The sequence below is a fragment of the Alteromonas sp. ABV2_168 genome (genome assembly GCF_056161165.1).
On the sequence record NZ_JBSWYQ010000006.1, the window covers coordinates 230,687 to 275,617 of the forward strand.

At 48.8% G+C, this 44,931-nt stretch carries 40 protein-coding genes (1 of these 40 running past the window's edge); 19 read left to right on the top strand and 21 right to left on the bottom strand.

The annotated features are described in order from the left end of the window. Window positions 1-148, top strand: the 3' portion of a protein-coding gene (locus ACXAH4_RS11490; protein WP_474881952.1) for a hypothetical protein. The gene continues 560 nt to the left of window position 1, outside the view; the window shows 148 of its 708 coding nt (coding positions 561-708); its start codon lies beyond the left edge, outside the window; its stop codon occupies window positions 146-148. Between the two features lie 81 nt (window positions 149-229). On the opposite strand, the gene ylqF is transcribed toward ACXAH4_RS11490, so the two are convergent. The 3 genes from ylqF to ACXAH4_RS11505 form a co-directional block, all read right to left on the bottom strand. Continuing rightward, entirely contained in the window at window positions 230-1,228 is a 999-nt protein-coding gene (gene ylqF, locus ACXAH4_RS11495) for a ribosome biogenesis GTPase YlqF (protein WP_303574093.1), read from the bottom strand. 184 nt (window positions 1,229-1,412) lie between these two features. Beyond that, window positions 1,413-2,333, bottom strand: a complete 921-nt coding sequence (locus ACXAH4_RS11500) for an alpha-E domain-containing protein (protein ID WP_474881954.1) — start codon at window positions 2,331-2,333, stop codon at window positions 1,413-1,415. Between the two features lies 1 nt (window position 2,334). Further along, complete coding sequence (locus ACXAH4_RS11505; protein WP_119501705.1) at window positions 2,335-3,789, bottom strand: circularly permuted type 2 ATP-grasp protein; 1,455 nt, start codon at window positions 3,787-3,789, stop codon at window positions 2,335-2,337. 177 nt (window positions 3,790-3,966) lie between these two features. On the opposite strand from ACXAH4_RS11505, the gene ACXAH4_RS11510 reads away from it, so the two are divergent. Then, window positions 3,967-4,728 carry a proteasome-type protease gene (locus ACXAH4_RS11510; RefSeq protein ID WP_474844454.1) on the top strand — a complete coding sequence of 254 codons (762 nt, stop codon included), beginning with the start codon at window positions 3,967-3,969 and terminating at the stop codon, window positions 4,726-4,728. A 2-nt stretch (window positions 4,729-4,730) separates the two neighbouring features. Here ACXAH4_RS11510 and ACXAH4_RS11515 read toward each other — a convergent pair whose 3' ends face one another. The 3 genes from ACXAH4_RS11515 to ACXAH4_RS11525 form a co-directional block, all read right to left on the bottom strand. Then, on the bottom strand, window positions 4,731-5,804 hold the full coding sequence (locus ACXAH4_RS11515; RefSeq protein WP_474844453.1) for a zinc-binding metallopeptidase family protein: 1,074 nt from the start codon (window positions 5,802-5,804) through the stop codon (window positions 4,731-4,733). 94 nt (window positions 5,805-5,898) lie between these two features. Next, a complete protein-coding gene (locus ACXAH4_RS11520; protein ID WP_474844452.1) occupies window positions 5,899-6,393 on the bottom strand; it encodes a PTS glucose transporter subunit IIA in 495 nt (164 codons plus the stop codon). Between the two features lie 12 nt (window positions 6,394-6,405). Continuing rightward, window positions 6,406-6,792, bottom strand: coding sequence for an ACT domain-containing protein (locus ACXAH4_RS11525; RefSeq protein WP_474844451.1), 387 nt, complete (start codon window positions 6,790-6,792; stop codon window positions 6,406-6,408). A gap of 295 nt (window positions 6,793-7,087) precedes the next feature. On the opposite strand from ACXAH4_RS11525, the gene ACXAH4_RS11530 reads away from it, so the two are divergent. The 4 genes from ACXAH4_RS11530 to ACXAH4_RS11545 all read left to right on the top strand — a co-directional run bounded on the left by ACXAH4_RS11530 (window position 7,088) and on the right by ACXAH4_RS11545 (window position 10,864). Then, window positions 7,088-7,462 (top strand): VOC family protein, encoded by a 375-nt coding sequence (locus ACXAH4_RS11530; RefSeq protein WP_474844450.1) that lies wholly within the window; start codon window positions 7,088-7,090, stop codon window positions 7,460-7,462. Window positions 7,463-7,547: 85 nt separating this feature from the next. Continuing rightward, window positions 7,548-8,630: a patatin-like phospholipase family protein gene (locus ACXAH4_RS11535; protein ID WP_474844449.1), complete on the top strand. Its 1,083-nt coding sequence runs from the start codon at window positions 7,548-7,550 to the stop codon at window positions 8,628-8,630. Between the two features lie 259 nt (window positions 8,631-8,889). After that, window positions 8,890-10,050, top strand: a complete 1,161-nt coding sequence (locus tag ACXAH4_RS11540) for an acetyltransferase domain-containing protein (RefSeq protein WP_474844448.1) — start codon at window positions 8,890-8,892, stop codon at window positions 10,048-10,050. Window positions 10,051-10,306: 256 nt separating this feature from the next. Beyond that, window positions 10,307-10,864, top strand: coding sequence for a YbhB/YbcL family Raf kinase inhibitor-like protein (locus tag ACXAH4_RS11545; protein WP_474844447.1), 558 nt, complete (start codon window positions 10,307-10,309; stop codon window positions 10,862-10,864). A 47-nt stretch (window positions 10,865-10,911) separates the two neighbouring features. Here the strand turns inward: ACXAH4_RS11545 and ACXAH4_RS11550 are convergent, their stop codons facing one another. The 3 genes from ACXAH4_RS11550 to ACXAH4_RS11560 are packed head-to-tail and all read right to left on the bottom strand — an operon-like array spanning window position 10,912 to window position 14,855. Next, window positions 10,912-12,369: an NAD-dependent succinate-semialdehyde dehydrogenase gene (locus ACXAH4_RS11550; RefSeq protein WP_474881996.1), complete on the bottom strand. Its 1,458-nt coding sequence runs from the start codon at window positions 12,367-12,369 to the stop codon at window positions 10,912-10,914. Window positions 12,370-12,402: 33 nt separating this feature from the next. Beyond that, window positions 12,403-13,479 carry a tartrate dehydrogenase gene (locus tag ACXAH4_RS11555; protein WP_474881956.1) on the bottom strand — a complete coding sequence of 359 codons (1,077 nt, stop codon included), beginning with the start codon at window positions 13,477-13,479 and terminating at the stop codon, window positions 12,403-12,405. Further along, window positions 13,479-14,855, bottom strand: coding sequence for an aminotransferase class III-fold pyridoxal phosphate-dependent enzyme (locus ACXAH4_RS11560; RefSeq protein WP_474881958.1), 1,377 nt, complete (start codon window positions 14,853-14,855; stop codon window positions 13,479-13,481). The genes ACXAH4_RS11555 and ACXAH4_RS11560 overlap by 1 nt, the downstream gene beginning before the upstream one ends. A gap of 501 nt (window positions 14,856-15,356) precedes the next feature. Between ACXAH4_RS11560 and ACXAH4_RS11565 the strand changes: the two genes are divergently transcribed. From ACXAH4_RS11565 to ACXAH4_RS11590, 6 genes are read left to right on the top strand one after another with little or no spacing between them, the layout of a single operon-like run. Then, window positions 15,357-16,025 carry a haloacid dehalogenase type II gene (locus ACXAH4_RS11565; RefSeq protein ID WP_119501693.1) on the top strand — a complete coding sequence of 223 codons (669 nt, stop codon included), beginning with the start codon at window positions 15,357-15,359 and terminating at the stop codon, window positions 16,023-16,025. A 3-nt stretch (window positions 16,026-16,028) separates the two neighbouring features. Continuing rightward, window positions 16,029-17,303, top strand: coding sequence for an NAD(P)/FAD-dependent oxidoreductase (locus ACXAH4_RS11570; RefSeq protein ID WP_474881959.1), 1,275 nt, complete (start codon window positions 16,029-16,031; stop codon window positions 17,301-17,303). A gap of 39 nt (window positions 17,304-17,342) precedes the next feature. Further along, on the top strand, window positions 17,343-18,938 hold the full coding sequence (locus tag ACXAH4_RS11575; protein ID WP_474881960.1) for an ABC transporter substrate-binding protein: 1,596 nt from the start codon (window positions 17,343-17,345) through the stop codon (window positions 18,936-18,938). A gap of 13 nt (window positions 18,939-18,951) precedes the next feature. Beyond that, window positions 18,952-19,908, top strand: a complete 957-nt coding sequence (locus tag ACXAH4_RS11580) for an ABC transporter permease (RefSeq protein ID WP_474881962.1) — start codon at window positions 18,952-18,954, stop codon at window positions 19,906-19,908. A 3-nt stretch (window positions 19,909-19,911) separates the two neighbouring features. Further along, entirely contained in the window at window positions 19,912-20,739 is an 828-nt protein-coding gene (locus ACXAH4_RS11585; protein ID WP_474881963.1) for an ABC transporter permease, read from the top strand. 1 nt (window position 20,740) lies between these two features. Continuing rightward, entirely contained in the window at window positions 20,741-22,360 is a 1,620-nt protein-coding gene (locus tag ACXAH4_RS11590; protein WP_474881965.1) for an ABC transporter ATP-binding protein, read from the top strand. On the opposite strand, the gene ACXAH4_RS11595 is transcribed toward ACXAH4_RS11590, so the two are convergent. The 7 genes from ACXAH4_RS11595 to ACXAH4_RS11625 form a co-directional block, all read right to left on the bottom strand. After that, complete coding sequence (locus ACXAH4_RS11595) at window positions 22,340-22,669, bottom strand: TfoX/Sxy family protein (RefSeq protein ID WP_474844439.1); 330 nt, start codon at window positions 22,667-22,669, stop codon at window positions 22,340-22,342. The genes ACXAH4_RS11590 and ACXAH4_RS11595 overlap by 21 nt on opposite strands. A gap of 12 nt (window positions 22,670-22,681) precedes the next feature. Further along, window positions 22,682-24,088, bottom strand: a complete 1,407-nt coding sequence (locus ACXAH4_RS11600) for an MATE family efflux transporter (protein WP_474881967.1) — start codon at window positions 24,086-24,088, stop codon at window positions 22,682-22,684. Then, complete coding sequence (locus tag ACXAH4_RS11605) at window positions 24,072-24,647, bottom strand: DUF2239 family protein (RefSeq protein WP_474851234.1); 576 nt, start codon at window positions 24,645-24,647, stop codon at window positions 24,072-24,074. Before ACXAH4_RS11605 ends, ACXAH4_RS11600 begins: the two co-directional genes overlap by 17 nt. 279 nt (window positions 24,648-24,926) lie before the next feature. Beyond that, window positions 24,927-25,886, bottom strand: a complete 960-nt coding sequence (locus ACXAH4_RS11610) for a hypothetical protein (protein ID WP_474881969.1) — start codon at window positions 25,884-25,886, stop codon at window positions 24,927-24,929. A gap of 83 nt (window positions 25,887-25,969) precedes the next feature. Continuing rightward, window positions 25,970-26,641 (bottom strand): methyltransferase domain-containing protein, encoded by a 672-nt coding sequence (locus ACXAH4_RS11615; protein ID WP_474881971.1) that lies wholly within the window; start codon window positions 26,639-26,641, stop codon window positions 25,970-25,972. Further along, a complete protein-coding gene (locus ACXAH4_RS11620; RefSeq protein WP_474881972.1) occupies window positions 26,625-27,323 on the bottom strand; it encodes a hypothetical protein in 699 nt (232 codons plus the stop codon). The genes ACXAH4_RS11615 and ACXAH4_RS11620 overlap by 17 nt, the downstream gene beginning before the upstream one ends. A 461-nt stretch (window positions 27,324-27,784) precedes the next feature. Next, window positions 27,785-28,621 (bottom strand): hypothetical protein, encoded by an 837-nt coding sequence (locus ACXAH4_RS11625; protein ID WP_474881974.1) that lies wholly within the window; start codon window positions 28,619-28,621, stop codon window positions 27,785-27,787. A gap of 548 nt (window positions 28,622-29,169) precedes the next feature. Between ACXAH4_RS11625 and ACXAH4_RS11630 the strand changes: the two genes are divergently transcribed. After that, window positions 29,170-29,889 (top strand): hypothetical protein, encoded by a 720-nt coding sequence (locus ACXAH4_RS11630; protein WP_474881976.1) that lies wholly within the window; start codon window positions 29,170-29,172, stop codon window positions 29,887-29,889. 76 nt (window positions 29,890-29,965) lie between these two features. Here ACXAH4_RS11630 and ACXAH4_RS11635 read toward each other — a convergent pair whose 3' ends face one another. Both ACXAH4_RS11635 and ACXAH4_RS11640 read right to left on the bottom strand, forming a co-directional pair. Then, window positions 29,966-32,026: an amidohydrolase family protein gene (locus ACXAH4_RS11635; RefSeq protein ID WP_474881977.1), complete on the bottom strand. Its 2,061-nt coding sequence runs from the start codon at window positions 32,024-32,026 to the stop codon at window positions 29,966-29,968. A 114-nt stretch (window positions 32,027-32,140) separates the two neighbouring features. Beyond that, entirely contained in the window at window positions 32,141-33,925 is a 1,785-nt protein-coding gene (locus ACXAH4_RS11640) for a GGDEF domain-containing protein (protein ID WP_474844434.1), read from the bottom strand. Window positions 33,926-34,465: 540 nt separating this feature from the next. Between ACXAH4_RS11640 and ACXAH4_RS11645 the strand changes: the two genes are divergently transcribed. Next, a complete protein-coding gene (locus ACXAH4_RS11645) occupies window positions 34,466-35,686 on the top strand; it encodes an MFS transporter (RefSeq protein WP_474881979.1) in 1,221 nt (406 codons plus the stop codon). A 1-nt stretch (window position 35,687) separates the two neighbouring features. On the opposite strand, the gene ACXAH4_RS11650 is transcribed toward ACXAH4_RS11645, so the two are convergent. From ACXAH4_RS11650 to ACXAH4_RS11660, 3 genes are all read right to left on the bottom strand, one after another. After that, on the bottom strand, window positions 35,688-36,773 hold the full coding sequence (locus ACXAH4_RS11650; protein WP_474851644.1) for a mechanosensitive ion channel family protein: 1,086 nt from the start codon (window positions 36,771-36,773) through the stop codon (window positions 35,688-35,690). 152 nt (window positions 36,774-36,925) lie between these two features. Continuing rightward, entirely contained in the window at window positions 36,926-38,248 is a 1,323-nt protein-coding gene (locus ACXAH4_RS11655) for an NAD(P)/FAD-dependent oxidoreductase (protein WP_474851240.1), read from the bottom strand. A gap of 35 nt (window positions 38,249-38,283) precedes the next feature. Beyond that, the gene (locus tag ACXAH4_RS11660) at window positions 38,284-39,747 is read right to left on the bottom strand and encodes an aldehyde dehydrogenase family protein (RefSeq protein WP_474881980.1); all 1,464 of its coding nucleotides are present in this window, start codon (window positions 39,745-39,747) and stop codon (window positions 38,284-38,286) included. A 180-nt stretch (window positions 39,748-39,927) separates the two neighbouring features. On the opposite strand from ACXAH4_RS11660, the gene ACXAH4_RS11665 reads away from it, so the two are divergent. The 5 genes from ACXAH4_RS11665 to ACXAH4_RS11685 all read left to right on the top strand — a co-directional run. Next, on the top strand, window positions 39,928-41,082 hold the full coding sequence (locus ACXAH4_RS11665) for a M20 aminoacylase family protein (protein ID WP_474881982.1): 1,155 nt from the start codon (window positions 39,928-39,930) through the stop codon (window positions 41,080-41,082). 117 nt (window positions 41,083-41,199) lie between these two features. Continuing rightward, the gene (locus tag ACXAH4_RS11670) at window positions 41,200-42,045 is read left to right on the top strand and encodes a GNAT family N-acetyltransferase (protein WP_474881984.1); all 846 of its coding nucleotides are present in this window, start codon (window positions 41,200-41,202) and stop codon (window positions 42,043-42,045) included. A 4-nt stretch (window positions 42,046-42,049) separates the two neighbouring features. After that, complete coding sequence (locus ACXAH4_RS11675; RefSeq protein ID WP_474881985.1) at window positions 42,050-42,436, top strand: hypothetical protein; 387 nt, start codon at window positions 42,050-42,052, stop codon at window positions 42,434-42,436. An 80-nt stretch (window positions 42,437-42,516) separates the two neighbouring features. Next, window positions 42,517-43,776 carry a TolC family protein gene (locus ACXAH4_RS11680; RefSeq protein WP_474881987.1) on the top strand — a complete coding sequence of 420 codons (1,260 nt, stop codon included), beginning with the start codon at window positions 42,517-42,519 and terminating at the stop codon, window positions 43,774-43,776. Continuing rightward, the coding region (locus tag ACXAH4_RS11685; RefSeq protein WP_474881988.1) for an efflux RND transporter periplasmic adaptor subunit at window positions 43,776-44,931 on the top strand (1,156 nt) is incomplete at its 3' end. The genes ACXAH4_RS11680 and ACXAH4_RS11685, both read left to right, overlap by 1 nt.

Here is a 44,931-nt window from a genome sequence, read left to right on the forward strand (position 1 = left end):
TCAGTTGCAGAACATCCGCGACAATGAGCAGGTTTCGCAAGACTTACAGGAAGCTTCACAGGCGCTTGAACAGCAAACCGGCAGAGCGGCTAACCAGCTTCAGACTGGAGCCAACCGGCTGGGAAATTTCATTGATTCGGTGAGCTGATTAATTTAAGCGGGCATCAGGGATACCGCAGGAAGTGAATACATTCTGCGATATCCAAATTGTCAGGCCCCGGCAATTTAATTAAGACTTACGCATCCGCTTGCTTTGTGCAGCGCGTTTTTCGTTACGCTTTTCTTTTCTGTCGTGCTTATCAGGGGTCGCTGAGCCATCTTTGAAGCGTTGTTTCCGGGCTGCTTTCTTCGCCGCTTTTTTCGCTTCGGCTTCTGCGATTTCTATCTTCTCTTTTTCCAGCATAGCGGGCGTTTCGAGTGTGATCCGGCCCAGTTTTCCGGCTTGTAATTCGGTGAGGAGTATCTCGCAGATCTTATGCAGGTTCACACGGCCACCTGTCATGATTGCACCACGCTTGCGGGCGGCATCTTCGAGAAATTCAATCTCTGTATCCGCTATTTCATCCAGCTTAAAGCGGTCTTTCAGTACGTCCGGATAAGCTTTGATCAGATAGTCGGCGGCATAAAAGCCCACGTCATCAAACTCCATTGCGGTGTTCTTAACTGCGCCGGATGCAGCCAGCCGGTAAATGGAATTCGGGTTTTCCTGCTTAGGCCACAGTACTCCCGGGGTATCGAACAGAATAATGCCGCTGCCCAGATTGATCCGTTGCTGGGTTTTGGTTACCGCCGGTTCATTACCGGTTTTAGCAATCACTCTGTCAGCCAGAATATTTATCAGCGTCGATTTACCCACATTAGGGATACCGGTGATCATGGCGTGAATGGCTTTACCGGGGCCGGCTTTCTGAGGAAACATGTCTTTCAGCATACTCAGAATGTGCTTAGTGTTTCCCGGCTCTCCCGTGTTGGTGGTGATGGTGCGCACGCCCCGTTCACTTTCAAGGTAAGCCTGCCATTCCGCCGTCAGTTCAGGATCGGCCAGATCGAACTTATTGAGGATTTTCAGGCAGGGCTTATCGCCACGAATTTTAGCGATTTCGGGATTTTCGCTGGAGTAGGGGATGCGGGCATCCAGTACTTCAATCAGCACATCAACCTGAGATAAGGTTTCTTTTATTTCTTTCAGGGCCTTGTGCATGTGCCCCGGGAACCAGTGTAACGCCACGATATTCTTTCATTCAGCCGGATTTGGCCGTAGTTTACTTCATTTCTGTACGAAATGCGGCGTTATTCGCAGGGCATCAGAAGGGGCGGGACGGGAACAGCCCGTGAATGGTCAGATAAATGATTGCTCGCGGTAAGTCCCTGTGGTCTGTACCACGAACAATGAATGCACAAAGCGGTGCGGATCAGAAATACGCTTTCTTTACCGAGTCATGAATGACAATAAGTGCAGCCTGTATATCGTCTATCAGTTGATGCAGCGCTTCCTGTTTCACATCTCTGGTTTCAAGCTCCATGAGCATGGCAGATATTTCTTTTACCTTGCTGCTGATGTCCTGCGGTTCAGGTAGTTCCGACAGACATTTTTCCACCTGGCCCAGAGAATGGTTAATGCTACGGGGAAAGGACTTCCGCTTTAACAGGAATTCCAGAATATCAGCCCGCTGAACCCGTAAGCGCATTTCCTGCCGGTATACCTGATAGGCCGATAAAGACTTCAGTACACCCATCCACTGAATGTTTTCAAACGCAGAGTGTTCTTCTGACACATCAGGGAGCAATGACGCTGACCGTACATCGATGATCCGTGTGGTCATATCACAACGTTCAAGATGCCTGCCAAGTCGCAGGAAGGCATAAGCCTGATCGCGGTTCATGGTGCCGCCGACAAGACCGGTGATTGCCTGGTTACCTTTTATTATTTTGTTTAAACAGGTGAAACGGTGACGACGGGTCAGCACGCTCTGGCTGTCAGCCTTCGCCTGCAAATGCACGTTATTGATTTCTTCCCAGGCTTCAGACGGGATGATTTCCCGTACAATGCGGGCATTTTCCCGTGCTTCTGCCAGCGAATTAATGATAGACCCGGGATTACTGGTGTCGGTTACCATAAAACGGATAACACTTTTTTCATCAGCCGTTTCATAGTTTGCATAGAAACTCTCGCGGATGGAAAGCATATCCACAATCGGCTCCCAGCCCAGGGTGACACTACGGGGTAAATCCAGTAACAGGTGAGTATTTACCTGAATCAGGCGCGCAGTATTCTCAGCCCGTTCAAGATAACGGGCCATCCAGTAAAGATGATTGGCAACACGTGACAGCATCTTATTCGTCCTCCATGTCAACAATCCAGGTATCTTTACTTCCTCCGCCCTGGGAGGAGTTCACCACAGTAGAGCCTTTTCGCATTGCTACCCGGGTCAAACCGCCTGTGGTAACAGAAATATCACTGCCGGATAAAATAAACGGACGCAAATCAAGGTGCCTTGCTTCGGCTTTATTATCGATTAAAGTGGGCGCTGTAGACAGCAACAGCATAGGTTGTGCAACATAATTGCGGGGGTCGCGGCGAATGAGCCTGACAAACTTTTCCCGTTCCGCTTTGGTTGCATGGGGCCCGATTAACATGCCATAACCGCCGGATTCGTTTGCGGGCTTAACCACCATCTCATCAATATGTTCGATGACGTAGTCACGCTCATCTTTGTTAATGCATTTGTAAGTAGGCACGTTTGGCAGCAGGGGTTCTTCATCCAGATAAAAGCGGATGATGTCAGGCACAAAAGCATAAACCACTTTGTCGTCTGCCACACCGGCGCCGGGCGCATTCGCCAGCCCCACATTGCCAGCCTTCCAGGCGCGCATCAGCCCCGGCACACCAAGCATGGAGTCTTCACGGAATACTTCAGGGTCGAGAAACGCATCGTCGATACGGCGGTAAATGACATCTACCCTGGCCAGCCCTTCTACTGTGCGCATATAAACGATATCGTCATCGCCCACTACAAGATCGCTGCCCACCACCAGTTCTGCACCCATTTGCTGGGCCAGATAGGCGTGCTCAAAATACGCAGAATTATAGATACCGGGGGTGAGTACAACGATTTCCGGTTGCTTCGTCTTTCGGGGAGAAAGCTGGCACAGCATGTCGTAAAGTTCTGACGGATAATCGTCTACCGGCAGGATGTTGTACTTTTCAAACATGTCAGGAAAAACCCGTTTCATAACATGACGGTTTTCCAGCATATAAGAGACGCCGGAAGGGACCCGCAGGTTATCTTCCAGCACGTAAACGGTGCCGTGCTGATCGCGGACTAAATCTGAGCCGCAAATATGTGCCCACACGCCGTGTTTAGGTTTAACGCCAAGGCATTCCGGAAGGAAGTTCTTTGACTGGGTAAGAATGTCTTCGGGAACGATACCGGCATCAAGAATTTTCTGCTCGTTATACAAATCGTCGATAAACATATTCAGCGCTTTTACCCGCTGCTTCAGGCCAAGCTCAATTTGTGACCATTCTTTTTTATCGATAATGCGGGGAATAATATCGAATGGCCAGGCCCGGTCGATGGAGCCTTCTTCCTCGGTATAAACGGTAAAGGTGATCCCCATCACGTGGATTGCCGTGCTGGCGGCCACCTTATATTCCTCGATATCTTTGTCGGATAAGTCTCTTAAATAAGAGCACAATGATTTTGCTGCCTCTCTTGGCTTATTACGGCCTTGAATCAGCTCGTCATAAAACGGGCCGGTAGCATAATTTCCCCATCTGATTGCCATGGCCTGATCCTTCATTTTTTTGTGTTTTATTTATACTCATCTAATCGTGTTTCTGACCAAAAATCAATCGCTAATATGTCAATTTAGTGACAAGATTTTGATTGCGTATCTTGCGCCGGGCATGCATGCTTAGCCCCATGCTATATTGTGTTTTATCACTTTTTAGAAAGGTGAATTGTGACTTATTGTCTTGCTATAAAAGTAAACAAAGGACTTGTGTTTGCTTCTGATTCCCGCACCAATGCGGGTGTGGACTACATTGCGACGTACAGCAAAATGTGGCGTTTTTGCTGGCCCGGCGAACGTTCTATTGTGTTACTGACGTCCGGAAGTCTGGCAACGTCTCAGGCGGTGGTGAATGCCATCAAGCGTGATCTGGAAAATCCGGAATCGAAATTTAATCTTCGCGCCGGAAAACATCTTCATGAACTGGCAGACTACGTTGGCAAGCTGAGTCAGGCAGAGCAAAAGCAACATGCCGAAGCCATGGAAAGATCAGGCAGCAGTAATGAGTCTAATTTTATCATTGGCGGTCAAATCGCCGGTCAGCCTCACGAAATTTTTCTGATTTACCCGCAGGGGAATTACATTTCTGCGTCAGACGATACGCCGTACCTGCAAATAGGTGAGAACAAGTATGGCAAGCCCATTCTGGACCGAATTTTATCCGGTGCCACGTCGCTTGAGGATGCTGCCCGCTGTGCCATCGTATCGCTGGATTCCACCATCCGCAGTAATATTTCGGTAGGGCCGCCGGTGGAGCTGGCTATGCTGACAGCAAATCAGGTGGAAGCGCCGTATCATCAAACGTTTACCCTGAACAGCCCCATGTATAAATCCATGCAAAAGCAATGGACTCAGGGGCTGAAGCGCACGTTCAACCGCTTACCCCGTTTTGAATGGGAAAAGAAAGCGGAAACAGGGTCTGCGCAAAAGTAATCTTAAAGCCGCTGATGCAATAAGTCGTGTATGAACGACAACTTCTCAAGCGCCGGGTAGGATATGACAAACGGATACGCGTCATCCTGCCCCATGCTGCGGTTCAGGGCATTTAACACTGTGGTCAGCCTGCACCAGTCTTCAAATATTCGCTGGAAATCCGTTTCACTCGCACGCCGGTAGGTTTCTGCCAGCGGGTTACCCAGGCGGTTCTGCAAAATATTGATGCTGTATTCGGTAGCAGTTTCCAGCGTATCCACAATGTGCAGATAGTGCGCCCAGCTCTCAGCCCAGTCTTCCCAGGGATGCATGCTGGCATAGGCGCTTATCCATGACGACTGCCAGTCCTGAACCGGCCCGTTGGCGTAATAGATCTGCATTGATTTGGTGTAATCCTGTCGTTCATCGCCGAACAGGCTTCTGAATTTTTCCAGATGAGGGGAGTTCTGGATCAGTGTATCCCAATAATAATGCCCGGACTCATGACGGAAATGACCGATAAGTGTCCGGTAGCGCTCATTCATCTGTTCACGCATTTTAAGACGTGAAGCGTCTTCAGCCTCTTTCAGGTTTAAGGTGATAACGCCGTTACAATGCCCGGTGATGACCGTTGATTTTACTGTGAGCTCTTCGCCATATTCGTCTTCCTCCGTTTCATCCTCAAGAAAGCGGAAGCGAAGTTCGTTTGCGTTTTCCACACCGTGTTTCCAAACGTCCAGCCCCAGTTTACTTAAGGTGTAAATTAACTGGCGCTTGGCCTGCTCCATACGGAACCATAATGACAGGTTGTCCGGCTTGGAGAGATCCGGAATGGTCTCAGTTAACCGGCAGGACTCGCACAGCGAATGGTCCTCTTCTGCGGGAATCAGCCAGTTACATACCTGATACTCACTGAAGTTGGTACAGGGACGGTACGCTTTACCGTTAAGACAACTTATCCAGTGACCGTTGTCATCAATTTCACAGGCAGATAACGTCATTTCCTGACTGATGAAGCCCACCGGCCGCTGGCAGGACAAACAAGTTGAGTTGGCGAAATACAGAGTGTTGCCACATTCGCACTGGTAGTTCTTCACGGTTAAACCTGACTAAACGAGCTGTATAAAATGTATAGCATGTTTACGCGAATAAAGATTGCGCGGCTATGAAATAAATCCTGTTTGAGACAGATTAAATGTAAACGTAGATCAACGGGTCTTCAGGGGCCATGAACTGACGGTTATGACTGTGCACGACGGCTTTACATTTTTCACCGTTCATCACACAGCACACACCGTTAAGCGGCAGGCTCTGTTGCTTGAGCCACTGCGGTTGAAAAGACATCAGCGGTTGTCCGGCTTTGACTTTCTCACCGGCTTTTACCAGACGCATGCAACGCTCGCCCATCAGAGAGTGTCCTGCCGGCAGGAGGTTAATGTGCAGTCTGAGGCCGTGACGGGTTTTAATGATAACCGCATAGCCGGTTTCGGGAATACTTTCTATCAGGCAGTCTGCCGGTGCGTACAAAGTATGCCCGGCGTAGGTAAATGCCAGTGCCGGGCCCCACATACCGGCAGCATAAAGCGGTGCATTAATTGACGCTAACTCTGTACGGGTGCCGTTAAGCGGCGCACGCAAAATAATTTCGCGGTTGAACGAGGCCGGTTTTTCTGAAGTAAAATTCATGCAGGGAAGCCGCTATTGTCCGACGATGGTGTAGCCATCCTCCTGCAATGCAGTAATGGCGTCATTCAGTTTGTCCGCTTTGACCAGAAAAAAATCTGTGTCGAATGTAGAGACAATAAACATACTGACTTTGGCTTTTGCCAGCACTGTCCCCAGGTTCGCCATGATCCCTACCATAGACAATTCAAGGGGGCCTAACAATTCAAGCGCCCGCCAGCCTTTATCAGATTCCAGTGACACAAGATTAACAGAGGAAGGTACGACAACCGACAAGGTATCTTCCGTCTTGCCAATGAAAAATAAATCACTGTTCAATACCGGAGCCGGAATGGCGGAGTTAGGATCGAAGGCATGGATAGTAAATTCACCGTCAATGACGGCTAACGTCTGCTTTTTCATTATCTGATGTCGTCCGGAACATGTCATATTATTAAATCATCATACTTGAATAACTTCTACGTGTTATCCACTTTATCTGTGGATAAGTTTGTTGAGTAGTATGTGTGTGAAATGTAACTCCATGAAATTGTTTAATAAAAAATACTGGTTAAACAATGGTCAGTGGATAACTATTGCCATAGTTCAAGCATTTTCCACAAGCTGTGTCTACCTTTGTGTGAAAAAAATATTGGAAAAAACTGGGTTTTCTTTAAGCTGTGTGTATTGACACTTCATATTTAGTCTGGAGCAAATCATGAGCGACTCAGCAGGTGACTGGCGGGATTTAACAGTAGCAGATGCAGTGGAAACCAGCACCTTTTATGAAAAGGTACTGGGATGGCAAAAAGAACCTCTGGACATGGGCGGCTACAATGACTTTGTTATGAAAGATGCAGACGGACAGGTAAAAGGTGGCATTTGTCACCGGAGAGGCCCGAATCAGGATGTGCCTGCAGGTTGGATCCCGTATTTTACCACCGGTGAGTTTGATGAAGCCTTATCGCAGGTTACGGCATGTGGCGGGGAGCAACTGACTGCCGTGAGAACACACGGTACGGCAAGGTTTGTGTATATTAAAGATCCCTCCGGCGCCTGTTTTGCACTTTACAGCGATGGCAGCGGGTCGTAATTCAGCAAAGGATTTTGCGGTCATGACATGACCGCCATCAACTGCTAAAGTACTCACAAATAAAAAGAAGTGAAGGGATAACACGTTGACTGCGCCACTGAATATTTACGCTGGCCCGGGCGCACTGGCCACATTAAAAGAGCACGGTTTCTATCCGCTGCTGTTCAATTACTTCCTCGGCGCGTCCGGCGGACCCAAATGGTTCGTGCTGGCGGGTCTGGATCGGGTGCTGTTTCCGGAATGGTTCGATGAACGGGGAGGGCAGGTGCAGGTGATTGGCTCATCTGCCGGGGCATTCAGAGCCGCATGTGCCGTTCAGAGAGACCCATTGGCGGCCATCAACCGGCTGGCACACCATTATTCACACACTGTGTATTCTGCCAAACCGTCAGCAAATGAAATTACCGTAAAAGCCCGTGAACTTATCAGCCATGTGCTGGGTGAAGAGGGTATTGACGATATTCTGCTGAACCATCGTTTTAAGGCGCATATTTTCGCCGTACGTTGCCACCGTGCTATGGCATCGCGGGGGCGCATTACCCAGTTCCATGGCCTTGCCATGAGTGCAGCTGCCAATGCTGTTTCAAGACGTGGTCTTAACCGCTTTTATACCCGCCATATTTTTTCGGCACCGGACAGCGATTTTACTATTCACGATCCGTACAACCTGAACACTGAACGGACAGAACTGAGTATTGTGAATACCCGGGATGCGTTACTGGCATCCGGTTCTATTCCTCTGGTACTGGAAGGGGTAGAGAAAATCGTTGATGCACCTGAAGGGGTGTACAGGGACGGCGGTATCACCGACTATCATTTTGACTTGTCTTTCGGTCCCCGTGAAGGGCTGGTGCTTTATCCGCATTTTTATGACAAGCCTGTTCCGGGCTGGTTTGATAAAGGCCTGAAAAGACGGGTACCACACCGCAGCAGTTACGATAACGTGGTGATGCTTGTACCGTCGGCAGAATTTGTTTCATCTTTACCTTACGGCAAAATCCCTGACAGAAAAGATTTCGATGCCCTTGATCCCCAAACCCGCATAAAATACTGGCAAACCGTGCTTAGAGAGACCGACAGGCTGGGCGAGTATTTTATGGATATTACTGCCAGCGGAAAAATCATGGATGAAATTAAGCCACTGCCTTTTCCAATGCTGAGCGACTAACAAAAGTTAACACAGAAAGCCCGTTTTTCATTTACAGGAGCGGGCTGCTCTTCTCTCTTTGGTTCTTCATCTTCCTGCTCCCGGCTGGCAGATCTTTTCATGACTTAGCACGGCTTCAGCAAGATATGCCAAAAAGCTCCGGCGCAGTCAAAAACACCTGTCGACCATAATTTATCTATGGCAGTCTTGCCTGAAACAACGAATGAAATGATTGAAGTGTCTCTGCTGCAATCATTTTCTGAGCATGAGAACGATAAAAATGACAACAATGCAAACTTCTGCGGCGAACCATGCAAAACGTATCGCGTCTATTGATATCCTCCGGGGGCTGGTGATGCTCTTTATGCTGGTGGACCATGTTCGCGAACGGTATTTCTATCATCAGCAGGTTGGTGATCCCATGGACGTGGACATTACCAGCCCGCAATTATTTTTCACCCGGATGAGTGCCCATTTCTGTGCACCGGTATTTGTATTTCTGACCGGGTTGTCTGCGTGGTTATACTCCCACCCTGCGAACAAGCCTGCACGCTCTGCAACACCGTTCTTATTTAAACGGGGTTTGTTCATTATTTTCATTGAGATTGCAGTGATCAACTGGCTGTGGATGGGCACCTACGACACATTGTGGTTGCAGGTAATGTGGGCAATTGGCGTGAGTATGGTTGTACTTTCTGTGCTGTGTCATTTACCGGCAAAACTGATTCTGGCACTGGGGCTGTTGATTGTATGTGGTCATAACTTGTTATCACCAATCAGCTTTGCGCCGGGGGAAACCGGCTACACCCTGTGGGCTATTTTACATGACCGCGGCTTTATATTTACCTCCGAAACCCTCCGTATTAAAGCGTCTTATCCTGTGCTGCCGTGGATAGGTGTGATACTACTGGGTTACAGCATGGGGCCGGTATTTTCGCGCAATGTTGCCTCGCCGCAGCGTAAAAGAGTATTGCTGGGTCTGGCTTTATCCATGTGGGGAGTACTACTGGTCCTGAGGGGCTTCAATATTTACGGAGAAGACATGCCATGGGAAACACAGGCAACAGCCATTCAGACCGCGATGGATTTCATTAATTTTACCAAATATCCGCCATCTCTGGATTTCGTGTTACTCACCCTGGGCGGGGCATTTTTAGTGCTGTTTGCTTTGGATACAGTGAACAATAAATTCACACAAATCATTGAGTCATTTGGCTCAGCACCCATGTTTTTCTATATCGTGCATCTATTTGTGCTGCTGGTCAGTTACAACCTTGTACTTGATCTCGCCGGACCGAACTACGATGACTTGTTTGCCTTCGATTATATCTGGCAGGTATGGCTGGTTGCGGCGTTGATGGCAGTGGGGTTGTATTTCCCCACAAAAGCATTTTCTCGCTTTAAACACAACAGTACGAACCCGCTGGTTAAATATTTCTGATGTAGTAAGCGCCTTATTTCCCCTGCGTTTTTGCGCAGGGGAATTACACAAAACCAATGTTCTCTTTCCTGCCTCAAAAGCTGAAACAGTATTCATCTGAGTGAAAAATCAGTTGTCAGCGCCGGTCCTTCCGTTAGTATAAATTTAATGCTGAATTAAGCTGCAAGATGCCACAAAGCAAAGTATCAGATAGCTGAAATTGCTTATGTTCAGCTACAACCGGCACTCCCACACCTATAAAGATAAGGAACAGATCATGACGTTGAAAACGGTTGCAGGTATTGCCTGCTTTGTCGGGCTGTCATTCACCTCTGCAGTAACCGCTGCCAGTTTCACCATAACCAGTGAAGACATGGCAGCCGGGGAACCCATGTCCAAAGAGCAGGAATTCAAAGGTTTCGGTTGTGACGGAGATAATTTGTCACCTCAGCTTTCGTGGCAGGGCGCACCGGAGGGAACAAACTTCTTCGCACTCTTTGTATACGATCCGGATGCACCTACCGGAAGTGGCTGGTGGCACTGGCAGGTAGTCAACATTCCGGCCAGTACCAGTGAATTACCCACCGGCGCGGGCAGTGCCGGCAGTATGGTATTACCGGAAGGCAGTATGCAGATAGTGAATGATTTCGGTTATGCCGGTTTTGGCGGCGCGTGTCCGCCTGAAGGTCATAAAGCGCACCGCTATCAGTTCACGGTATTCGCATTGCCGGAAAAATTGTCCCTGCCGGACAATCCATCAGGCGCACTGACAGGTTACATGGTGAACATGAATGCATTAGGGAAAGCCACTCTGGAAGTGACTTATCAGCGCTGAATGAAGAAATTATCAGCGCCGGAATGAGCAGGAAGGGAAAGCGGGTGTTAAAACCCGCCTTCACAGAAGTAAGCAATATATAAGAAGTCATCCAGGCCGTAGTGTGAGCCTTCACGGCCATAGCCTGATGCTTTGATGCCGCCAAAAGGTGCCTGTTCGCTGGCAACCGCACCTTCGTTTACGCCAATCACACCCGCCTGCAGAGCACCTTTTAACCGGTGAATCCGGTAGTGGTCACGGGTGTAGAAATATGCCGCCAGGCCATATTCGGTATTGTTAGCTTCTTCAATGGCTTCGCTTTCTGACTGAAAGCGGAACAGGGGAAGCACCGGACCGAATGTTTCTTCAGTGAACAGGCGCATGGCATTGTTAGCATCGGCAATGACGGTGGGTTCGACGAACAGGGTGTCGTCAGGCGCTTTATTCCCGCACAGTACAACGCCGCCTTGTTCCACCGCGTCAGCAATATGGGCGTTAATTTTGTCTACAGCCTTTTGATTTATCATCGGGCCGATGCGGGTATCTTCGTCCAGAGGTGAACCCACTTTTAACGCCGCGACTTTGTCCGTCAGCCGGCTGGCAAATTCATCATAAATACTGTCTTCTACATAAATGCGGTTAGGACATACACAAGTCTGCCCGCCATTTCTGAGTTTAGCAGCCATTAAGCCTTCAACCGCCGCGTCTAAATCTGCATCAGCGAACACAATAAAGGGCGCATTGCCGCCTAATTCTAAAGACAGCTTTTTCAGCGTACTGGCACAGCGCTCCGCCAGATAGCGGCCTACCTGCGTTGAGCCTGTAAAGCTGAGCTTTTTCACTAACGGATCTTTAAGCCAGGCATCAACGGCAATGGCCGTTTGTTCACGACTGGCAGTGACCACATTCACCACACCCGGCGGGAAGCCTGCCATATCGATAAGTTTTGCCATCATCAGTGCCGTCAGCGGGGTATCTTCCGCCGGTTTAACCACTACCGTACAGCCGGCCGCCAGTGCCGGCGCAATTTTCCGGGCCAGCATGGCAAACGGGAAATTCCATGGTGTGATAACTGCAACAACGCCCACCGGCCGCTTTTCAACAGTCTGCATTTTGCCGCTGCCGGTTTCAGGTAAAATATCGCCCCGAAGCTGCATGATTTGCTGAGAAAACCATTTTACGTAAGAAGCGCCATAGGCTACTTCGCCTTTTGCTTCCGCCAGCGGCTTACCCTGTTCTGTGGTCATGGTAAGTGCAAGATCGTCAATATTTTCGTTGATGACAGCGTACCATTTCTCCAGCAGTGTGGCCCGTTCACGGTGACTGGTTTTACTCCAGCTCTGAAATGCTTTTTGTGCAGAGCGGGCAGCATGGGCGGCATCAATGGCGTCACTGTCGGGCGCACTGGCAATCCGTTCACTTGTGGCCGGATTGATAACCGGATACGTCATCCCGGAAATCGCATTCTGCCACTTTCCGTTAATGTAGTTTTGCGTGCTGAGTAGTGTCTGATCTTTCAGCGTCATTCCTGTTTCTGTCGTCACGTTGCTGTTAAACCCTTAAAGGTGAGAAAGAATGGTGTCACCCATGGACTGTGTGCTGGCATTGCCGCCCAGATCCGGAGTGGTAATGTCGCCTTTTAAAGCGGTCTCTATGGCTTTGATGATAGCATCGTGGGCCTCTGCACCGGAGCCTGAATCTTCAGTAAGGAACTTCAGCATCAATGCGCCAGACCAGATCATACCAATGGGATTGGCGATGTTTTTACCGTAAATATCCGGCGCCGAACCGTGTACCGGCTCGAACAGGGATGGGAATTTTCTTTCAGGGTTTAAATTCGCAGAAGGTGCCAGACCAATGGTGCCGGTACATGCAGGACCCAGGTCAGATAAAATATCACCAAACAGGTTGGAGGCAACCACCACATCAAACCGCTCCGGATTCATGACAAAACGGGCCGACAGAATATCGATGTGTTGTTTGTCCCACTGAATGTCGCTGTAGTCTTGACTGATGGCTTCGGCGCGGGAATCCCACCAGGGCATACTGATGGCCATACCGTTACTTTTCGTGGCCACTGTCAGTTTCTTCGCATCACGTTGACGCGCGGTTTCAAACGCATATCTTAAAACGCGGTCGGTACCGTGACGACTGAACACTGATTGCTGCAATACCACTTCACGCTCTGTGCCTTCATACATAATACCGCCAATGGATGAATACTCGCCTTCAGTATTCTCCCGTACAACCACAAAGTCGATGTCATCAGCACGGGGTGTCGACAGAGCACATTTGACCCCTTCGAAAGTACGTACCGGGCGCATGTTGATGTACTGATCGAATTCACGGCGGAAAGTCAGAATGGAGCCCCACAGTGAAATATGATCAGGCACAGACGCCGGCCAGCCAACGGCACCAAAATAAATGGCATCCATGTCTGACACTAACTCTTTCCAGTTTTCCGGCATCATACGGCCATATTCGGCGTAGTAGTCGCAATCACCCCATTTGAATTCCTGGAAGTTAAGAGGGATGCCGAATTTCTTTGCAGCCGCTTTAACAATTTTCAGCCCTTCAGGCATGACTTCTTTTCCGATGCCATCACCGGCAATTACTGCAATATTAAACGGTTTCATTAGCGGGCCATTTCCTTCTTAACCATATCTAAAGACAACACTTCATCGAGGGTTTTCTGTAACAGGTCAAAGAGTTCATCAAAATCTTCTTTGCTGTAACAGAGCGCCGGGGCAAAGCCGAGAATATTGTCGCCAAATGCACGGAAAATAAGTTTGTTCTTCCAGGCAATATTAGCAATGACCTCATGCAAGCCCAGTTCTGCCGGAAATTGACGTTTCGTGGATTTATCTGCTACCAGTTCTACAGCAGCCAGCAAGCCCTGATTTCGTACATCGCCCACAAGAGGATGGCTGAGTACCGATTGTAATTTGTCTTCGAAATACGGCGTTATGGCCTGCGCATGCTCCAGCAGGCCTTCTTCGTAAATGCTGATCACTTCCAGTGCCACAGCGGCACTGACCGGGTGGGCTGAATATGTCTGGCCGTGGCCGACTACCGCTGAACGGTGCGGGCCGTCGGCGATGCCTTTGAATATTTCATCTGACATCATCACGGCACCCATCGGCACGTAGCCTGATGTTAAACCCTTTGCCATGGTCATCATGTCGGGTTGGATATTTTCATGCTCACAGGCAAACATTTTTCCCGTGCGACCAAAACCGGTGATGACTTCATCGACCACAAATAAAATACCCAGTGACTTACACGCTTTGGCAATGGCGGTTAACCAGCCTTTCGGAGGCACGATTACGCCACCGGAACCCACAACCGGTTCACAGAAAAACGCAGCCACATTGTCTGCGCCCAGTGCTGCAACTTTATCTGTCAGTTCCTGTACGGACGCGTCGATGAGCGCCTGTTCGGTGTCGAAGTCGCTACGGTAAAAATAAGGGCAGGCAATATGATGGTGTGTTGGCAACGGCACATCGAAGTTAGCATGAAAAGCCGGCAAGCCGGTTACCCCTGCGCCCACAGACGAAGAACCGTGGTAGCCCCGTTTCAGCGCAATAATGTGTTTTTTCTGAGGTTTGCCAATAGCATTGTAGTAATAGGTAATGTAACGCAGCGCGGCATCTACAGCGTCAGAACCACCCAGAGAGAAATACACATGCTGTAATGAGTCCGGTGTAATGGATACCAGTTTTTCTGCCAGTTTGATTGCCGGCTCGCTGCCGAATCCGAAATAGCCTGTGGCATACGGAAGTAACGACATTTGTTTGCTGGCCACATCGACAATACGTTGTTCCCCGAAACCTACATTCACACACCATAAGCCTGCAAATGCATCCAGATAGGTTTCTCCCTCGCTGTCGGTCACCCGGGGGCCTTTGCCGGATTGTAAAATTTTGACACCTTTTTGCTGGTGACCACGGAAATCAGATACCGGATGGATCAGGTACTGGCTGTCCAGTTCTTTCAGGGCAGAGGTTTGCATGATGACATTCCATATTTGTATTTTTTAAGCGAAGTGTGTGCGCCGCTTAATGTTTATGATTCTTTAAGACATCTGCGTGATTTATCCGGCGAGAAAAAAGACGGAGGTAAAGAAACGCAGAGCAAATTCAGCTTGATAATAGTAGCGCTGCACCAGTTCGTTTATCTTTCGAACGATTTGAGATAAAGGTGTGGAAATATTGTTTTTGTCAGCTTCTCAGCAAAATATGCTGCGATTAATACGGCATGATGATTAAGCAAGAGTGATGCGACAGCAGCATTGTTTTAAGCCGTGGCACTGTACAAGTGACGTCACGGGAAACGGGCCATTTTCAGGCGTTCTGGCCGGTGGAAAAGTAAATGAGACGATGCGGCATACTCTGCTGATTGTACAAACAAAACAGACGCATCATCCCGTGGTAACATTTCATTTTGGTATTTTTATACCGTCACCACGTGGTGTAATAGATTCGACATAAAAATTACATAGCTGGAACCAACAATGAGTGCATTTAAACCTAAATATATTTCTTTCGACTGCTACGGCACCCTGATTTACTTTGAAATGGCGCCCATTGCGCAGCGACTGTTTGCAGACCGGATCACACCGGAGCAAATGCCTCAGTTCGTAAAAGACTTTTCAGCCTACCGTTTAGATGAAGTGCTCGGCGCGTGGAAGCCTTATTCTGAAGTGGTCCGCAATGCTGTTACCCGTTTATGTAAGAAATGGGGCATTGAGTATCGCGATGAAGACAGCGTAACAATTTACAAGGCTGTGCCAACGTGGGGACCACACCCTGATGTGGTTGAACCGTTAAAAAAGGTGGCTGCTGAGATCCCGCTGGTCATTTTATCCAACGCGGCAAACGAGCAAATCAATTCTAATGTGGCCAATCTTGAAGCGCCTTTTCACGCTGTGTATACCGCAGAACAAGCGCAGGCTTATAAGCCCCGCTTGCAAGCCTTCGAATACATGATTGATAACCTGGGCTGTAATCCGGAAGACATTCTTCATGTTTCATCCAGCTTCCGTTATGACCTGATGTCAGCGCATGATATCGGCATTAAAAATAAAGTATGGGTAAACCGTGGACATGAGCCGGCTAACCCGTTCTATGGCTACACCGAAATTAAAGACATCAGCGGACTACCCGGCGTAGTCGGACTGTAAAACATGAAAAATACGTCGTACTGGTTAGATACAGCCCCCACGCTTTCACTACCGGAAAGTCCGGCCAATGCCACAGTTGATACCGTGGTGATTGGCGGCGGCTTTACCGGCTTGTCCACTGCGCTGGCTTTAGCAAAACGGGGCGCAGCGGTGGCTCTGGTTGAAGCAGGCACTATCGGTTCGGAAGCATCCGGCCGCAATGGCGGGCAGTGTAATAACGGTACGGCGCAGGATTATGCCGGGCTTGTCGCAACATACGGCGAAGAAAAAGCCCGTGCGTTCTATACGTTTTATAATGATGCTGTTGGATCTGTTACCCGCATTGTGCAAGAACATCAGATTGCCTGTGATTTCAGAGTGGCCGGAAAAATTAAACTGGCTGCTAAACCTGAACATATGGAAAAGTTGGAAAATACACATGCTGCTCTGATCCAGTCAGTCGATCCTGATGCGAAATTACTGGATAAATCCGCGCTGGAAAAAGAAATCGTCTCCGGTTCGTTTTACGGCGGATTGCTGACACCCAATGGTGTGCAACTGCATGTGGGCAAACTGGTCACGGGCCTTGCTCAGGCTTGTGTGCAGGCAGGCGCCATGCTGTTTCAGCATCAGCCTGTCATGCAGGTCCGTAAGCTGAATAATCAGTCATGGCAGGTGACTACGCCGGTGCAAACACTACAGGCAAAGCAGGTTGTTGTTGCCACCGGCGGCAGTGGCCCCGGTCCGTTTAGCTGGTTTCGCCGCCGTATTGTGCCGGTGGGCAGTTTTGCTGTTGCCACTGCACCGTTGTCAGACGAAATGGTGGCTGAATTGTTCCCCGGCAACCGTTCCTACGTGACAAGCAAAAATATCGGCAATTATTTCCGTTTAACGCCGGATCAGCGCTTGCTGTTCGGTGGCCGCGCCAGATTTGCCGTATCCAACCCGAAATCAGATGCCAAAAGCGGTGTGATATTGCGCCAGTCTCTGGATGACATGTTCCCGCAGCTTGCCAGCACAAAAATTGATTATTGCTGGGGCGGAACGGTGGACATGAGCGCAGACCGCTTACCGAAAGTCGGACAGCACGATGGCCTTTTTTATGCCATGGGTTACAGCGGTCATGGCGTTCAGATGGCTGTGCACATGGGTGAAACCATGGCGGATTTAGTGGAAGGCAAACCCTCGCACTGTCCCTGGATTTCCAACGACTGGCCAGCGGTGCCACTGCACTTTGGAAAGCCCTGGTTTTTGCCTTTTGTCGGCTTGTATTACCAGCTTCAGGATAAACTTCATTAAGCGTAGAACGTTACGTGTCATGACGGAAGGTGTTACAACATGAAAGAACGACGTTCTCTGCATTCTGTGTCGCAACACGACAGAAGAAAATTATTAAAAGGGCTGGGCGCTGCGGGTGTAGCTGCGGCCAGCGGGCTGATTTTACCTCAGCATGTTCTGGCTGCGATGGTCGGAACCCCGGCAACGGACAAGCCCGTTTATGGTGGCCGGATCCGTGTGGCCGGTATGTCTATTTCCACAAAAGATACCTTAGATCCCGCAAAAGCCTCGTTAGGGACCGACTACGCCAGAATTTATATGCTTTACAGCGGATTGACGCAGTTTAACCGCGACCTGGGAACGGATCTGGCGCTGGCTGAAAAGATGGAGAGTGAGGACCAGCAGCACTGGTTTATCACTTTGCGTGATGGTGTTACTTTCCACAACGGTAAGTCACTGACATCAGACGATGTAGTGTATTCATTACTGCGTCATAAAGACCCGGCAGTGACGTCCAGAGCTGCGGCAATTGCTCAGCAATTTGACTCTGTTAAAGCGACAGGCAGGCTTACACTGTCGCTGACTCTTAAGTCGCCTAATGCCGATTTACCGGTCATTCTGGCATCATCAAATTTCTGTATTGTTGCAAATGGCACCACAGATTTCAGCCGGGAAGCAAATGGCACAGGTCCCTACAAGCTTAAAGAGTTCTCCCCGGGCACACGTACTGTGGGAGAAAAGAACCGCAATTTCTGGAAACCCGGCAAGCCTTATCTGGATGAAATTGAACTGGTAGGAATTGCAGACGAATCGTCCCGTGTGAATGCGCTGCTATCAGGTGATGTACAAATGAGCATTGCCCTTAATCCGCGATCAACCAAACGGGTCAAAGCATCTGGCACCTGCGACATTATGCAGACTGAATCTGGCCTGTACACAAATCTTATTATGCGCCAGGACGCTTATCCTACAAATAATCCGGACTTTGTTCTGGCAGTGAAGTACATGATGAACCGGCCTCTGGTGCAACGGGCATTGTTCCGGGGATATGCCACCATTGCAAACGATCATCCTGTTCCGCCTTCGCACAAATATTACAACGCAGATTTGCCTCAACGGCCCTACGATATTGACCGTGCAAAGTATCATTTGAAAAAAGCCGGTATGAGCGGAGCGCGTTTCCCTGTCTTTGCCAGTCCTGCTGCAGAAGGTTCGGTAGATATGGCCGCACTTCTGCAATTGTCCGGTATTGAATGCGATTACCATTTTGGGATTAACCGTGTGCCGGCAGATGGTTACTGGTCAAATCACTGGATGAAACACCCTATGGGCTTCGGCAATATCAATCCGAGGCCGTCGCTGGATGAACTGTTCACATTGTTTTATAAGTCTGATGCTCCGTGGAATGAATCAGGATGGAAGAACGCGCAATTCGACCAGCTTTTACTGGCTGCAAGAGGCGAGGGGGACGAAGTTAAGCGCAAACAAATGTATGGCGATATGCAGGCGCTTATCAGTGAGCATTGTGGTGTGAGTATTCCGGTCTTCATTAACATTATTGACGGATACGACAAGCGGATCAAAGGCTTTTATCCCATCCCTACCGGCGGGTTTATGGGGTACACCTTTGCCGAGCATATCTGGCTGGACGCCTGACGGGAGTATCACGGTGAACATTTTAATACCAATAATTATAAAACGATTAGGCACAGCGGTAATAACACTGCTGCTGGTATCTGCTGTGGTCTTCAGTATTTCAAATCTGCTTCCCGGTGACGCTGCACAGGAAATGCTGGGGCAGAGCGCCACGCCTGAGGCTGTCGCTGAACTCCGGGAAGCATACGGGTTGAACGATCCGCCTTTAACCCGTTACGGCAAGTGGTTATGGGGGCTTGTTCAGGGTGATGCCGGTGTCTCTCTGGCAAATGCGCAACCTGTTTCTTCTCTGATTAATGAGCGGCTATCCAAGTCTTTGTTGCTTGCGGCGTTTACCACAGTTGTCGCCGTCCCTTTTGCCATGGTCCTTGGTATATCTGCGGCGATGTACAGCGGCTCCCGGATTGACCGCGCTATAAATCTTTTCACGTTGTCTATGGTCGCGGTACCTGAATTTCTGCTCGCAACGATATTCGTGCTGATTTTTGCAGTCGAGCTTAACTGGTTACCGTCACTGTCTTACATAGCCGGTGATGCAGGTTTATACGATTATTTCCGTGCCTTTGCGATGCCGGTATTAACCTTGTGTATCGTACTGTCTGCGCAAATGGCCCGTTTAACCCGTGCGGCAGTCGTTGAACAATTATCTCAGCCCTACGTTGAGATGGCCCTGCTAAAAGGGTCCACACTTTCCCGGGCTGTGCTGCGTCATGCACTTCCTAACGCTATAGGCCCCATTGTTAATGCGGTCGCCCTCAGTTTGTCCTATTTGCTGGGCGGCGTGGTGATTGTTGAAGTGATCTTTAACTATCCGGGGCTGGCCAGTTTGATGGTCGATGCGGTTACAAACCGGGATATGCCATTGCTTCAGGCTTGTGCCATGTTGTTCTGTCTCGGGTATCTGTTGCTGGTGTTGATTGCTGATCTGGCCGCCATTGTGGCAAACCCCAAACTGCGTAAAGGAGGCTGAGCCATGCTCTCAACGATAAAGAATCTGCCGTTATCGGGTAAAATTGGCGCAGCCATTGTGAGTTTCTGGATATTTATTGCCGTATTTGGTCCTTTACTCTCGCCACACAGTGCAAAAGAAATTGTAGCCTGGGATGTATTTGAGCCCATTGGCGGTGAATACCTGTTAGGCACTGATTACATCGGACGTGATGTGCTCAGTCGTTTGATGGACGGTGCACGTTTTACCGTTTTTATTCCGTTACTCGCTGCTGCACTGGCATGTTCTGCAGGCACGCTCATTGCGCTGTACGCATCTGTCAGTCATCAACGTGTCGATGAGTTGATAAGCCGTTTTATGGATGCACTTATTTCTATTCCAAGTAAGATTTTTGCTCTGGTGATGATTGCTGCATTCGGCTCATCAATCCCTATTTTATTAGCCATCACTGCAGTCAGTTATATGCCGGGCGCGTTTCGTATTGCCAGAGCGTTAGCAGTTAATGTTGCCAATATGGATTTTGTTACGGTTGCCAGAACGCGGGGTGAGGGTAAGCTTTACCTCGCGGTAAAGGAAATTTTGCCTAATATTCTGCATCCCATGCTGGCTGATTTTGGTTTACGTTTTGTGTTTGTCGTGTTGTTGCTGAGTAGCCTGAGTTTTCTGGGGCTGGGTGTACAACCGCCTCAGGCAGATTTAGGTTCGCTGGTCAGAGAAAACATTTCTGGTCTGGCCGAATGGGCGCCGGCGGTAATTATACCGGCGCTGGCGATTGCCACTATCACGATTGCGGTGAACCTGCTTATCGACAGTTTCCGTGGCAGTGCCACCTATTCCGCAGGAGATAAATAATATGTCATCTCATGTTTCGGTTAATAAACTCGAAGTCTCCGCGGGGAAGGGCGACAGCAAAAAAGTTATCGTAAAAGACGTCAGCTTTACCTTAAAGCGCGGAGAAGTGCTGGCCCTTATCGGTGAATCCGGCTCGGGCAAAACAACCATCGCCATGTCGTTACTGGGCTATGCCCGGCCGGGTTGTTATATCACTGGTGGTGAAGTCGCGGTGGGCGGGCAGAGTATGCTTGGTTTGAGCGATACTATGCTGGCGTCATTACGGGGCCGGAAAGTGGCATACGTTGCACAAAGTGCGGCTGCAGCGTTTAACCCCTCCCGGAAAATCATGGAGCAGGTGATAGAAGGGGCGTTAATTCACGGCGTAATGAGCCGGTCTGAAGCACAGAAAAAAGCCACAGAGCTGTTCAGGCAGTTGTCGTTACCTCATTACGATTCTATCGGAAACCGTTATCCCCACGAGGTATCCGGCGGTCAGTTGCAACGGTTGATGGCCGCGATGGCCCTTATCTGCGATCCTGAACTGGTTATCTTTGACGAGCCGACTACTGCACTGGATGTCACCACTCAGGTAGATGTGCTCAAAGCGTTTAAAGCGGCGGTGAAAGCCAGGAATACCACGGCTGTGTATGTATCCCATGATTTGGCTGTGGTTGCCCAGATGGCCGATCAGATCCTTGTTCTGCAACACGGCAAAACGGTGGAGCACAACACCACTACTGAAATCTTAAATCACGCAGCAGAGCCCTACACCCGTCAGTTGCTGGCTGCAGTGTCTCACGGTGCGTCCGGATTAAACCGGCCAACGGCAAAAACAGTCCTTGAGGTCAGCAATATAGTTGCTGGCTACGGTAAAATTACCGCAGCAGGTTTACCGCAAATTCCTGTGTTGCATGACGTGTCTATTAAAGTGGAAAAGGGCAAAACCGTCGGCATTATCGGTGAGTCCGGTTCCGGAAAATCAACGTTCGCACGTGTCATCGCAGGTTTAATTCCCGCGGCGAAAGGCTATATGCTGCTGGATGGAAAAGAGCTGCCAGCGTCTATTTCGTCCCGCAGCAAAAGTGAATGTCAGCGCGTGCAGATGGTGTTCCAGAATGCGGATACGGCGCTGAATCCGGCGCAGAAAGTCGGGGATATTATTGGCAGGCCATTAGCTTTCTTCCATGGCATGAAAGGGGAGCAGAAGCGTGCCCGTGTGGCAGAGCTGTTAGCGCTGGTGCAATTACCCGCTGAACTGGCTGAGCGTAAATGCGGCGCGCTGTCCGGCGGGCAAAAACAACGTATCAACCTGGCCCGTGCACTGGCTGCGGAACCGTCGGTAATTTTATGTGACGAGGTGACATCAGCGCTGGATACTGTTGTTGCCGCAGCCATTTTAGAACTGCTGAAAGATCTGCAGACGAAGTTGAATATAGCCATAGTGTTTATCAGTCACGATATACCTACTGTACGCACTTTGTGTGACGATGTGCTGGTTCTCTATAAAGGCAATGCGGTGGAATACGCGAGCGGTGAAGCGGTAAGTACTGCGCCTTCCCACGATTACACGAAGAAACTGGTGGCCAGTGTTCCCACGTTAGATCCGGGCTGGCTGGACTCAAGACCGCCTGCTGCGTAAGGCGCTGGAAAAGGCCAGCTGTGCCCACAGAGCGGCATCGTCGGGATCATCATAAATACAATCAGGTGCACTGTAGTATTGCAGTGCAACCTGTTTGCCTTGCCTGCTGTAAGTAAACGGCTCACACCCTTCATGAATAAATTGCTGGCTGGTCTCCTTGTCCGCTTTCAGGTAGAGCAAATCATCAATGACGATGGCAAACATGAGGCCATTGTGAAACAGGCCGGTGCCGCCAAACATCCGCCGTGTTGTTACCGGTTGCAGCGTTGAAAATACATCATGCAGGCTATCAATAAATTCTGAGGTCATAACGTTCTGTTTCTATTTTCCAGTCTGTGGCTCAGCTTGACGCTCAGCATACAGCAAACCAAAGCGGTGATTGCCCTTAGCTGCACGGTGATACAAAATACCTGCGGTAAGCATCAGCCCGAGAAATTCAGCTGCCGGGCCGGCATACCAGATTCCCCATTCTCCCCACATAAGCGGCAACACAAAAATTAACGGCAGGGCAAACAGGTACGTTTTGGCAATCGTTAATATTCCTGCCCGTCTGGCATCACCAATACTCTGAAAGTAGAAGCTTATCAGCATTAAGGGGCCTGTCAGGAATAAGGCGAGACTGACGACAGGCAGTAACCTGGCTATCTCATTTGTGACGGCGGGATCGTCCACAAACAAGTGACCAACGTCAGCCCGCAGCCACCATAATAACCCTTCGGTGACCACGCCATAAAACAGCGCAACGCCGACAGCGATGCACAAGCTGCGATTAGATCGCTGATATTGCTGCGCGCCCACGTTATTGCCCACAATACTCTGCATTGCGAGGCCAAGCCCCAGCAGTGGTAAGTACACGAAGGTCAGAACCCGTGTGATCACACCATAAGCACTTACCGTTACTTCGTAGTTGTCCGGCAGCCATTGTTGCAGGCTAAATAAAATAGCCCCGGAAGTCAGTGCCACGCCTACGTAGGTCAGACTGGATGGTGCGCCCAGAGACAAAAACTCACGCCATCTGTTACGTACACCTGTGATGGCGAACAGCGGCAGACCGGTGCGGTTTTTATGGCTGCGGCGAAATGCCCACACAGCACATAACGCAATCATTTGTGAGGCTACCGTGCCGTAAGAAGACCCTGCCACACCCATTTCCAACAGTGCAATAAAAACGTAATTCATCAAGCCGTTACCCACCGTTGTTATCAGCGAAACCAGTGCGATAAAGCCGATGTGACCTTCACTGCGCAAGCTGTCTGAAGCGATGGCCAGCCATAAAAATAACGGAGCACCATACATAATGATGCCCATATAGGTAAAGCTGGTAGCTGCCTGCGCTGGATTATCGTTGTTACTGGCCAGCGCCAGTGACTGACCTGACAGGCTGAATACGATCATCAGCAGAACACTTATCACAAGTGCCAGCGTAAGTGCCTGCGCATAGGCATTACGGGCTTTATCATACCGGTTTGCTCCCAGCAGGCGGGCCATTACACTGGCGAATCCGCTGGCAATCCAGGTGGACAGGGCAATCAGAACCATAAATAACGGAAACATCGCCGTGACCGCTGCCAACGCATCCGACCCCACGAATACACCAATAAAGTAAGCGTCTACCAGGTTCAGCGAGCCGCTTACTACCATCATCAGAATGATGGGCAGTGCAGTTTTTAAAAATACCCGTGTAAGGGGCGGGGTGACATACGGGTTGTGACTAGTTTGTTCCGTCATTTGTATCTTTACCTGTAGCGTGCAAGCCTGTGAACTTGTCCTTGTATATAGCCTGCAGCGCCTGAGGCCAGTTTGCTATTGCCTGCGTGAAAGCTGTTTCATCCAGCCGGTACAGTGCTCTTGAAGCCGCTTCAAAACCGGCTTCATCTTCAAATACCCGCATCATATTGTAGAGCTGATCCTGCTTAATGCGACGTGCCTGCTCAGGTGTCATCTGAGCCATGGCTGCGTCGATAAGCTTGCGTAACGTCGTCGATGCGCCGCCACGCTGTAACGACAGCCACTCCCAGTGTTCAGGTAACAGCGTCACTTCTTTTGATTTCACGCCAAGCTTAGGGCGGCCCCGCTTTTTAACCTGCGGCATCAGTGAAGCAGGCAAACGGCTGATAACCTCTTCAGCATCGCCCCGCCATTCGATATCGGTGCGCTTGCCATCATCTAACTTAAATAAATAAGGCTCAGCGTCTGGAAACTGCTTCACTGCTTCACGAATCACCGCCGGCAATTCACCCTGCGCAATGAGAGTTTTGTTATGGATTGCGATGTAGATGTCACCCACAGATTTGTACCCTTTATTTTTATCAGGGTAAAAATAACAGGTGTTTGGAATTTGATCAATATTGTCGGGGTAAAAATGGGTTAGGGGGTGTTTTAAATTGTTTTTGCTCATGAAGTGGACTGGCTAGTTCAAGCTGGGAGTCCGGAATGAGCGAAAAGCGGACATCAGATGCGAATACGATTTTCGTCCGCAAAAGACAAACGACGGACATTCAATGCCCCAACCAACGGCAATAACACGTAGGCTATAATACTGCACGAAGTGACGGGAGCCAACGTGTTAGCTAAAGAAATCCTGCTGTGAATCTTTAAGAGCTTTCGTATGTCGATATCTAATGCCCTGTTTAGTTTTATGCACATCATCGCCTTCAATAACTTCTACAACAGTTGTGACGGCATAGCCCGTCACCTTAACCTCACCAATTTCGTCTATTTCTCTGGATTTTCTCAATACACATCTGATACATGAACCATGTTTAAATGCAATATTTTCAAGTAGAACATCTTCTTTAAAATCTGCGTCATTCATATCGAATGAAATCACAGCATCCTCGTAGACTCCCTTCCATTTAAACCGGCCTTCTTTAAGTACTGGAGAGATAATTTCAATGACTGCATTTTCATCAACTTCTGCACGAAGTGTATTGGAGTGAATAATGAACTTAGTGAAACTTTCCCTCAATATCTGGCGCTCATCACTAAAAAAATCACCGCTATCTGAATCTGAGAGTGTAAACCCCACCTTGTCTATCGTATGCTCGTTTGAAAGTAAGCTGTAAAGATTTGACCTTCTTTTCACTACTTTGAGATTTTTATCTATTACCTTTGCAGCTTTATTTATTATATTTTTGTCGACTTCTGAAACTGCCTTTTCTTCGAGTTCAAGTTTAAGCTTTTCTATATTTAACTTTTTCTCTTCAATAGTAAGCTTCTTTATCTCTTTTTCTAAAGCTTCCATCTCTGGATCTGTTGTAGGGACTCGAGAAAGAACTATCGTGGCGATTACTAGTAAGATTGTGATCTGGTTATTATTTTTACCCATTGCTTTCCAAAAGTCCCTAAATCCGCCTTCGCTGGGGATGCTAGAATATAAGGAAGCATCAATGGATAAAATTGAGGCGGCTTCATTGAGGATTGCTAATACTTCACCTTCACACCTATTTCGCAATGATGCATCTATTAAGTGTGAATCGTTATTGAAGTAATAATGGAGCTCGAATAAATTTGCTGTACTACTCATTGAAATTCCTTTTTCATGATTTAAACAGACTAAACCAAGTACAAAAACTTCTCAAGGATCTAACGCCGCCAGCAGAGGCGCAGCTATGCTGCGTCCTTTTGGCTGGCTTTGTTAGCATTTTTGGTCAAGTATGCGAAGGTTCGATCCCCTCTTACAAAAGTATCTGTAGTAAATCCGTGCTTTCTAGAAAGGTTTTCAATAGTCGGTTTATCGATAATTCCGTAGTATGAAGAACCCCGTTTGGCTTTATACAAATATCCATGTAGGTGCGGTCTACCCATTTTGAATTTTTTAAAATAGCTGCTACGATGCTGGTTTACAATCAAGGCTTTCCCCGAATCAGATAGCAGTCTATAAATAATTGACATTGTGGTGTTTAGAGTTTGCTCACAAGGAATCGCGGAAAGAACGTTTGAGCAAAAAATAAAGTCAAATTGAGCGTTTAATTCTTGAATGTCTTCAATAGCAACACATCTGCTTAAAGGATAGTTCTTTGCTACATACTTCAGAACAGAACAGCTAATACCTTTTATCACCTGTATTCGCTCTAGTTGAACCCTTGAGTCAGCAAAGCAAATACTTTGAGATATTTCACAAAGATGATCGCTGTAGCGCAACTTTCCGCAACCCAAGTCCAGTATTGGTCCAGATACAGTTATCTTTTCAAGCTCTTCTAAAACCTGTCTTGAGCTTTGCGTATGAGGTTTCGCAGCATTATGGCTTTGAATACTATGCCCTTTAATTTCGTAGTGCATCAAACTGTTCCTTTATCTCTCTTTTTCTAGGCGCAGAATCTAGAATTACTTCTACCTCTTGAGTTGTGTATTTTGAACATGATCCTTGGAGCACCTTCGAAAAAACAACGAGGCCCAGCCCAAAGTAGAAAACAACCAAGGCATATTCAAAAGCTTCCAAATACAAAAGAATGCAGAAAACACAGAACACGATGAATGAGGATTCAATAATCATCCAGTACCAGGTCAGCTGATCTAGAACCATTTCTATTAAATGTTTATCAACAACGGGGTTTTCATCTCGACTCGAAGCATACTTATAGAAAATCTTGGACATCAATCGACCTCGATTTGACATTACCGTCTTCTTGTCTAGATCGGATTCGACAGCATCTTTAATTGGTTTTAGAACGTACTCCCAGTCATAAAATGCACGAAGCCGAAAAACATGAGAGATCCTGTCATGCAACTTTATGATCCGAAATAAAACTGCCAAAACTAGCGGGGGAACAAGAAACCCTATGGGTATTTTGAAACCTGAAATCGAGATGTCGAGAGAGAAGCTAGATACAATTTCATTTAGGGAGATAGATTGAGTAGTAATAAAATAAAGCGCAATTAACCCCACAAAGAAGTTTGCTGTCGCCAGTTTATTCAACATCGCTCCATACGTGTTTACTGTATTAAAAAAACTTGTGGGCACTCGACCTCCTTTTCGTAATGCAAACAATTTTATAGTGCGCATTTTGCGCATATTTCTACAACACAGTTGCTCACTTTTCTGATTAATATATTTTTATCAAACTAGCTAACCTTTTGCTACCTAGGAAAATATTTGAAAGTGAATACAGTGATCTAAGGAGAAAAATGCGCAAATTGCTCATTTATCTGAATATAGGAGAGTTTCGTTGATTCTGGATATAAAAACAGTATCAAAAGAAGAATATTCAACGTTCTTACTTCGCTCATTGCACAAGTTGGCTCTGCTTAATGCCTACGTCAGCTATACGTACGTTTCAGCCCGACAGAGTCACTGGCTCAAATAGACAAGAAGCGGCCGTATAACACCCTTATTAGGCGCTGAACTAGACTGAGGAAAGTTAAGTGCTGAGCGTCGCTACCCAAATATTTTCGCCCCCTACGCTGTAAGTAACAAACAGATTGTTAGTTACATTCTTTATTGCGATGCTTATCTATCTTCGCTTTAGTAACCTTTATCTCTTCCTTTCTATCGTCAGAGGAGAATGAGTTTATATTTATACGTTTGGAGCTTATACCACCTTGAGCGCTTTGGAATATTTCTCGAATCTTCTTCGTTTCTTGATACAAATTATAGGCTGGATCTCCTCCTCCTATTTCTGCAATTCCTTTAAATTCGGAGAAATCAACAATTGAAACCGAGTCGTATGCATTTCCCTCGGAATCCTCATATTTTATCGTAACCTGAATTTTTATATCATACGTATCATCTTCCATTTTTTCGGCTAGATCTAAAAAACTGAATATAAAGCTAGATCTCTGCTTATTAGCTCCAAGGGCACGCATACCGTTCTTTAAGATATTCAAAGAATTGAACTTTTTAACGACAGATTTTTCGTTTTCAGAAAGAAGCGAGCCATTATCTCCACAAAATGAAAAGGAAATATTTTTAGCTTCTCCTTTACCATTATTCTCAATATGGATATTAATAAATTGAAAGGAGGCGGAAGCCGAAAGTAAATAAAATTCTAAGTTAGGACGAATTGACTCTTTTCTTAATTCATCAATTTGCTTGTCTTGAGCAAGCCTTAAATGCCATGTTTCCTTAGCGAGTACGAAGGTTAATATAGCGATAAAGACAGTCGATATGGCACTAATCCATGAGGACATAGTATCAGTGGAGAGACTTACACTTCCGTTAACGTTTATGCCGAAAACAAGTCCGATAATGAAGATTACTGGAGCAATAAGTAATCCTATTAATGCGAATAATACCCACTTCGGTTTATCATTATTTGTCATTTTATACATCCTTGTGAGCCAAGTAACAGCTTATTTTTGAGACTCAATAGTAACACTCGTTTACAGTAAACATACATATTCTATTCTTTAATGAGAAAGAAACATGCAACGCCCGCTTTACGTACAAAGCAGCCATCAAGACATAAAGTACCAGATGACCGGTCCTGACCAATAGCACGACTTATGACAATCTGATATTCATGTCTTTTTCATTAAACAGCCTGGTCAACTCATATGCGATTCCCATCTAAATCTTCCATGCGAAATTCAGTCATGTTGTAAAATGTTTCATCTAAATCAGGAACGTCCAGGCCGTTTGCTTTTGCGTGGCAGTGAGGGGCAGGGGTTACCTTTGTGCCGGACAATAAGCACGAATGGGATGGGAACTCTGTTTGATATTGGTGCTGGGAATATCCGGTGCCTGAACACAACCCTTTGTATTAAAAAACATACCTTGTCATACAATCTGATACCCGGTTTAATGTTCATACACTTCAATTCTTCAGTGCTGCGCATAAAATAGACGCTTATCTTCAAAAGGTGTTCTAATGCAAATCAATACCAATCTTTCTGTACAGGACTATCTTCGGGGCTACAAGGAAATGTGCCGTTTCATTGCCCGGTCACCTGTGATCTGTGGTGTGATGTTGCTGTTGGCTCTGCTTGTTACTGTGGTGCCGTTTTCTTTCTTTCCGATACGCATGGGCGCGTGTGCGTTGCTGGTGTCACTTGTGGTATGTGTGGTCAGTATTCAGTACCGGTATGGTTCGCTCAGACGATTAGCCGCCGAACTGAACTTTCATCAGCGGCTGATATTGCCGGCTATTCTGGGGATCACTGCTTTAAGCTGGCTGGCATTTTTTGCCGCTGATTTACTGTCAGGATTAATGCCGGCAGCCTCCGGAAATGCAGTGGTGGCCTATGACGGGATGACGTTGACGGGGATTGTCATTGGCGGTGCGCTGGTGTGTGTGGCCCAATTGATGCCCTACATTCTGGCTCATTTTTGTCACAGTTTCTCACTGTCCCGCAAACAAGGAGAGCATATCTGGTTGTCGCTGATGTTACGCTGGAAAACGCTGGCTGCCTTTCTGCCTGTGGCATTGTTTGTTCCGCTGGCGATTGTGCTGAAGCAGGACTGGAGCGCATTTCTGCTGCTTGCAGCAAGCATGTACTGCACATTTTTAATGTTTATTGTGTTCAATATTACACCGGAACCGGAAGCACAGAAGGTGAGTTCGCCGGCATTTATGCCACAGGGCGCCTGAATATTGCCAGCAGAAGTTAACTGATTAAGCAGCCCCGTTAACGGGGCTGTCTTGTTTTTTTGTTAAGATAGCGGGGTTATTCGCCTTTTACTTCCGGCAGGGTGGTGAACGGTGTAATGCCAAACTCAGGATACACTTCATCCGGAAACAGGATTCGCCCGTCAGCGACGACCATGGCGATGGTTTTAATGGCTTTTAAATCTTCCACCGGGTTGCCGGGAATGAGGAAGAAGTCAGCCAGCTTGCCAGTTTCAATGCTGCCCAGTTTGTCATCGTGACCCATGTATACGGCCATGTCCCACGAGCCCCGTTTCAAAGCTTCTGCCGGTGTCATACCAAATTGTTGAAACAGCTCCAGCTCACGGTGCAGACGGAATGCGCCGCCCATATCCGTACCGGGCACCAGAAGAATGCCGTTTTCGTGCATTTTCTTCAGTGTGGCTACAATCTTCGCGTAGGCGTCTTTGTAAGCTTTATCTTCAGCTTCATCCGCCACATTCAGCATAGCGACCTTTGCGGCACGCTGACTGCTGAGAGGCATGTGATCAATATAGTCCACCACACCGGGGCTTACCGTACCGTTGCGGGAGGTCATGGCATGTTCGTGGATCACCGTTGTGGGATCCAGCGCGATGTTATTTTCCTTCATCAGCGTAAGTGTGTGATTAACCTGATCGCTGTTCAGATCCAAATCTGTAAAGCGTTTCATGCCGGTAATGCGGAATAGCGTACGGGTATCTTCTTTTCTGTCGAGCACCCAGCCCAGCATTAACTGGTTAATATGGGTGATCTCGTTGTAACCGGCAGCAATCATTTCATCTGCTTTGGCGAAAGCCGGAATGTGTCCGGCAACCCGAAGGCCGTTTTCATGTGCTTCTTTTGCCATGGCCGGCACCCATTTGGGATTCACCGAACTGTAGATCTTTATCTGAATATAATCATCCATACCGGCATATTTGCGGACCAGTTCAACGGCTTCGTCTTCGCTGGCGGCCAGTTCACCAGTGGAGTTACTGAAGGGACTTTTACCTTCAATAAAGCCGCTTTTAGCAATGCGAGGGCCTACCAGTATGCCATTGGCGATATTGTCTGTAATACCCTGCAGAATATCGACTTCGTTGCCCATGTCTCTGACGGAAGTAACACCGGCAAGCACGTTTAACAGCGCATCGTTATCACTCATATGGCCGTGCATTTCGTAGAGTCCGGCTACCAGTGTGCCGCCGCTGCCTTCAATGGTCACTTCGTCGTCTGATGGTGCAGCACTGACTGCTTCGATTGCCGTGATTGTGTTACCGGTGATCACTACAGACTTCGGTTCACTGAGGGAAAGACTTTGTGGCTCAAAAATGCGGACGTTGTTGATGCGTACCGGCTTTTCGTAGTCGTGCAGATAACGGCTGGCGATATCTTTATAGCGCTGTGCATTAAGCTGCGCGGTTAATTCCCGCAGGCGTGCTTTTTCCCCGGCAATCTCCGGTTTAACTATCGCTGTGCGCGGGCTGACCAGCCCCACTAACGCTTTGTTTTCATCAATGATGAAATAAGACGGGTTCATGGAAATCCCGCCAATGGCATAAAGTGTGGCTTTCATTTCACCGCCGGTGGCGGAGAGCGTGAGATCCTGCTTTTTGCTGAGCGTAATATTTCCGGAGGGAAGGGCGGGATACTGTGTCAGATTGTTATTCAGCAACGGCAGGGCATAAAGATACTCACTGAACGGGCTGCCGTTTTGTGCAATGTACACAGGTTCACCGTCAAATCCGGCCTCACCGGATTCGGCTTTAGATTGCCACGTGGCGGTGTTACCTGAGACTGAGAAATTCTCCTGCGTGGCGTTCCCGAACACAGTTTTACCTTCAACAGACCAGGAAAGAGGAATGTCGTTGTCAGACAAAATTATGGTTTCAGTGCTGCTGGCCCCGCGGCCGTTGTTTGAGAAACCGTAATCAATGTCTATTTTATTGCCGGTACGGGTGATATCCATATCACCCACGTCTGTACCGCCAAGGTACATATCAAAATGAGTAGTCGTTATTTTCTGAGTTGTTGTCTGACTGCTTGATCCGGTCTGTTCAGTCGGACCCGAGCAGGCAGTCAGTGCTGCCGTGAAGGTGAGTAGTGCCAGTTTTTTCATGTTATGTTCCCTTTATTATTCTAACCAGTATGTCACGGTTAACAGGGAAAACGCTGCAAACTAACTTTATTTCACTGCTGTACCCCGCAAACTTCAGACTACAGGCGGGGAAGGTTACCGGTTCTCCATATCAATAGACATGACCATTTCATCCAGAATATCACTTAAACCGGTAATCTTTTCGTGAGAGACAAACACGCTCATACTTGACTCAACGGCAACGTTGCCGGTCTTTGTGCCGTTGTCCAGTGTGTTGTCCAGCGCGGTCTGTACCCGCTCAAAATAAGAACGGGCGCTGCGTTCTTCAATATTGTGAAGGCACATGATGAATTGCTCGGTACCGAAGCGACCAAGAATGTCATTCCCCCGGGTGGTGAGCTGTAATGTTTGTGCCAGTTTTCTCAGCACACTGTCCGCTTTAGTGGAGCCCAGCAGCCGGATAATTTCCCGGAGGTTGCTGATATCAAAAATAGCGATGGCAATGGCGCGGTTTTTACCAGGGGCAGTCAGTCTGTTTATTCGGCTGATGGCGGTATCAGCATTTAACAACTGGGTGACCGGGTCGATGGCTTTAGAAGCAAGGAACTTCTTACGCAGCACATAGGCTGCCAGCGCAGCAGTGATAAGGAAAATCCCGGTCACTATGGCGAGAATTTGTTTGCGCTCCTTTTTCGCTTCAACAACTTCGCCCTCCAGGTCGTAAATCCGGTTGTACAGATTCGCTGCGCTCAGAATATTTGCGGAGTTTTGTTGTTGAATGCGTTTATTTTCAGCTTCAGCGGCAAACACTTCATTGGCGATTCGGGCTTTTTCTATGTCGCCCAGTGCCAGATACATGGCAAGATTGAAGCTCAGGTAATCCAGATTGGTTCTGAATCTGGGCGGGATGTAGTTATCACCTTTATTAAAGCTGTCTATGTAATTCTGCACACAGGTTAAATCATGATGGTACAGACAGACTTCCGTTTCGTGCCAGTTGTACATCAGCAGGCCGAATGAACTGGAAACGGCAGAAATTGCCGTTTTGAAATCCGGCAACGTGGCTGCAAGCTGGTCAAAATCCCGGGCTTTACGATAGTAATATGACAGAGCGTAATGATAGTGGTAGTTAGTCAACGGAGTATTAATTTCACGGTTCAGTGCGCCGTATTCCATGATCCGCCGGTACGCTTCTTCGGTTTGCCCGCTGCTTATCAGCGATACAATGGCACTGATGAGAATACTGAGTTTATTGCTGCCTTCATAAACCTTCAGGCCCATTTCATGAGCTTTAATATATTGCTCTGCTGCCAGAGCATGTTGCCCCAGGCTGCCGTAGAGCAGGCCTATGGCGTTGTGAATATGGGCCAGTACGCCGGGGTTTCCTGATGCGGCATTCTGCTCCAGTACCGTAAACATCTTGCCAAGACGCTCTCCGGTTGTAGACGATTCTGAGCAATAGGTAATGAGTGATAATGAAGCGAAGGTGAAAATATCGCTGTGTCGTTCCGGTGAAGACAGTGATCTGGCCTGACGGTAATACTGACAACGTTCAGGACTTTCCTGCGCATCGTAGATAAAGCCAATTTGGTTGATGGCTGAAACGTAAGCGTATGAGGTGTCATCCACATCTTCCTGCGCGATCAGGGATTTGAGCATAGTCAGTGCACTTTCGTAATCGCCTCCGCAGATCAGAAACTGGCCTTTCGCGCTGAGCAGGGAAAAACGTTGGTCAGCCGTAACAGACTTATCACTCAGCGTGGCTTCCAGTTCATCAAACAGGGCAGAGTCCGGGCAATCATAAGCCGGCGCCCGAACTTTATTGATGACATCATCGACTGTGGTTGCCGCAAAGGCCGGCATTGCGGACAGCACGAATAACGTGAGCGCTGTCATCAGAGCGCGTAATTTACTGTACATGGTAATTATTTTTTCTTTTTTTAATCAAACCGGCTTTGTAAAGAAGCGATGCCGGCAAGCAGTTCCGTCCGGGCTGCTCATCCTGAGCGAGCCTGATACGGAAAAATATCATTTTTTTATCCGCTATGTGCAGATAATGATAACCATTATGAACAATGCCGCACAGAGGAAAATCAATTATTCGTAAAAGTTTTTAAGTTGCTGTTAGTAATCTATATTTATATTGAAAAAAGCGCATATTGCAGTGATGAATCAACAAAATAGTATGACAAACAACGTTGTTCAACAGCCATCACAATGCGGTATAATAATGTCGTTCCGATGGATCGGCCCGAACACTAAACAATATCAACATTAAAACATCATACTGCGAAGTCCGGCTACATTCTGTTTTATCCGAATTATCGCAGATACACCTTACACCTGTATTTCACATTCTATATCCGGTAGGAAGACTTGCTAAATCATCAGCGATGTAAAGCGATGACAGGCAGTGGCTTTGCCGGCTTTATTTACACACTATCCTGATAGAAGGTATCTATGTCATTTAATAACGGGACATCGCAGACGTCTCATTTCTGGCCAATTCTCATCATGGCACTGGGAACGTTTACCCTCGGCCTGACTGAATTTGCGTCTATGTCAATGTTGCCACTTATTGCAGCTTCTTTTGACGTAACGCCATCGATGGCCGGTAATGTGATAAGTGGTTACGCCATCGGCGTGGTGATCGGTGCACCGCTTTTCATGTTGCTGACAAACAAAACGAACCGGCGCACATCGCTGATTTTATTTGTGATAATGATGTTTGTGGCAAACGGCCTCAGTGCTGTAGCAACATCTTTACCGGAAATGGTGTTCTACCGCGTACTCAGCGGTTTACCTCATGGTGCGTATTTTGGTACAGCATTACTGGTAGCCTCAGACATGGCACCAAAAGGTAAGCGCGCCAGCTTCATGTCTAAAGTGTTTATGGGCCTTACCATTGCAACGATTGTGGGTGTACCCATGGCTACTCTGGTGGGGCAGGCCATGAGCTGGCGGGTTTGTATGGGCATTGTTGCTGTACTTGCCCTTATTACTGCAGTATTGATTTATTTTGTTGTGCCAAGCAGTCCGGTGAAAACGCCTACGCGGTTACGTGAAGAATTCGGCGTGCTGAAGAACAAGTTAGTATGGTCAATTTCCGGCATTATCTTCGTGGGGTTCGGCGGCGTATTCTGCATTTACACGTATCTGGCAGACACGATTATTAATGTAACTGAAGCTCCTGAAGTGACTATTTCTATTGCCATGATGATGTTCGGTATCGGTACGACTATCGGCAACTGGGTGTGCGGACGGTTAGCAGACAAATCGCCCATTGCTACCACCGGCATCGCACTGCTTTGCAGTGTGGGTATTGCGGTGATGTATGTTTTCGCGGCGTCAAACATTTACTGGTTATATGTGACTGTATTTTGCCTCGGTGCCAGTGTGGGCCTGGCGGCGGTTATTCAGTCCATGTTGCTGGATGTATCGCCTACCGGTCATGCCATGATTGGTGCACTGGTACAGTGCGCGTTTAACACGGCTAACGCCATCGGCCCTATGATTGGCGGTACTCTGTTGGCTACAGGCGCTACTTTCAATGAAACTGGCTATGCCTCTGCCTTATTGTTCCTGGGTGGCCTGGTAATGTGGGCACTGAGCTATATACAAATGCGTCAGAAACAGCAGCCCCGGCCTGTTTGTACCAACCCCAATCCAAGCTGCGGTTGATTTATGAAGATTTCTCCGGCGGCATTGTTGCCTCCGGAGATTTCGCTGCAGCCAGTATTGCTGCAGCATTCTCCTGATCCACATTAAGCGCTGTAATAGGAAAGGGGATTACAATGCCTTCTTCATCAAAGCGCTTTTTCAGCATCTTGATGAATGCACTTTTGATAAAGAAGCGGTTAAAGTATTCCTTTGTTCTGAGCATCACGGTCAGGTTAATACTGGAATTATCAAAGGTGTGAAACAGCACAAACGGCTCGTAGGTTTCTACGCCGTATTCGTGGTGTTTTAACGTGTAATTCGCTACCTCCAGACAAATATCTTCCACCTTGTCCAGGTCAGAATTATAGTGCACGCCTACTTCCACGGGCACAGACAATTCCCGCTCGGGATAGTAATAGTTGATCAGTTTTGAATTCGACAGTTTACTGTTTGGCATGATCACAATGTTATTTGGCAGCATGCGCACCCAGGTGGAACGCCAGCCAATTTTTTCCACAAAGCCCTGTTCACCTGAATCCAGCTCAATAAAGTCACCGATGCGGATAGGTTTATCCACGACCAGTTGCAAGCCGGAGAAGAAGTTTTCCAGAGTAGGCTGAAGGGCCAGAGCCACTGCCAGAGAAGTGATTCCCAGTGACGCAATGACCGGCGTAATAGACACGCCCATAGTGCTCAAAATTATCAGCAGAGCCAGTGACGCCAGTATGGCGCGGATTGCGCCGCCGGCAATGCCGCTGCTATTTTTAACCAGCGTGGACTGATTCTGATACCGCCGTAACGAATAACTGAAAAAGCGCTCAAAAAACAAAAATAACGTGAGGATCAGACCGGCCTTCACCACGTGATCCACAATGGCTGCAATGTCTTTGTCTATGATACCGGGCCATATGAGCAGAAACCGGCCGAGTACAATAATAACAAGGAAGATAAACAGGGTAAGGGGCGCATCCAGAGACAGCACAAGTATGCGGTAAATGCCTGCCATGGAGCTGTCCTGAGAGCGGGCTTTTCGGGTTAGCCGCACCAGGATAATGCGTTTGGCGATGAAGAGTAGTGCAATGACACACAACAGTACGCCCAGGGTCATTGCTTCCTGGGTCTTAAGAAATGCAGGTATCGTCATATTGGAGGATTTCCGGCAATAGCAGAACATTATTGTTTACTGCTTTTGCCGGTAAACGGTGCAAAAGCTGCACCATTCTCTTATAAGTCCGGTAAGTCACGCCCGTTAACGGACGGTTAAATTGCACCTACTTCAATTTTGGAGCCGTCAGTTAACCGTGATAAACGATATGCGGTAGCATCTACCTCAGGGGTATTGTTTACTACCAAATCGGCGGCAACTTTTGCCAGTCCGGGCCCGAGGCCGAACCCATGCCCTGAACAGCCTGCTGCAAGATAAAAACCTTCCAGGCCATCGACTTCGGACATTACCGGAATGGCATCCGGTGTACAGTCTACATAACCACCCCAGCTTTCGCCGATTTCCATGTCTGCCAGTTCAGGAAAAATGGTTCTGACCGCATGTAAAGTCTTTTCCAGATTACTTTTCACTGGCGCCGGATCCAGAATCCGGTGTTTTTCCATGGGAGACATCTGTGAATTTTTCCAACGGTTGATTGCTTCAGGGCCGGAGAAAAATGAGCTGCCGATCCCGGCCTGAACCGCTTTTAACCGCTTGATAAACATAGGCATAAAGGGTTTGGCAAAACGTATGCCCTGTGGGGTAAATTCAAGCAGTGCCGTGCCGCTGAGGGCGACGGTGTACGTGCCGTCCAGGCGACGGGTTAATGCCACGCCGGACGTGTAAATGGCTTCACCGATGTTCTTAATGGGTTTGGAGCGGAATGCGGTTTGTCTCACACTGGCCTGTGGAAAGATAATGCCGTGATGACGACAGAACATGGAAGCCCATGCACCGGCAGCGCACAGCACCCGCTGAGTTTGAATGGTACCTTTTTCGGTGATGACACCGCTCACTTTGCCACTGGTAATATCTAAACCACGTGCTGCACAGTGCTGATGTATGGTGGCACCGAGTGCCCGTGCGCCTTCCGCTATCATGGGGGCAGCAAGGGCAGGCTCACCTTTGCCGTCGTCAACAGAATGCACACCGCCCAGCCAGGTTCTGCCATTGGCCGGTATTTTTTCATTGGCTTCTGCTGCACTCAGCATTCGGGTGTTCACATCGAACTGTTTTGCCGTTTCACGCCAGGCATCCCATTCAGCCAGCTGCTGAGGATCGTCGGTGGCATACATTAAACCGCAGCGTCTGAAACCGAGATCTTCTCCAATATCACGGGACAATTCGTCCCACAGGCGCATGGAGAGGCCTGATGTGGGCAACTCCCGGGCATCACGGTTTTGCTGGCGGCACCAGCCCCAGTTACGGCTGGATTGTTCTGCGCCAACCCGTCCTTTTTCTACCAGCACAACGCGGTAGCCTTGTTTAGCCAGAAAATAGGCGGCTGACGAACCAATAATACCGCCACCGATGATCACCACATCAGCGTGTGAAGGTAAGGTGTCATCGCTGGCAATGTGTTTTAACTGTGGAGACATGCTTCTTCCAATTTTATCAGGTTAACGTGATAATGTTATTCGGGTTGTGCGTAGCCGACGATGGCTTTGGTTTCCAGATATTCTTCTAACCCTTCCACGCCGTATTCACGGCCTGTACCGGATTGTTTGTACCCACCAAAAGGCGCTTGCGGGTCCCAGGCCGGATAGTTGATGTGCACCTGACCGCTGCGGATTTTTTTTGCGACCTTACGGGCCATCGTCAGATCCTGAGACTGTACATGTGCGCCCAGCCCGTAAACGGTGTCGTTTGCGATTAAAACGGCTTCTTCCAGTGAATCGTAGGGGATTAAGCAAATCACCGGACCGAAAATTTCTTCCTGTGCAATGGCCATGTTGGTGGTGACATCACTGAATACTGTCGGTCTGGCGAAATAGCCTGTTGGAAGATGGTCAGGTGTTCCGGTGCCGCCAACAATGCAACGTGCTCCTTCGTCTAACCCTTTTTGAATCATTGTCTGCACCCGGTCGAACTGCGCTTTATTGGCAAGGGGGCCGTGGGTCGCATCCTCATTGTCTGCCACATCCAGAATAAACCCGTTCACCGCAGTAACCGCTAACGCTTCCACTTCCTCAAGGCGTTCACGGGGAACCAGCATACGGGTAGGTGCGCTGCAGGACTGTCCGCAGTTTCGCATGCCTGCAGCAATACCAGCCGGTACAGCGGTATTAAAATCCGCATCGGGTAACAGCAGGTTCGGTGATTTACCGCCCAGTTCCTGTGCGACACGTTTCACTGTTTTCGCCGCAGCCTGTGCCACCAGAATACCTGCCCGGGTTGAGCCGGTGATAGAAATCATGTCCACATCGTTATGTTCAGACAGGGCTGTACCTACCACAGCACCATCACCATTCACTAAATTAAATACGCCGGCCGGAAACCCTGCTTCATGAACCGCCTGTGCAAAGGCAAGGGCACTTAACGGAGACAGTTCACTGGGCTTTAACACCACGGTACAACCGGCAGCCAGCGCCGGGGCGACTTTGGCAGTGATTTGATACAACGGCCAGTTCCAGGGCGTGATAAGTGCAGCCACACCAATGGGCTCTTTGACGATGGCTGTGGTGCCGCGTAACTGTGTGAACGGGTAGCGCTGTAGATTATCCCTCGCTGTCTGGATATGAGCTTTGGCCAGAGGCACCTGAGCATTCCGTGCATAGGTGAGCGGTGCACCCATTTCCGCAGAAATCAATCGGGCAAAAGATTCTGCCATCTTATCAAATTGTGCCAGCAGCCCGTCCAGCAGCGCAAGGCGCTGTTCTGTTGTGGTTTCAGACCAGCTCCCAAAAGCGGTCCGGGCAGCGGCGACGGCGCTGTCGACATCCTGCTGACTACCCATCCGGACAGACGTTAACACTGATTCATCAGAGGGGTTAACAACATCAACACAGGCTGTACCTTGTGTGTCGACCCAGGCGCCATTGATGTAGCTTTGTGAAACAGGTAAATCCTGAATAAGAGATGAGGTTGCCACTTGCATAAGAAATCCGGCTGAATACTGATGGTGAAAAGTCTACCTGTTTTACAAGAGCATAGGTTGCCGCAGATAACTATGTCACAGCAAAAAATGTTGCTGCAGACTCACTAAACACGTCGAATGCGCTGTAAGAGATACGGTAAACTGTGTGAAACAGCAAAGTATACCGCAGCGGAGTAACCCATGGGCACCAGCAATTCCATCGATGATTTGATACCGTCGTTAGTCACTTTCAGACGGGATATTCATCAGCATCCTGAACTGGCTTATAAGGAGTACCGCACCGCTGAAAAAGTGGCTGAGGCTTTACACGCGCTTGGTTTAGACGTCACGACAGATATCGGCGGAACAGGTGTTGTGGCGACTCTGACAAAAGGCGACGGAAAGAAAACGTTGGGTTTGCGCGCCGATATGGATGCACTGCCAATTCAGGAAAATACCGGTTTACCCTATGCAAGTTGCCATGACGGTGTATTCCACGGGTGCGGCCATGACGGGCACACCGCCATGTTGCTCGGAGCGGCACAGCAGCTCTCCCGCGCCGGCAATTTTAACGGCACAGTCCGGTTTATTTTTCAGCCTGCTGAAGAAGGCAAGGCCGGTGCCAGAGCCATGATTAAAGACGGGCTGTTTGAACGTTTCCCCTGCGACAGGGTGTACGCTTTGCATAACTGGCCGGATTTACCCGCAGGCACCATTGCTACCCGCCCCGGCCCGATTATGGCGGCGGCAGACAAATTTGAGATCACGGTATCAGGCAAAGGCGGCCACGCCGCATTACCTCACCAGACACCTGATGCCATTCTTACGGCCAGTGAGTTAGTCAGTCAGCTCAACACCATCGTTGCCAGGCGTATTCCTGCAACAGCAACGGCTGTAGTATCGGTGACCCGCATAGAGGGCGGGCATTCTCATAATGTGTTACCGGCCAAAGTCTCTGTTACCGGTACCGTACGCACGTTTGATCCAGAGGTACAAAACGCCATTGAACAGGCGATGCTGCAAATCATAGAAGGTACAGCGAAGGCCAGCGGTACTGACATTAAACTTGAGTATGACCGCTACTACCCGGCAACCATTAATCATCAGCAGGCAGCAGAAGATGCGCTGGTGGCGGCCAGTGCAACAGGTAAGGCCCTTGAAGCGCCGGAAGCTGCATTTACTTCTGAAGACTTTTCTTTCATGCTGCAAGCCTGTGAAGGCGCGTATATCTGGTTAGGGCAGGGCAAACCTGACAAGCATATTCCGTTGCATCACCCTGAGTTCGACTTCAATGATGATGTGCTGGCAACCGGCGTTTCTCTGCATTGCGCGCTGGCGGAGCAATATCTGCGGTGACAGGCAGTGTTTTCAACATAACATGCTTGTTGAGAAGTATTATCATTTACGAAAGTTGATTGAAAAACGCAGGTACTTAGTTTTTGCGTTTGTCCCCATCAGGCAGAGGATGTAACTATGACGGGAACCCCATTCACAGTCAGACCCATGCAGGCAACGGATTTACCGCTTTGCTTATCATTTACGCAGGCCGTTAAGTGGCCGCACCGCGATATCGACTGGCAACTGCATTATGAAACCGGTAACGGCAGCGTAATAACCGGTGAGAATGATGACATCGTTGGTTGTATTCTGTGGTGGGATTACGACAACTGCGCCACCGTAGGTCTTGTGGTTGTGCCGGACCATATGCAGGGACAAGGTCTCGGCCGCCGGCTGATGAACACTGTGATGTCACAAGCAGGTGACAGAACATTGATGCTGGTAGCAACCGAAGCGGGTAAGCGCCTGTACGAACAGTGCGGCTTTTCAGTCACAGATAACGTCACTCAGGTGCAGGGGACATTAACGGGGTTACCCTCGAAACCCGATGTGCCGGATGTTATATCATCCATGCAACAGGATGATATTCAAGATGTTTTTTCTTTCGATGCCCTTGCTTATCAGTGCGATCGCAGTAAACTGCTCGGAAGTTTCTTCTCGCTGGCACAGGGTGTGGTAGCGAGAGACGGTGACGCTCTGACAGGCTTTGCTTTTTTACGTACCAGTGGCCGTGGCCAGACAATCGGACCCGTGGTAGCGGCATCTGAAGACGTGGCAAAAGCCCTTATTCTCACTTTAATTGAGAACGTAGAAGGCTTTGTACGTTTCGACTTAACCGGCTGTGCAGAAGCAGTGAAAACCTGGCTCATTGATGCAGGACTTCAGCAAGTCGATTATGTATGCGTAATGCAAAAAGGTGAAAAGCCACAGGGTGACGGCTCCCGTAAAGTGTTTGCTTTAGCCTCACAGGCGTTTGGCTAAGAATTTGATGAGAAGGCTCAGTGTGGTTTCAACCCGGTTAAGATCGTTGATAGTCGTTCTGCTTATGGCGTTTTGTTGTCAGAGCATGGCGTCGGCGTTTGATAATCACGAAGCCCATCAGTCCGGAACTGAACATCTGACTTTCGAGCATGGTCACGACGACGATGCCGGCAATGATGTGAGTTTTTCTCAATCCTTTGATATTAATGAAGATGGTGGTGCGTATGACTGCCATCATTGTTGCCACTGTCATGGTGGTCATCATGTTTTCCTGCCCGTGGTGTTATCATCATTGCATGTAGATACAATGAAACACCGGGCCCGTGGCAACCCTTCTTCAGCCGGTGACGGCTACCTTTCCAACCTGTTAAGGCCTCCTATTTCTGCTTAATTCCGGCGCAATCACAGCGCCTGTTTACAGCTCTGTTGATGTCAACAGACAGCGTTAATAACCGAATTAAGAGAAAGACTATGCAAAAACGTGTCACTACGGCTGCGCGTGTTGTCGCAGCCTGTGCATTCATGATTGTTTATCCGTCTGCGTCTGCCACTGGATCTGCAGACTGGGCCAGTATGACCCTGGGCACCCTAAACGAAAACCCGCAGTTGCAGGCTCAGCAGCGTGCGGTATCAGCGAACCGGTATGGGCGTAAAGCCGCATCCCGGCCTCTTTTTAACCCTGAACTGCAAACCAGTGTGGAGCGGGAAGGGGAAGAAACCAATTATCAAATCGGACTGTCCTCGCAGATAGACTGGTGGGATGTAAAACAAACCCGTACTGATGTAGCAGAGGCGCAGTTTTTACTCGCAGAGGCTGAGCTTTCCGCTGTGACAAATCAGTTGCTTGCCCGGCTGGTTGATGCGCAGCTTAACGGCTATCTGGCGCGCAAAGCACTGGTGCTGGCATCGGAGCAGGTGAGCCGTGATTACGCCATGTTGTCTTTGTCTGAGCGGCAACTGGCAGCGGGTGAGATTGCACAAACCGATGTTGCCATTGCGAAGGCGATTCTGGCTGACAGTCTGGTGTGGGAAGGTGAAGCCAGCTTTGCGGTGTTGCAGGCAGAGCAAACACTGGAACAACTAGGTGTGAGGGACATGGGTTTTCCCGCTATTCCTGATGCTGTCTGGCAAAATGAGCCGGCGTTGCTGCCGGGAAGTGACATTATGGCTCTGCCGCAATCACAGGTGGCCCGGTTCAGCTGGCTGGTGGCGAAGCAACAGGCCGCAAACGAACGTCAGGGAAATAAACCCGTACCGGTTATTGGTGTTGGCGCCGGCAAACAAGCCGGTGAAGGACTGGTTTCACTGAATGTGTCTGTGCCCCTGCAGTGGCGTAATGATTTCAGTGATGCTAATGCCGCCGCCAATGAGCAGGCGCTGTCGGCTGAACTGATGTTTAAAAATACCATACAGGCACAACAAAGTGCCGTGTCTCTGGCTTACCGGAATGCGCTTCAGCACCGTCAGCGTTTTCAGCGCTGGCAGCAGCTTTCAGCGGGTCAGCTCGATCAGCAGTTCAGTGTGTTGCAATCCCGTTATGCGCAGGGGGATTTAAGCATGGCGGATTATCAGAATCAGATCACACAAGTACGTCAGGGAAAACGGGCTGCACTGGCGCTGGAAGCCGCCTTTAAAGAAAGTCATCTCACCTGGTTGCAGGTCACTGCAAAATTACCCTCTTTACTAACCGCAATGCCGGCAGACAAACCGGGCGCAGAAGGAACACGATAATGATTACATTAAGTCACTTATTCCGCTTTACGGGGTTATCGCTGCGTCGCACGGTATTTTCTCTGTCAGTCATACTTTTCTCTTTCACAGCGACGGCGCAGGAGCACAGCCACGATGAAGAACATCCACACGAAGAAGTGCGGGAGCATCAGGCTGAAAAACATGATGAAGAAGGACATGTCGAAGACGGGCACGATGAAGACCATCATGATGAGTCAGCAGCTGTTGTCTTGTCCGAGGCTCAACGGCAAATGGCAGGGATCCGTTTAGATACCTTAAACCTGCAAACGCTAAATGCTTCTGCCTATGCGCCGGGGGAGATTAAAGCCAACGGTTATCAAAGTTACATCGTGTCGCCGCGGGTAAGCTCAGTGGTTACCACGCGGTATGCTGCGTTAGGTGAGCACGTGAAAGCAGGTCAGCCTCTGGTGGGCCTGTTCAGTGAAGAGATGGTGACCGCCCAGAGTGCACTGCAACAGGCGGCAACCGAATGGTTCCGGGTAAAGCAGCTTGGTCAGCAGGCGGTGGGAGAGAAGCGCTTTGTCAGTGCGCGGACGCAGTTCAATGCGGCAAGCCGCCGTTTAAAAGCGTTTGGTCTGCGTAACGATACCATTGATGCCATTGCCGGACAGGAAGACTATCCGCTGGGTGAATATACGCTCTCAGCGTTGTCTGACGGTGTGGTGATGCAGGACGAATTTAATCAGGGCCAGCGCATCGAAGCCGGCCAGTCTTTGATGCTGATTTCAGATGAAGCCAGATTATGGGTTGAAGCCCGGCTGCCTGCGCACAACGATCTGCCGTTGAAAGTAGGCACGGAAGCGGTGGTCATGGCCGGCGGCCTGCGGGCCATTGCTACTATCACTCAGGAAGCGCATACCATCGATCCGCAAACCCGCACACGGGTGGTAAGGATGGATCTGAATAACCTGCGCCATCAATTTCATGCCGGCATGTTTGCCGATATCTATTTTCAGTCACCTTTTTCTGAAAAGGTTCTTGCTGTGCCTGAGTCTGCGCTGATGCGTGATGCTGACGGTGACTGCCCACCCTTCTCCCCCCTCCCTCCCCCCCCCCCCCCCCCCCCCCCCCCCCCCCCCCCCCCCCCCCCCCCCCCCCCCCCCCCCCCCCCCCCCCCCCCCCCCCCCCCCCCCC

Excerpts from the sequence above, each read along its gene's own strand:
- ACXAH4_RS11590 (WP_474881965.1), top strand. The coding sequence starts at position 20,741 with ATGTCATCTCATGTTTCGGTTAATAAACTCGAAGTCTCCGCGGGGAAG.
- ACXAH4_RS11630 (WP_474881976.1), top strand. The coding sequence starts at position 29,170 with ATGCAAATCAATACCAATCTTTCTGTACAGGACTATCTTCGGGGCTAC.
- ACXAH4_RS11600 (WP_474881967.1), bottom strand. The coding sequence starts at position 24,088 with ATGACGGAACAAACTAGTCACAACCCGTATGTCACCCCGCCCCTTACA.
- ACXAH4_RS11625 (WP_474881974.1), bottom strand. The coding sequence starts at position 28,621 with ATGACAAATAATGATAAACCGAAGTGGGTATTATTCGCATTAATAGGA.
- ACXAH4_RS11680 (WP_474881987.1), top strand. The coding sequence starts at position 42,517 with ATGCAAAAACGTGTCACTACGGCTGCGCGTGTTGTCGCAGCCTGTGCA.
- ACXAH4_RS11525 (WP_474844451.1), bottom strand. The coding sequence starts at position 6,792 with ATGAAAAAGCAGACGTTAGCCGTCATTGACGGTGAATTTACTATCCAT.
- ACXAH4_RS11545 (WP_474844447.1), top strand. The coding sequence starts at position 10,307 with ATGACGTTGAAAACGGTTGCAGGTATTGCCTGCTTTGTCGGGCTGTCA.
- ACXAH4_RS11610 (WP_474881969.1), bottom strand. The coding sequence starts at position 25,886 with ATGAGTAGTACAGCAAATTTATTCGAGCTCCATTATTACTTCAATAAC.
- ACXAH4_RS11570 (WP_474881959.1), top strand. The coding sequence starts at position 16,029 with ATGAAAAATACGTCGTACTGGTTAGATACAGCCCCCACGCTTTCACTA.
- ACXAH4_RS11505 (WP_119501705.1), bottom strand. The coding sequence starts at position 3,789 with ATGGCAATCAGATGGGGAAATTATGCTACCGGCCCGTTTTATGACGAG.
- ACXAH4_RS11665 (WP_474881982.1), top strand. The coding sequence starts at position 39,928 with ATGGGCACCAGCAATTCCATCGATGATTTGATACCGTCGTTAGTCACT.
- ACXAH4_RS11635 (WP_474881977.1), bottom strand. The coding sequence starts at position 32,026 with ATGAAAAAACTGGCACTACTCACCTTCACGGCAGCACTGACTGCCTGC.
- ACXAH4_RS11655 (WP_474851240.1), bottom strand. The coding sequence starts at position 38,248 with ATGTCTCCACAGTTAAAACACATTGCCAGCGATGACACCTTACCTTCA.
- ACXAH4_RS11585 (WP_474881963.1), top strand. The coding sequence starts at position 19,912 with ATGCTCTCAACGATAAAGAATCTGCCGTTATCGGGTAAAATTGGCGCA.
- ACXAH4_RS11615 (WP_474881971.1), bottom strand. The coding sequence starts at position 26,641 with ATGCACTACGAAATTAAAGGGCATAGTATTCAAAGCCATAATGCTGCG.
- ACXAH4_RS11595 (WP_474844439.1), bottom strand. The coding sequence starts at position 22,669 with ATGACCTCAGAATTTATTGATAGCCTGCATGATGTATTTTCAACGCTG.
- ACXAH4_RS11560 (WP_474881958.1), bottom strand. The coding sequence starts at position 14,855 with ATGCAAACCTCTGCCCTGAAAGAACTGGACAGCCAGTACCTGATCCAT.
- ACXAH4_RS11500 (WP_474881954.1), bottom strand. The coding sequence starts at position 2,333 with ATGCTGTCACGTGTTGCCAATCATCTTTACTGGATGGCCCGTTATCTT.
- ACXAH4_RS11520 (WP_474844452.1), bottom strand. The coding sequence starts at position 6,393 with ATGAATTTTACTTCAGAAAAACCGGCCTCGTTCAACCGCGAAATTATT.
- ACXAH4_RS11540 (WP_474844448.1), top strand. The coding sequence starts at position 8,890 with ATGACAACAATGCAAACTTCTGCGGCGAACCATGCAAAACGTATCGCG.
- ACXAH4_RS11660 (WP_474881980.1), bottom strand. The coding sequence starts at position 39,747 with ATGCAAGTGGCAACCTCATCTCTTATTCAGGATTTACCTGTTTCACAA.
- ACXAH4_RS11555 (WP_474881956.1), bottom strand. The coding sequence starts at position 13,479 with ATGAAACCGTTTAATATTGCAGTAATTGCCGGTGATGGCATCGGAAAA.
- ACXAH4_RS11550 (WP_474881996.1), bottom strand. The coding sequence starts at position 12,369 with ATGACGCTGAAAGATCAGACACTACTCAGCACGCAAAACTACATTAAC.
- ACXAH4_RS11575 (WP_474881960.1), top strand. The coding sequence starts at position 17,343 with ATGAAAGAACGACGTTCTCTGCATTCTGTGTCGCAACACGACAGAAGA.
- ACXAH4_RS11530 (WP_474844450.1), top strand. The coding sequence starts at position 7,088 with ATGAGCGACTCAGCAGGTGACTGGCGGGATTTAACAGTAGCAGATGCA.
- ACXAH4_RS11565 (WP_119501693.1), top strand. The coding sequence starts at position 15,357 with ATGAGTGCATTTAAACCTAAATATATTTCTTTCGACTGCTACGGCACC.
- ACXAH4_RS11670 (WP_474881984.1), top strand. The coding sequence starts at position 41,200 with ATGACGGGAACCCCATTCACAGTCAGACCCATGCAGGCAACGGATTTA.
- ACXAH4_RS11640 (WP_474844434.1), bottom strand. The coding sequence starts at position 33,925 with ATGTACAGTAAATTACGCGCTCTGATGACAGCGCTCACGTTATTCGTG.
- ACXAH4_RS11645 (WP_474881979.1), top strand. The coding sequence starts at position 34,466 with ATGTCATTTAATAACGGGACATCGCAGACGTCTCATTTCTGGCCAATT.
- ACXAH4_RS11650 (WP_474851644.1), bottom strand. The coding sequence starts at position 36,773 with ATGACCCTGGGCGTACTGTTGTGTGTCATTGCACTACTCTTCATCGCC.